This is a genomic window from Lactobacillus acetotolerans DSM 20749 = JCM 3825, from assembly GCF_001436775.1.
Lineage (GTDB): Bacteria > Bacillota > Bacilli > Lactobacillales > Lactobacillaceae > Lactobacillus > Lactobacillus acetotolerans.
Map to the genome: position 1 here is coordinate 1 of NZ_AYZC01000004.1, position 54,410 is coordinate 54,410.

Genomic DNA, 54,410 nt, shown 5'->3' on the forward strand with positions numbered 1-54,410 from the left:
AATGATTCGGTTCATAAAGCTAAACTTTCGTCAATGTCTTAACTTAATGACATTGAAGATATCCTCCCGTTCCTTTAATTTATACCTTTAAAGAAAAAAGCTACTTATGGTGTTTCATCATGTTCATAACTTGATTAACCTTTTTGGCAGAAGGTTTTTGTCCCATTTGTGACATCATAGCAACAATCATATCTTCACTAATTGGGGGATTATCTTTGAAATATTTCTTCATATAAGCTCTTGCACCATAAAAGCCACCAACGAGCCCTAATAAGAGTGCAATAATAATTAAAACGATTGCCAGTACCATATTCATAAAATAAAACCTCCATTTAATCAATACTTCTATGTTACCTAAATTTAAAAAGCTTTTAAAGCTTTAATTTAATCTTTTCGCAAACCTTTTTTTCTTTGTGCCCTTTTAGCTTTTTCAGAGGTAACCTCATTGCCGTTCTTATCAAGAACTACCGTATCCTCAAGTTGTTGTTTAAAACCAGACCGAAAATTCTCAATAAACTTTTTGTGTAATTTCTTACGTTCATCTTTTTCATCATCGGTTAATCCTTCATTTTCTTTTTTATGATAAAGTTCATTAATCCGATTAAGCATCTTTTTTTCTTCATTTTTATCCATTTTTTGCACCTCACACTTAAAAACTAGTCTACAATATTTACTTAAATAAAAAAAGTATAGTTATACAGAACATTTGTTTGCTAACCCCGACAATTTTTGTTAAACTTAGTGCATAGACAATACAAGTGATAAATAATGGAGTGAAACTATGAATAATAACCATGATTCAAAACAAATAGAAATTTTACGGTATATTTATGAAACCGTTGAAAACAGGGGGTTCCCTCCTACTGTCCGTGAAATTTGTGCGGCGGTTCACCTGTCATCCACTTCAACTGTTCATGGCCACCTTTCTCGGCTTGAACGAAAAGGTTTATTAATCAAAGACGCAACTAAACCCCGTGCAATCGAAGTAACTAAGAAAGGTAAAGAAGTCTTAGGAATCAAACCAAAAGAAATTCCTGTCGTTGGCGACGTTACTGCCGGCCAACCAATTCTAGCCGTAGAAGATATCGAGGACTACTTCCCACTCCCACCTGATCTCGGTACCGATACAAGTGACTTATTCATGTTAAAAGTTCATGGTGAAAGTATGATTAATGCCGGTATTCTAAACGGTGATAATGTTATCGTTAGAAAACAAAGCACTGCTAACAACAGCGAAATTGTGGTTGCAATGACAGACGAAAACGAAGCCACTATCAAGCGCTTTTATAAAGAGAAGGGACATTATCGCTTACAACCTGAAAACGATACTATGGCTCCAATTATCCTGCCTAACGTACATATTTTAGGTAAAGTAGTTGGATTGTATCGAAACAGTATCAATTAGTTTTTATAATTAGATCATTTGCTAGAATCAAAATTGATTCTAGCTCTTTTATTTTGCAAATATTTCTGTTAGTTTTCTTTCAAAAACCGGCAGCCATTTATCGCGGTAACCTGCTCTGGTGGGATTAATCTCATCAATCATATAAAGACTGTCCTGATTTTTAAATTCTGGATTATGGTATAAATCTAACACCGTAATTCCTAATTTTGGAGCTAATTTATTTATCTGGTTAACCAGGCGGTCATAAGTGGGATCAGTAAAAAAGGAATTGGTGTAAAGCAAAATTGGACAATGCCATTCTTTCTGGGCAGTGGTGACAATATACTTTAAATCTGAAACAGTATTACCTTTCGAAATTTGCATAGTAAACAATTCTGGTTTAGGTTCCTTGAGTTCATCCTTAAATCGGCTTAAATATGATTCAGCGTGGCTAACACTATCAGCGTCTTTAATAGCAGCGACACCATCCCTTTTCCAGAGATAATCAACAAAACTCTCACCCAACGCACCAAAGCCAAAAGTAACTGAAGAACCAAAAAAGAGAATCTTTTTACCCATTAATGGACTTTTTCTGGTATTAATGCGGTTAAGACTGTACTTCTTAGCATTTCCAGGCAGATATGCATAATCAGAGTAAAAGCGTTGGTTTAATGGATGATCATCTAGATCAGCCCGCAATTCGTCCAACGCTATATCAGATAAATCATCATTTTGCTTAATCGGAATCAAAAAGGTTTCATTGCTCATTTTATTTTTTAGCCTCTTTATGTAAATAAGGCTTAATTGAAAGCCAATCTTCTTTTATATCGTTCGCTAACTTTCTATTATAGAAGACTGCAGCCGGATGATATTGGAAAAACACTGTATATTTTTGCTTTGACCAAACATAATCATCTTCCTTATCATTTAATTGTAAAATTGAGGTATTTTTAACGACTTTGCCATGTTCCTGTGAAATACTGTGTCCAGGACCTAAAAGCCGCTTTATGGCAGTACCACCAACAGCTACAATTAACTTAGGCTTAACATGTTTAATCTCATAATCAAGAAATGGTGCATGCGCAAAAATTTCTTTCTTGGTTGGTTTCCGATTAGGATATTTAATTACTTCTTTATTTTCTCGTTTACTGAAAACTTTTTTAATGGCATAAGGACGGCTTCTAACAACACTAGTGATATAAACGTCGCTTCGCTTTAAGCCGATTAAAGCTAAAGACTTCATAAGCTCCTTACCAGAACTACCATGAAAAGGGATGTGCGATTGAATTTCTTTACGGCCGGGAGCTTCACCTACAATCATTAACGCTGGGGATTTTGGTCCAGCTCCTTCGTTGATACCTTCTAGTTTCATACCACGAGATCTTTGTTTAACTTTTGAAATTAAATCATTTGGATATTTCATCTATTTTTACTCAACAATTCATTCTTATTAAAATTATAATAATGCAATATATTCAAGATTGTAGATTATCAGTATTTGTAAGCGCTAACTCAATTAGGTGTATAATATAAGTGAAGAATAGAATATTTACAAATGGAGTGATTACTATGTTAGCCGCAATGAATATAGCTTCCGTAAGCTTTATAGTTTTAATCGTTGTTGTATTACTGGGGGTTGTATTGTACGAAGTTGGTTTACTTCACACAGAAGCAGAAAATGCTGGTATCCCATTTCATACTTTTATAAAGAATCTATTCAAATTTTAAACCGAAAAGTCATCAACTATTGTTGGTGGCTTTTTTCTTCCTTAGAAATAACATTTTGTAATTGTGGAGCTAACAATTCTACTTGAGGAATAAGATCTTCTTGTAGTCCTAAATCTTTAGGCCTAGTTTCCGTATCAATACATTCTCAATTACTTCCTTAAATATATCTTCAACATACATCCGTTCTCCCGCCATTGTTGCCACAGTTTCTTGATGATGTTGATTTAAGAAATTCATCCATTCTTGAACTTTTTTCTCTTTACCCTTTTTTACCTTAAATCTACTTAATTCGACTTTTACCATATTTAAATTTCACCTTATTAGCTTGTAATTCTTAAAAAGCTTTCCACATACATTATTAATTTAAAATTCACAAATAATTTTAGCTTTTTTAGTAAATATTCTTTAGTACAACAGTATTTTATTTTTAGATTGTGAAAAATAATAATGTTTCATATCAGTTCCACGGCAAATAATTTCACAAACTATCAGTGGATATTTTTCAAAACATTAATTGCTAAATTCATAACTTTAATTTGCGAACTTACTCCCCAATCGCGTTCATTGTCGGTATCAAGGTCATTCAGCGAATCAGCGGTAAACAATATTTGGGCAAAATATACATGCCGAAATTGTGCACAAGCCACCATCGCAGCACACTCCATCTCAACGGTAGAAGCTCCTAATTTTTTAGCTTGTTGAACCTTTGCTGGCGTCTCTCTAAAAGACCCGTCCGTGGTCCAAGTCATAATTTCTTCAACTTTGTAATGCATACTTTTCATTGCTTTTTCTACTTTGGTTAAAAAAGTAGACCTCAAATCAACGTAATTTGACCTTGCTAGATAGTGAAAAGATGTACCTTCATCCCTAATTGCTTTTATTGGTACTAAGAAATAATTTTCAGGAATAGCGGTTAATACCCCGGCTGATCCAATCGCCAAAACTTGTTTAACACCATAAGCAATTAACCAATCAAGTAATTGAGTGGCTGCAGGAGCTCCTAAAGGTGCTTGGCATAACGTAAATTTTGCACCAGCTATTTTAATTTCAAAAATTTTGGGATTAAAAGAAATACATAAAAATTCCCCAATAACTTTATGCTGATATTTTTGTAAAAATTTTTGAATTGAGTCATCCGGAACAAACGCGTACAACAATTTTCTAGGGAAATGATAATCTTTTTGCTCATGATTTGGTTCTAAAACTGCCCTTGAATTAGAATCAAAATCTACTAAAAATGGTTCTTTCATAATTTATCCTTTGTACTTAAATTTATTTATCAGTTAAATTAATTAAAATATTGGCTGCTAAATCCATAACTCTAATGTGCGAATTGTTTCCCCAGCCACGATCATCATGGACATTAAGATCATTCAAAGAATCAGCTGTAAACAATATTTGTGCAAAATTTATATGCCGAAATTGGGCACAAGCTGCCATAGCAGAACATTCCATTTCAACTGTAGAAGCACCTAACTTTTTAAATTGAGCAACTTTAGCAGGAGTTTCCCTAAAGAAACCATCGGTTGACCAAGTCATAACCTCTTTAACTTTAAAGTGCATTTCAACCATCTGATTCTCAATTTCCTGTAAATAGGATGATTTTAAATCAACAAAGTTAGAACTTGGCAAATAGTGAAAGGATGTACCTTCATCACGAATTGCTTTAGTTGGAATTAAGAAATAATTTTCAGGAATATCAGTCAGGACACCAGCTGAACCAATCGCTAAAATTTGCTTAACGCCATAAGCAATTAACCAATCAAGTAATTGGGTAGCTGCTGGTGCTCCTAACGGTGCTCGGCACAAAGTAAATTTTTCATTTTTTATTTCAACTTCGTAAATTTTTGGACTGAAAGAAACACTTAGAAATTGTCCAATAACCTTATGACGATACTTTTTTAAGAAATTTCTGAGAGACTTAGGTGGTATAAAAGCATAAAGCAGTTTCTTAGGAAAATGATAATCTTTCTTCTCATAATCTGGATTTAAAACTGCCTTAGGTTCGGGATCAAAATCTAATATAAATGATTTATTCATATTTACCACCTTCTATTCGCTAATAATTTATTTCTAAAGAGTTTACCACAATAAACAAAAAAGAACCATCTTTTTCAAGATGGTTCCCTTTCCTTTCGACGTCAGAATTAACGACGTGATTCTGCAATTCTTGCAGACTTACCATGACGTTCACGTAAGTAGTAAAGCTTAGCACGACGTACACGACCATGACGCAAAACGTCAACTTTGGCAACACGTGGGTCGTTAACTGGGAAGGTACGCTCTACACCAACACCTGAAGTAATTCTACGAACAGTGTAAGTTGCAGCAATACCTGTACCCTTCTTCTTAATTACGACACCTTCGAACATCTGAATATGTTCGTGAGTACCTTCAACAACGCGTACGTGGACACGAATAGTATCACCTGCACGGAATTTAGGAATATCGTCACGAATTTGATCTTTTGTCAATTCTTGAATTAATGGATCCATAATTTTTCTCCTTCTTCGGCATTCTTACACATACCTATGTCAGCGGAATACCCCTAATTATTTTGTGGCTCTACACCACACTTTTTTAATTTTAGCAAAGAAACACTATTGAATCAAGATTTATCTAGATCAACTTTAATTTTTTCAATCTAATTTTTTACCTAAAAGGGTTTCATACTTATTAGTCTTAATTAAAATTTCTTTATAATCTTTATCTAATTTCCCATTTTCATCTTTTAAAATTGTCCTGTTGTTTTTTCGATCTCGTTTCAGTAAAGTTTCTTTTGGTGTTAATTTCGATGATGTAGATTTTTTATCTTGTTTCGACAAATTATTTTCAGGAGAATTTCCCAATGATTCAATAAAATCATAAAAAATAGATAATAATTTAATAAATTCTTCCTTTGTATCAAGATCTGAAGGATCCACATATTTGTCTCGAATTCTCCCCTTTATTCCCAAATACCCATCAAATCCTAAATCAATTCTAGGATAATTTTCTTTCACAATAAGTAAATGCAATATAGCGTGTTCTATCAAATTACAATATACCAAATTTTTCGGTTTTTGATATTTGAAACCATGGTCAGATTCTTTAGGGCAATCTTCAAAAGCGCCATCTATAGCATTTACACTATTTAAATTAGGATATTCATTTTCACCCTTATGATGTATATCCCACCCCTTTTGTCTATTTTCAAAATTCCTTTCTCTTACTATATTATTAGTTCTATAATTATCCGAAAAATGATTTTTATATGAAATAGGATGAAAATACGATTTTTTAACATTTCCATGTGCCTTTAGTTTCTTAAAATAATCCTCATACGAACACTTGTCTAACACATTTTTATAAATACTAACACTACTAAGCATTATTAATTCCTTGAAAAAATCAAAATAAATAAAATATATTATTACATAAACACTTATATTTATATATTATCCTCTCTAAATTTTGAGCTTTCAAGCCTTATTTCAAGCGTTCAAACGGCTCCAGAGCGATTTGTATAATCAAAAAAGGCGAGCTTATAAAGCTCGCCTATACATTCATAAATTTATTATTAACTTATACTTTAGTTATTAATATACTTTTAAAACTATTTATCTTCTTCAGATTTAATTTCTTCCAGCATTTTCTTCTCTTCAGTATTTAAATTATAATTCTTTAACATATCTGGCCGATATAAGTACGTTGCTTTCAATGCTTCTTTATGCCGCCAACGATCGATCTTTTGATGGTTACCAGAAGTCAATATTTCTGGTACCTTTTTCCCTTCGAAATCCTCAGGCCGAGTATACTGCGGATACTCTAACAACCCATGAGAGAAACTCTCCTCTACAGGAGAAACAGTATTACCCAAGATACCTGGAATTAGCCGCACGGTAGCGTCAATCATACTCATAGTTGGCAGTTCCCCACCAGTTAAGACGTAATCACCAATTGAGACAGCTTCATCGGCTAAATCATAAACCCGTTGATCAAATCCTTCGTAGTGACCACAGATAAAGGTCAATTCTTTTTCTTTAGACCATTCCTGGGCCTTTTTTTGGTTAAAAGTCGCACCTTGTGGAGCCGTAATGATTACCTTTCCTTTCGATGGAAGTGAATCCAGCGCCTTCTTAATCGGCATAACCTGGAGTACCATCCCTGCGCCACCGCCATATGGTGAGTCATCAACATGGTGGTGAACATCAGTAGTAAATTTTCTAAAGTTAACTAAGTTCAGTTCCCATTTACCATCTTCAAGGCCCCTACCCAACATCGAAGTCTTCAACGGTGTAAACATATCAGGAAAAAGGGTTAAAATGTTAATCTTCATCGCGTAATCCCTCTAATAACTTCACATAAACTTTTTTATTAGCAACGTCTACTTTTTTAACAACGTCTGGAATATATGGAATCAAATATTCTTTACCCGATTGCTCAGTTACTTGCCAGACATCATTGGCCCCAAGAGACTGAATGTCAGTAATCGTGCCAATTTTTTCTCCAGATTCAGCGTCAATAACCGTACTATTCAAAATATCACGGTAATAGTAACTGCCTGCAGGCAATTTTTGCTGATTTTCTTGGCTAACCACCAAAATCTTATCTTTAAGTTCACTAGCTTCTTCAACGGTCGTAATCTCTTTGAATTGGACTAACCAGAATTGCTTAAAAGGCCGCCCCTTTTCAACCGTCAATACCTTGTCTTCATTGTCTTTTAAAGATAGTTTTGCATTAGCCGCAAAACGTTCTTTAGGAAAATCTGTAATTAACGCTACTTTAACTTCACCATTTAAACCATGTGTAGATAAAATACGTGCTACATCATAAAATTGCATTTTTTCTCCCTACGAAATCTAAGTAAGAAAAAAAGTTTGAAGCTACCCACTTCAAACTTTTAAAGTATTTTTTAATTACTTATTTTTCTTTGATTCGTGCAACTTCTTCATTAAGCCGGCGTTGGAAAGAAGTGATCTAACAGTTTCTGAAGGTTGTGCACCTTTCTTAAGCCAATTAAAGATTTCACCTTCATTAAGCTTCAATTGCTTTGGTTGTGAAACTGGATTATAGTAACCAACTTCTTCGATAAAGCGGCCATCACGAGGCATTCTTGAATCTGCAACAACGATTCTATAGAATGGCTTTCTCTTGGCACCCATACGGTGCATACGAATTTTTACTGACATAAATTAATTTCCTCCTAAAACTTAACGATGATTAATATACCATTTTTCAAATAAGCTGTAAAGTGTTTTTACTTAACACTTGCTTTTTAAGAGTGGAACCTCTTAATCTTCATCCGCTTCTTCTTGTTCTTCTTAAAGCGTTTGTTCATATGCCGCATGGCCATTTTGCCCATAGGCGTATTCATACCGGGGAGGTTGCCCATGCCTTTCATGTTGCCCTTAGTAACCTTATTCATCATGTCTCGGGCTTGTTTGAATTGTTTGATCATCCGGTTAACTTCAACTACCGGACGACCGGATCCTGCAGCAATTCGTCGTCTTCTACTCGGCTTTAAAATATCCGGATCTTCACGTTCCTGTTCAGTCATAGAAGAAACAATTGCCTTAACATGGGCAATTTGCTTTTTATCAATACTTACATTCTTCAACTGAGGATTATTAGCCATACCTGGGATCATCTTCATAATCTGATCCAGTGGCCCCATCTTTTGTACCTGATCCAGCTGGTCAACGAAGTCATTGAAATCGAAGGTATTTTCCTTCATCTTTTCAGCTACTTTGGCTGCTTTCTTTGCGTCGTAATCCTGCTGGGCTTTTTCAATCAAAGTCAGCATATCACCCATGCCAAGAATTCTTGAAGCCATCCGGTCTGGGTGGAAGTTTTCCAGGTCAGATAACTTTTCACCCTCACCGGTATAAATAATCGGCTTACCGGTAACAGCCCTAATTGAAAGTGCGGCACCACCACGGGTATCGCCATCAAGTTTAGTTAAGACAATACCAGTGATATCTAAACGTTGATCAAAGCCCTTAGCTACATCAGTTGCAGCCTGTCCCGTCATCGCGTCGACTACCAAAAGAATGTTATCAGGTTGGGCAACCTTCTTAATTCTTTCCAGTTCTTCCATTAACGGCTCATCAATTTCCAGCCGGCCGGCTGTATCGATAATTACATAATCATTTTTATCTTTATCGGCCTGTGCCAACCCATCTTTAACAATCTTAGCAACGTCTTTTTCATTTGCTTCACTATATACCGGAACCTTTAATTTATCACCGATCTGCTTAAGCTGATCAACGGCGGCAGGACGGTAAATATCGCCCGCGATTAAAAGTAGCCGAGCATTCTCTTTTTTCTGTAAATGATAGGCAAGTTTACCAACCGTGGTAGTCTTACCGGTACCTTGCAGACCAACCATCATGATAACAGTTGGGATATGCTTGGATTTATTTAAGCCAACCGCGGTTTCACCCATCATTTTAGTTAACTCATCGTTAACTATTTTAATGACCTGCTGGCCCGGATTTAGACTCTCCTGAACTTCCTTGCCTAATGCTTCCTTCTTAATCTTCTTGATGAAGTCTTTTACAACTTTAAAGTTAACATCGGCTTCTAACAGTGCAAGGCGGATCTCACGGCTCGCCTTGTTAATATCATCTTCTGATATTTTCCCTTTGCCAGTTAAATTTTTTAATGCTTTTTGAATTCTTTCACTTAAATTTTCAAAAGCCATTGGGTTATTCTCCCCTCATTTGATTTAATAATTTTTTGATACTGCTTCTAGTTTGCTTAATTTTATTTTGCCCGGCAGATTGATAAATTTGAACTAATTCGGATTCAATCTTATTATAGTCCCTCTGCATATGGAGTTTTGCTTCGTACTTTTCTAATAACCTGCTCGACCGACGCAAATTATCATAGACGGCTTGCCGCGAAACCTTATGATTAGCGGCAATCTCACCTAAAGAATAATCGTTATAATAATAATCTTCAAAGTAAGCTTGCTGCCCCTCTGTCAAAAGCGTTCCGTAATATGCGTACAAATCGCCAAGTTTTTCATTTTTTTCAAGTTCATCCATTAAGTTCCACCTTGAACCAGTATAGCAAAAAAGCGGTTGGTTGACGATTAGCCAGCACCAATTTATTTGATAAAAAATCCAGCTAGAAATCTAGCTGGACATTTTGATAGCAACTGTTAATTAAAGGTTAGCATCCATATTAAAAGTTAACTTTGACATATTGATTGAATCGATCATCATTTGACCCCAAAGCTTTTCAGTCTTCGTACGTGTATAAGCAACAGTCTTTTGATTTTCTTTGGTAAGGTAATCGGTCAATCCTTTACCAGACTTGTTGCCAGCATTCTTAGTAATCTCAGCAACACGGGTACGGTAATACTGGTTAAGGTCAGTCAGATAAGTAATATCAAGTTGAACAAATTGTGGGTAATGGCTTTCAACCAAAGCAGCAAATGACTTGTAATACCACCAAGCGTCCTTCATGTTATATTCCATTGAAGTATTGTTATATGAAGGATCGGTATCATTCATGTTAGCAAAGAACGGAACGTATGGTGTGAATGCTGGGCCACCAATACATAGCCACATGATAGCAGCCTCATCTTCAGGAACGCCATTTCTAATTTGTAAGATATGTGAATTTTGAGTTCTGTTTAAACCAATTGGACGATAACGGTGCTTTTCTTCATCAGTACCCTTGCCAAATGGATCATATGGTGTGTCTTGGTAGTGACTGCCCAAGACAAATTCAACATCCTCTTTAGCAATCTTCTTGGAAGCTTTGCGAATGAATGGTAAATCACCATCTTGTGGGTCTTGTTCAATTTCAGGATTGAAGTACTTTTGACCGTACCAAACCCGGTTAGTGTTGTAATGTCGGTCTTGTTCAGTATAAGTACCGAAAATGTGCCGGAAGTTCCAGCCTTCATGATCAGTATTTAAGTGGTGTTCATCAACGAATTCACGAATACCGTCACTCCACATAAAGTTATCGGGATCATTGAAATCAACCTGTTCAATTGAAACCCGGTTAGCTGCAACGGCATAAGAATCATCTGGAATTCTTTGTGCTACCCAGTGGTGACCGGTAACAATTTCCATGTACCAGATATCATTCTTGTCGCTAAATAATACTGAGTTACCAGCTGGTGAACCATACCTAGCAATAAGTTTGCCCAAATATTTAACACCATCTTTAGCAGAATGAATATAAGGAAGGACAACGGTTTGCATACAATCCTCATCGAGGCCATCTTTAACAAGTGGGTCAAAGGCCAAAGCACGCTCATTGCCGTAAGTTGATTCAGTACATGACATAGCAACATTCTCTTGGTTAATACCACTTTCGTCATAATAACCACGGTGTTTATAGTCAACGTTAGGAACAGCAGACACAGCCTGTGCATTTTCTGGTAAATCCATCTTAAATTTATTCAACCATGACTTAATCTTACGTCCCTTTTCACCCTTAGCAGCTGGTTCAATAATGAATCTCTGCGGGGTAATTGGACTAAAGGTATCATCGTTACGGGCAACCATAGTTGAGCCGTCAATTGAGGCTTTTTTGCCAACTAAAACAGTTGTACAAGCGCTATATTCTTTCATAATTTTCTCCTTATAAAAAATACCTATTAAACTCACTTTAACACTAGACTAAGCCATGGAACAAGCCAATGGCATAACTAGCCGCATCAAAGTCAGCTAGATCACCGGCTTTTTCACCTAAACCAACCAGCTTAACGGGCAGTTTCATCTCATTGCGGATTGCAAGCACAACCCCACCTTTAGACGAGCCGTCTAGCTTAGTCAACACTAAACCGGTCAGCTTAGTAGTTTTATCAAAATCTTTTGCTTGAAGCAGCGCATTTTGTCCGGTGGAGCCATCCAAAACAAGCAGGGTTTCAGTGGGTTGATCTGGCAATAGTTTCTTAATAGTTCGCTGGATCTTTTCCAATTCATTCATTAAATTCTTCTTGTTTTGAAGACGTCCAGCGGTATCTACTAAGAGGTAATCAGCTTTTTCTTTAATAGCACGTTGAGTTGCGTCATAAACAACTGAAGCCGGGTCTGCCTGAGCTTTTCCTGTGACTACCGGAACACCGACACGTTTGCCCCATGCTTCAAGTTGTTCAACGGCCCCAGCCCTAAAAGTATCAGCCGCAGCCAAAAGCACTGATTTGCCTTGATCCTTAAAGCGCTTGGCTAACTTACCAATTGTGGTAGTCTTACCTGCACCGTTAACACCAACAAAGAGGTAAACATTTGGTTTATCATCTGGACGATAAATTAACTTCTCATCCTCAGAATTACCGTTTTTGTCATACAAATCAACTAACTTTTGAACGATTACCTGCTTTAATTCATCTCGTGATTTAGCCTTTTTTAATTTAGCCTCATCGCGCAGTTCATCCGTTAATTCTTCAGCCGTCTCGTAGCCAACATCAGATTCAATCAATAATTCTTCTAAATCATCAAAAAAGTCCTCATCAACCGTTCTAAATTGAGCAAAGAATTTATTTAAACGAGCTCCAAAGCCTTTATTTGTCTTTTCAAGCCCTTTTTCATAAAGCTCAGTTTTATCTTGCTTTTCAGTCTTATCCTCTGATTCTGACCCAGAATTAGCTTCTGTTACTTGCTCATCATCTGTTTTAACAGAAGAATTTTGATCGGATTCCGCAGATTTATCTTCTGTTTTATTCTCCTTATTATCCGGATTATCTGCTTTTTCTTCAGTTTCAGATCCTTGCTTTTCTTTAGCTTGATCATCTTTATCTACACTTTTTTCACCAAAAAGTGATTTTTTGATTTTATCAAATAAACCCAATCTTACTTCACCTCATTTTTATTCTTTATCTCTTTTAATGATACTGAAAGAACTTGCGACACACCAGATTCTTGCATGACCACACCATAGAGCTGATCCGCCTGTTCCATCATTCCCCGCCTATGCGTAATTACGATAAATTGCGTATGCATATCATATTTCTTCAAAAATTGTGCAAAACGGGTAACGTTCGCGTCATCCAGGGCTGCTTCAACTTCATCGAGTACACAAAATGGGACTGGCTTCACTTTCAGCATTGCAAAAAGCAGCGTAATTGCTGTTAAAGCACGCTCCCCACCGGAAAGTAAACTTAAGCGCTGCAGCTTTTTACCAGGCGGTTGAGCGATAATTTCAATCCCCGTATTGAGCATATCATCTGGATCCGTTAAAACAAGTTTGGCATTCCCACCGCCGAAAACAACTGGGAACAGCTCAGTAAAACTCTTCGCAACTGCAGCGAAAGTTTTACTGAAACGCGTTTTAACTTCATTATCAAGCTCAACCATAGATCTTTTCAGGTTATCTCGTGCCTTAAGTAAGTCATTTTGCTGACCATTTAAAAAATCGTACCGTTTTTTAACGTCATCATATTCGCCGATAGACTTCAAGTTAACCGGACCAATATCCGCAATCGACATGCGGTGCAGCTTAACACTCTTCTTCAGTTTTTTACGATTATCTTCGTCATTCTTCCCTTCAGCCTGTGACAAAGCGGCTTCATAGGTTAATGAATAATCGGAACTAAGTGTATCAAGCCGTTGGTTGATCGCGCTAGAATACTTAGTTATCTGAACAGAAAAATCTTCTTGTTCAACTGCCGCATCCTTGCGTAAATCATAATTTCGACTGGCAACTTGGTCCAGTTGGTTAATCTTTGCATCAAACTGCCCTAGCTTAGAACTAAGCTCATTTAACTTTTTCTGTAAAGAATCCCGTTTATCAGCAAGTTGTGTTTTTTCTTTCCGTAAATCAGCTTTTTTCTGAGAAGAAATTTCGCCACTATGATTAATGGTAGATAATTTAGCATTTAAATTATTAATTTGATCTTTATTATCTTGAAGTTTCTTTTCTCTTTCCTGCTTTTGGTTAAGCAGGTTTTCCAATTTATTAGAATAAACGGCAATTTTAGGATCTAAATCTGACAATTTAGCCTGTACTTTTTTATTTAAGGAAGTAAAGTTTTGAATCCTTTCTTGAACTTCTTTAATGTTGCTTTTTTGTTCTGTACCCTTCTTAGCAAGCTCATCTTTTTTATTTTCAGCTTCAGAAATTTGCTTCTTAAGCTTAAGTATTTGTTGCTCTCTTTCTTGCTTATGAGATTCAAATAACTTATTAGCGTCGCTGAGACGCTTAACCTCTTTTTCCTGATTCTGATAAGAAAGAACTGCTTCTCCTAAATTTTGGTTAATTTTTTGAATATTTTTATTGACTTTGCTTAATTTAGCGGAAAGGTTATCATCTTTGTCGACTAAAGTATTTAAGTTAGCCTGATCCTCACTTAATTGTGACTTTAATTGCTTAATCTGTTTCTTAAGCTGGGTAATTTCAGCTGCAGTTTGCAGAGGAGAATTATTTCTTTGGTTACGCACACCACCAGTCATTGAACCACCTGGAGAAATCACATCCCCATCCATGGTTACGATCCGATAGCGCCCGATTCTGCGTGAAATCTGCAGAGCATTATCAATTGTATCAACAATAATGGTGCTTCCAAGCAAATAAGTTATGGCTGCACTAATATCCTGCTTAGCCTCACTACTTACCAGATCGCTGGCAATTCCCTTAAAACCTTTAAAGGATTTCAACGTAATCACCGTTGAGCGCGGAATCCGATACTGCCTTAAACCATCCAGTGGCAAAAAGGTTGCCCGGCCTGCATGGTTCCTTTTCAGCCGATTAATTGCGTCCCTTGCACGACCACGTGACTCAGTAACTAAATCCTGAACACCACCGCCTAGTGCTGTAGTCATTGCAGCTTCAAGCTCTATTGGAAAAGTAATAAGCTCTCCCACAGCTCCAATAACTCCAGGATATTCATCTAAATTATTTAAAACGTTTCTAACACCGTAATAATAGCCTTCGTGACGCTTACGGATATTTTCAAGGGCGTTATAGCGGGCACTAATCTGCTGCAAGTGATTCCTGCCTTGCGCAACCGTCTGCCGTAAATGATTTAAATCAGCTTGAGCTTTCTCATGCTTATCCTTTAATTCGGACAGTTCAGCCCGTTCCTTTTTACGTTTAGCAGTTAAAGTTTTGCCTTGCACACTTAATTGTTCCAGATTAGCAGAAGCTTTTTGCAGCTGCTGGGCAACATCATTATTCTGATAACTACTGTCATCTTGGGTCCGTTTCAATTCAGACTTTAAATAGACAATTTGATTATTATTAGAGGTCTGATCTTGCAACAATTGAATATAGTCATTACGCAAGTCCTCTAACTTTTTATTTAATTGGTCTGGATCTTCATTCAGTTGAGTAACTAATTTATTCTTCTGCCTCTTGAGCTCATCCTGCTTTTGCTGTAAATCCTGTTCTTTCTGATTAAAAGCAGTTAATTCGTCTTGAACGGTTTTAATTTGCTTCTTTAATTCTGCTAATTCATCCCGATACTCGGTTTTAGTTGCTTCATCAAACTGCTTTGATTGCTCGGCTACTTGCAGATTGGTATTCAATTCAGACAGTTTTTTTGTCAAAGCCAGCAAGTCATTTTGGATTGTATCCCGTTGTTCGCCTAACTGCTTATATTCTGCCCTTTTAGCAACAACGGCACTTTTTGATTCCTTAACCTCACTATCAAGTTTTGACAAAAGAACCTGATTCTTATCAGCCTTTGCCTGAACAGCTTCTTTTTTATGATTCAGATCTTCAATTTCAAAAGCAAGCAGGGTCTTTAATTTTTGGTCAAGACCCGACTTTTGAAACTTATATTCTTTTGCTAAAGAACTCTGCTCATGTAAAGGTTCAATCCTTTTTTCTAATTCTTTAACTAAGTCATTAATTCTAACTAAATTATCGTTAGTCTTATCAAGTTGACCCTCAGCTGCCTCTTTTTGCTTCTTAAAATGCAATACGCCGGCTGCTTCTTCAAAGAGGCTACGCCGGTCTTCTGGACGTGAATTCAGGATTTGATCCACTCGTCCCTGCGAAATTATTGCCAAACTATTCTGAGAAATTCCTGAATCTAAGAAAAGGGCACGCACGTCACGTAAACGAACGGTTTGCTTATTAATCAAGTACTCACTGTCACCAGAACGCAGAATTTGTCTGCTTATTGCTACTTGATCACTATCGCAACTTAATTCGTGCTTTTTATTATCAAAAATCATGGTGACTTCAGCGCGGTTGGCGGGCTTGCGAAATTCACTACCAGCAAAAATAACGTCTTTCATGTTAGAACCACGAAGTGATTTAGCACTTGATTCTCCCATTACCCAACGGATAGCCTCTGTAATATTACTTTTACCACTACCATTAGGACCGACAATTCCGGTGATTCCGTTATTAAAATGAATAGTTGTTTTTTCAGCGAATGATTTGAAACCATCAATGACTAATTCTCTTAATGGCACACACCCACCTCCTAATCGAGTTTATCTAAGGCCGCTTTAGCTGCTTGTTGTTCAGCCGCTTTTTTATTATGTCCTTCTCCTTTAGATTCAACCTTGTGGTTTATTTTTAATTCAACTACAAACTTGGAAGGAAGTTGCGATTCACTAACAACGTTATATTCAATTGCTACTGGGCCACCTTGCTGCAGAAATTCCTGGAGGTCAGTCTTGTAATCTCTGGAGGCATCAAATTCTCCCTCATCAATTTGCGGATAAACGGTTAAATGTAGAAAATGCTGAACAGAACTCATTCCCTGGTCTAAGAAAAGGGCGCCGTTAAAAGCTTCAAAAACATCTTCTAGCAAAGTTTTTCTGGAACGTGCCCCAGCCTTTTCTTCACCGTGGCCTAAATTAATTTCATTTTGAAAGCCACACTGAAAGGCAAACTTTGAGAATCCCGCGGTATCAACTATATTTGACCTTAAACGGGTTAATTGCCCTTCATTTAATTTGTTAAAATGCCGGTACAAATAATCTGAAACAGCCAATTCAAGGACGGCATCCCCCAAAAATTCCAATTTTTCATAATCGCGAATTCCATCGTGTGGATGTTCATTTGAATAAGAAGAGTGGGTAAATGCTTCTTCTAATAACTTTTCATTATGAAATTTAACTCCATATTTTGTATCTAATTTTTTAATAAATTTTGTACTAACCATCTTCACTGCCCTCTCACAACTATTAATTATAACAGTTTTAAGCCTATAAAATGATAGCAAAAAAGACCACTTCCATAAAGAAGTAGCCTCTTTCACTTTAAAAATTTAATTTATTTAACATAACCAACTTGGTACCATAATTGGTTTCCGTTGTTGTTCTTTGACGGTTTGGTTGAATAACCAGTCAGTTTACTATTAACCGCGGAAATGCTGTAAGCATTATCTGTAGGAATAACGTAGGCTTGGTCAAACATATATTGCTGCCATTCATGGAATTTTTGAACACGATACTTGTGATTAAAGGATTTTTGTGAATCCATTTCGTTAAGCAACTTATTATTCTCTGGAGTTACAAATCGTTCATAGTTTTGAACACTATTTTCGCCGAACATGGTTATTTGTGAAGGTTCACTTGCTAAAGTCCAACCAGCACTAAACATATCAACTGATGGATCATCATGTTGTACTTTATCATAGAAAGAATTAGGTTCAGTTAGACGACCACCTGCTAACTTAACGTTCAGACCGATTTTATGCCACTGTTGAATATAATTTTGAACAATTGGTTCTTGCGTAGAATCACCTGTCATAGCCATGAAATGAATTGTTAATGGCTTACCATTTGGTTGTACACGCCATTTACCTTTCTTCTTGTAACCTGCTTTATCCAAAATTTGGTTAGCTTTCTTAAGGTCATAATGATAACCTTTAACATCCTTATTAAAGTAATCACCAAATCCTTCTGGAATTAATGTTGGTACTTGGAAACTTAAACCTTGTGTGTAACGTTTATCAACTGCATCGACGTTCATGGCATAACCTATAGCTTGACGCAATGGTTTACTATTCATCTTTGCATTCTTATTCATCACATTCTTACCTTTGGCAGTATTCCACTTACCAACTTTAAAGCCAAGGTAATAATACTGTAAAGGTATTTGACCAATAAAATCAACACCCTTTGTACCTTTCACTTGGTTCCACTGTGAGTTTACCACCTGTGCAACATCAAATTTATGACTCTTAATTGCCTGTGAAGCTGAATTTTGAGACACAACCTGAATAACAATTTTATTCAATTTTGGTCTACCACGCCAATAATATTTATTTGGAACCCAGGTTACAGATTGGCCTCGAACTAATTTTTGTACTTTAAATGGTCCATAATACAAAGGCCTCTTCCTGATTTGGTCAGAGGATTGTAATTTATTAAATGGTACGTTCTTTAAATAATGATATGGTGCAGCATCTTCAGAGAAGTAACCATTACCACTATAATACATCCCTGGTTTTAATTGCTTATAATGAAGGACAATTGTTCTACCATTTTCACCATCAGGCATTTCAATTCCTGAAATAGTCTTAGCTTTACCTTCATGGTATTCTTTCATACCATTAATATCTTCAAATTTGCTATTGTATCTTTGAGAAGCAGTCTTCTTATTAGCCAAAATTTCATAAGAATATTCTAAGTCTTTAGCATTTACTTGCTTACCATCAGACCACTTAACACCTTTTTTCATAGTAATAGTAGCAGTCTTGGCATTCTGATTTAATTTTAAGGTAGCAGAACCTTTATCATTGATTTTATAGTGATTATCAGTATCAAACAAAGATTCTTCACCAGGTTCAGCAACGCTTGAATCAACAGCTGTGGTTGCTAACTCATCAGAAAAAATACCGGTAAATGGTGTATCTGTCTCAAGGGATACCTTAACTGTACCACCCTGTTTGGTAGCTTTCTTTGGGGTTGCGGTTGGAAAATTCTTTTTAGTATTTACGTTAGTATTACCACTTTTACTACATGCTACTAAAGCTAGTGCAGCCGCAGTAACAACTCCTATCGTTATAACAAATTATACTTTATTAATACAAATCATTAGTTAAATAGTATCATAATAAGTTAGTGAATCAACATTCTTTATTAAAAACAAATTAATTCTTTACATTTTCTTGATTCAAAATCAAAATTCAAAATAAATAAAATCTAAACAAGAAAACTGTAACATAGGGGAAATTCAAAATAATAGAAATTATACTTACTTATTTGTTCGTTCAAAGATTTTTATATATTTTTAATCTTAACTGTCTATTACACAAAAATATCTTTACTTAATAATTAAGTAAAGATACCCTTCAAACTTTTATTTAGTATAACCAACTTGATACCAAAGCGGATGATTATTATTTTCCTGCGAAGGTTTAGTTGAATATCCAGTTATTTTATTATTAATAGCCTTTACGTCATACGAATTATAAAGTGGGATTACGAAAGCTTCATTAAATATATATCGTTGCCATTCATGGAATTTTTGAACACGATATTTGTGATTGAATGCTTTTTGTGAATCCATTTCGTTAAGCAGTTTGTTGTTCTCTGGAGTAACAAAACGTTCATAATTCATTGGTGCTTTTTCACCATATAGGCCTTCTTGCGATGGTTCATTTGAAAGTGACCAAGCTGCTATATACATATCAATCGATGGATCATCATGCTGAACCTTATCATAGAAGGAATTAAATTCAGTTAAACGACCACCCGTTAATTTAACGTTTAAACCGATCTTATGCCATTGCTGAATATAATTTTGGAAAATTGGTTCCTGAGTTGAATCACCAGACATCGCTGCCAAATGAATAGTTAGCGGCTTGCCATCAGGTTGAACACGCCATTTACCTTTTTTCTTATAACCAGCCTTATCCAAAATCGAATTAGCTTTCTTAAGATTATAACGATAACCCGTAACATTTTTATCAAAGTAATCACCAAACTGTTCTGGGATTAAAGTTGGTACTTGAAAGCTCAAGCCTTGAGTATAACGCTTTTCTACAGCATCAACATTCATTGCATAACCTATAGCTTGACGCAGAGACTTATTAGCCATCTTGGATTTAGGATTCATTACATTTTTACCTTTAGCAGAATCCCATTTACCTACCTTAAAGCCAAGATAGGAATAAGACAATGGTATATCGGCGATAAAATTAACATTTTTAGTCCCTTTAACTTGATTCCACTGCGAATTAATTACAGTGGCAACATCAAATTTGTGGCTTTTAATTGCCTGTGAAGTTGAATTAGGTGAAACAACTTGATAGATAATTTTGTTTAATTTTGGTCTACCACGCCAGTAATATTTATTAGGAACCCAAGTTACAGATTGTCCACGAGTCATCTTTTGGACTCTAAATGCTCCAAAGTATAAAGGGTTTTTCCTAATTTGATCAGAAGATTGCAATTTACTGAGTGGAATATCTTTTAAATAATGATATGGTTCCGCCCATTCCCAGAAATAATTATTACCAGTGTAGTACATACCTGGCTTTAATTGTTTAAAATGAATAATAAGTGTACGCCCATTTTCACCATCAGGCATTTCAAGACCTGAAATGGTTTTAGCCTTACCTTCATGATATTCCTTCATACCATTAATCAGTTCAAATTGACTACTGTAATTGGGAGAATTTGTTTTCTTATTACCCAAAATCTCATATGCGTATTCCAAATCCTTGGCAACTACTTGTTTGCCATCTGACCATTTAACTCCCTTTTTAACCGTTATGGTAGCTGTGCTAGCCTTACGATCAAGTTTTAAGGTAGCTGGGCCCTTATTATTAATCTTATAATGATCATTAGTATCAAATAACTCTTCATCACCTGGTGAAGCAACATCGGCATCAAATTGAGAATCTTTTAATTCCTCTGAAAAAATACCAGTAAATGGAGTATCTGTTTCAACAGCTACATTTAGCGTGCCACCCTGCTTAGAAACCTTCTTGGGTGTTGCAGCGGGAAAATCTTTTTTTGTTGTATTAGCATTATTATTTTTACCACAAGCTACTAGTGCCAAGGTAGCCGTGGTAATAATACCTATTGAACCAAGAATTTTTGTTGCTTTCATATCATTGTTCCTCCTATTCATTGGAATGAACCATATCAAGGTTCTTAAAATAAGTTGATAAATAGATATTAGCATACAAAATTAAAAAAGCAATAGTTTTATTAAAATAAAATTAAATCCTGAATTATCAAATTAAATTTATTTGATATTTTCTATTATTTTTCTTAAATTATGCAAAAAAAGACTCTATCTTTTTGGATAGAGTCATTTGCAGTAAATTTATTATTATTTAATTTTCACGCTGTCTTGCATCCCCTGCTCGTTGCAAAGCACGACCAACATAATTAATACTCAAGGAAATAGTTAGTAATAAAATCGTAGCTGGCAGCCATAACCATGATCGACTGATAACGTTAACCGGATCATTAGCAAATCCAATCAAAGTACCAAGTGATGGCGTTGTTGTTGGCAGACCATAACCAATAAAGGATAATGTTGTTTCAATACCAATATTCCCGGCAACAGTTATAACAACATCAATAATAATCATTGATGTAATGTTGGGTAAAACTTCACGGAACATAATTTGTAAGTCTGATGATCCAGATGTTTTAGAAGCCAAAACATAATCACGACCACGCTGAGACAAAACAAATGAACGGTAATACCGCACTGTCGTTGTCCAGCCAAACATTGAGATCAAAAATACCAGTGTCACAGCATTATAATTAGGAATAACTGTAGTCAAAACAATAATAATTGGTAATTCTGGTAAGATTTGGATAAAGTCAACAATTCTCATAATAATTGAATCGACTATTCCACCATAATAACCAGCAACTAGACCTATTACTAATCCGACCGTCTCAGTAATCACGGTTACTGAAAGTCCAATTAAAATAGAATTACGGCCACCCATCATTAACAGTTTAAGAATGTCACGGCCACCGTCATCAGTTCCTAACAGGTGTCCAGCTTCACCCCAGCCATAATAGGCGTCGGCAATATTTATTTCTGTAATTTGACCTTTATTCAAGAATAGGGATCCACCAAAGGTGAATAACAAAATTAGAATGATCAAGAACAAGGCAAACCTAGCAACTTTATCACGCCAAATTTCGCGCATTGCAACCTTAAAACCAGAAGGTGGAAGAGAAACTTCAGGCTTTTTACTTTTTATATTTTGCTTTTCAGTATTTGCTTTCTTATTAGCCATTATATTCTCCTCCCTTACTTAATTCTGATCCGTGGATCAATAATACTCATAATGATATCCGATAATAAGTTACCTAATAATGTCAAAATACCAAATATAAGAATCAAGGCGGTCAGGGTAGTATAATCACGCTGTGAAATTGAGTCTAGGAATAGTTTACCCATACCTGGATAACTAAATACAGATTCAATAATCATAGAACCACTGAGTAATCCAGTAATAGTATTCCCTAAGAAGGCAGCAATTGGTAAAAGTGAATTCCGTAAAATATGTTTATGAAAGACTACATTTTCAGGAACACCTTTACTACGTGCTGTTCGTACATAGTCTTCTACTTTATTGTCTACGATCCCAGTTCGTAAATACTGAACAATGGAAGTTGTTGTAATCAAAGCATATAAAATCGCTGGAAGAATCATATGGTAAAATCGACTACCTAAAACACCCCAAAATCCTGTTGCATTTGCGGAAACAGAACCTGAAATAGGAAACCAGCCTAATACAAATCCAAATAACCATAATACTAAAATATAAAATACAAACCCAGGGACAGCCAAGGTAATATAGTTAAAAATTTGAACAGCTTGATCTTGCCATTGGTCTTGGTAACGACCAGCAGCAATTCCCAGAGGAATAGCAATCGCATAAGTCAAAATAGTTGTTAAAAGTGATAACCAAAAAGTATTTACCGCTCGATCAGCAATTAACGAAATAACTGGCACATGTTGAATATAACTTGTACCGAAGTCACCATGGAATATATTGCCAATCCACCTAAAATATTGAATATAAAATGGATCATTTAACCCAGCAGCTTGTTTCAAAGCAGCCAATTGTTTAGGATCCGTATTAGGGTTTATATGTCCACTAAATGGATCACCAGGCATCATTTTAGCCAAGAAGAAGACCAAAATACTTAGGATAATCAATTGTGGGATCATAATTAATATACGTCGTAAAACTGTTTTCCACATTCTTAATCACTCTCCTCTACTTTTTCTTCCTCTTTTTGAGCTCGTTCCTTAGGAAGTGCTACCCAGTGATTGGGTGCAACCTTTTGTAATGGAAAGACTCTTCCATCTTGGTCATACCATTTGCTTTGATTCTCCTGGAATTCTTTCTCTACTTGTTGGCGGTGCTTCTTGTGTTCTGCACGGTGTTCCACGTCAACAACCGGAATGGCTGAAAGTAAACGCTTAGTATAAATATGTATTGGATGTTTATAGATAGCTTCCCGGCTTCCTAATTCAACCAAACGTCCTCGGTGCATAATTGCCAAATTTTCTGACATATGCTTTACAACCCCTAAATCATGGGAGATAAATAGGTAAGCAATATCATATTGTTGTTGAATATGCTTCATAAAGTTCAAAACTTGAGCTTGAACGGATAAGTCCAAGGCACTGGTCGGTTCATCAGCAACAATCAATTTAGGGTGCGTGGCTACCGCACGCGCAACCCCTATTCTCTGCCTTTGACCACCTGAGAACTCATGTGGATATTTATAAATAGCATCACTAGGCATCCCTACGATATCAAGTAATTCTTGTACCCGATCACGTTCTTGATCAGTAGTTAAATTTTCAAAATTTCGAATCGGTTCAGCAATAATATCTTCAATTCTCTTTCTGGGATTCAAACTAGACATTGAATCCTGGAAAATCATTTGGACATCTTTATTGTAATTAAGCCTTTTTCTATTTCTAGACTTAGTAACATCTACACCCTTATAGATGATCTGACCACTGGTAACGGGTTCAACACCAACGATTGCCTTACCGGTGGTGGACTTGCCAGAACCAGATTCACCAATTAGGCCATAAGTTTCACCCTCGTTAATTGAAATGCTAATACCATCAACGGCACGAACATAATCAGTAATCCGGTTCCAAAATCCAGACCGAATTGGGTAATGGACTTTTAAATCTTTAATTTGAATTATTTCATTAGCCATATGTTACTCCCCACTTGCCACATTATCTTCATTTTCAAAGTGGAACGTCTTCCAGCAAGTACATCTTACCCAGTGTCCTGGTTTAACTTCATGCATTACTGGATCTTTTTCGTGAGCACTTGCCGGAATCCATGGGATCCTAGCAGCGAACCGATCACCTTCACGAGGCATATTCTTAAGTGAAGGAACAGTACCCTGAATAACGTGTAAATCAGCGTCATCTTCATCCTCTGTTTGCGGCATGGAATTCAAAAGTGAACGGGTATACGGATGTAAAGGATGTTCAAAAATAGTTTTGACATCTGCTTTTTCAACGATTTGTCCCGCATACATAACGGCTACTTCATCAGCCGTTTCTGCAACAACCCCAAGATCATGGGTGATCAAAATGATACCTGATTGCGTTTCTTTTTGAATATCTTCCAGTAAATCCAAGATTTGAGCTTGGATAGTTACGTCTAAAGCAGTTGTTGGCTCATCAGCAATAATAATTTCTGGTTTACATGCAATTGCCATCGCGATAACAACACGTTGACGCAGGCCACCTGAAAGTTCAAATGGATACATTGAATACATTTCTTCAGGCTTAGGCATACCAACCTGATTGAATAGTTCAATTACCCGGGCATGACGCTTTTTCTCATCCATATCCGTGTGATAGTAAAGAGTTTCTGCAACCTGATCACCAACACGCATCAGTGGATTCAAACTAGCGAGTGGATCCTGGAAAATCATCCCTATTTTATCTCCCCTGATCTTATCAAAAAGAGATTCATTTAAACCAACAAGGTTTAAGCCATTATAAAGAATGTCTCCGGTAACTCTCGTATTTTTATGATCATACAAGCCAATAATGCTTGCTGCGATTGTACTCTTACCACAACCAGATTCACCTACAATTGCCAAAATTTCATTCCGCTTAAGAGTTAAATTAATATCATCCGCAGCGTCATAAAATTTTCCTTGTAAACGATAAGCAGTATGCAAATGTTGGATATCTAATAAGAGATCACTTTGTTTTTCCAAAGCACATTCCTCCATCTCAAATCTTCTAATAATTATTAAAAGATACTTAAATATTTTATTTATTTTCTAATTATATACATCATACTGGTCACATGCAAATCAAAAATGAGATTTTTGTGAGAAATTATTTTTGGTGTGCTTTGATATATGAAACTGCATCCCCAACGGTTTGGATCTTTTCAGCATCTGCATCGGGAATTTCAGAACCAAATTCATCCTCCAGCTGCAAGATAAATTCAACTAAATCGATTGAATCTGCATCCAGATCCTTAGTAAAATTAGTCTTTTCGGTAATTTTATCTTTTTTAACATCAAAGTTATCGGCTAACATATTCTTAATCTTATTAAAAATTTCTTCTTCTGACATTCTTAACTCCTCTTTCTTTAGCTAAAGCAATTAATTTTTCTTAGAAAATTCTAATTTAAATTCATCGGTTAATTTTTCCGCTACTATTTTATCTACTTGCTTAATTGTGTAGTAAACTGCTCGTTCTCCTGAGCGCCCATGCGTTTTAACTACCGGTGCATTTAAGCCAAGCAGTGCGGCACCACCATACCTGGCAGTATCAAATTTAGCAACCAGAGACTTTAAGGCATTCTTAATCAGTAATGCACCCACTTTGGTCATAAAACCATTATTAAGAAGGCTATCCTTTAACATATGAATTAATACGCTGGCAGTTCCTTCGGTGTTCTTCAGAACTGAATTACCGGTGAAGCCATCCGTTACCACAACATCAGCTTTGCCAAGCAACAATTCATTTCCTTCAATATTACCAGTGAAATTCAAATCACTTGCCTTCAAAAGTTTGTACGCTTCTTGGTGAACATCGTCACCTTTATCACTTTCCGCACCATTATTAAGAAGGGCAACGCGTGGATTAGATACATCACGTACTTTTTCAGCATAGTATGAAGCCATTTTAGCCCACTGTAAAAGATATTCTGGTTTGCTTTGCGCATTAGCACCAACATCGATCATGTTAAAACCAATATCTGAATTTTCTACTGGTAAAGTAGGCATTAAAGCTGGTCTGGCAATACCTTTAATCCGACCGACAATAAAAATTCCAGAGGTAAGAAGGGCACCGGTATTGCCTAAGGACAACAAAGCGTCTGCCTTACCGTCTTTAACGTAGTTGGCTGCAACCACCATCGAAGAATTTTTCTTCTTCCGAATGGCTTTAACGGGCTCATCCTGATCCTCGATTACCTCAGTAGTCGGAACTATTGTCAGACGATCATCTAATTGGTCAGCCGGAATTAATTTCTTTAATTTTTCTTCATCACCAAACAAAACAAATTTGGTTTGTTTTAATTCTGGTTTTGCGTGCAAAACCGCATCGGTAATTGCCTTAGGCGCATGCTCGCCGCCCATTGCATCAATAGCTATTGTTCTCATTAATTTATCACAATCTTTTCTATGCTCGTTCTTGTTCTAATTGTTTATATTCTAGCACCTGTTTTAAAGAATTATGGGATTTATCCTGTAACTCAGGATCGTTCTGAACCAACTTCTGGGCAACTTTCTGGGCAACAACTAAAGTATTGTAATCATTAACCACGTTACCAACACGAAATTCAGGAAGCCCTGATTGTGCCTTACCAAACAAGTCGCCTTCACCACGCATTTTGAGGTCTTCTTCAGCCAGCTTAAATCCATCGGTAGTTGAAGCAACAATTTTCATTCTTGCTTTACCAGCCTCTGTTTTAGGGTCAGCCATAAAAATACAGTAACTTTGGGTATGGCCCCGACCGATTCGGCCACGCAACTGGTGCAATTGGCTAATACCAAAACGATCAGCGTTATAAATGATCATCATATTTGCGTTAGCAACATCAACCCCGACTTCGATCACACTAGTTGTAACTAAAATGTCGATCTTACCAGCAGAAAAATCAGCCATAATCTCATCTTTTTTAGGACCAGGCATTTGTCCGTGCAAAAGCACTACTTTTTGATCCGGAAAATCATGACTCAATTTAGTATGTAATTCTTCCGCATTTTTCAAATCAACCGCTTCAGATTCAGTAATAAGCGGAGTTACAGCATAAATTTGAAAACCCTGCGCCAATTGTTTATGCATTAATGCATAAACTTCCTTCATTTGATTACTGGTCTTCCAAGAAGAAATGATTGGCTTTCGACCTGACGGAAGGTGACGAATTTCTGAAATCGACATCTCACCGTACACCGTCAAAGCCAGTGTCCGTGGAATTGGTGTAGCTGTCATTGCTAAAATATCGGGATGATTTCCCTTATTAATCAGTGCTTGTCTTTGACCCACACCAAAACGGTGTTGTTCATCAATAATAATCAAACCTAATTTTTTAAAGATAACCTTCTTTTGAATTAACGCATGCGTCCCAATGACAATATTAATCGTACCATCAGTAATTTCACGGTAAATTTCTCGCCGTTCCATCGTTTTCGTATTACCGGTAAGAAGAGCTATCCGAACTCCCAATGGCCGAAGTAATTCATCAATTTTTTTAAAATGCTGTGTCGCCAGAATTTCGGTGGGAACCATCAATGCAGCCTGATAACCGGCAGTTACTGCAGCAAAAAGTGCGTAAACAGCCACAACCGTCTTACCAGAGCCAACGTCCCCTTGTAAAAGCCGTTGCATCTGTCGTTCTGAATGCATATCTGCAAAAATTTCATTAACTACCTGTTTTTGATCATTTGATAATTCAAACGGCAATGACTTAGTTAACTTAGCAACTTCTGACAGATCGTAATGTTTAGCAAATCCTTTAGAATGATGAGAATTTGCACTTGATAAAAGGGCTATTTCTGTTTCAAAAATAAAGAATTCACGAAAAATAGCACTTCTTTTAGCTAATTTAGCCTCATTGGGATTCTTCGGATGATGCATCTTTTGAATGATTTCTTGATCACTAAGCAAACGATATTTCCTACGGACAGCTTCCGGCACAACATCGGTCACTTTATTCAAAAAATCATTAATTGCTAAATTAATCAGGTCAACTAATTTCTTTTGCCGTATGTGTTTATTAACGGGGTAAATTGGCGCCATGCCACTGTCGTTTTCTTTAGCGGCTACAAATTTAAATCCAGATAGACTTTGCCGGGCAACGTTATATTTACCGTAAACAGCAACTTCTTTACCAATTTCAACTTTTTTCCTTAACCAAGGCTGGTTAAAAAAATTGACCATGATAATATCATGGTCAATGCGCATTTTAAAGCTTAAGCGACTCTTTTTATAACCAAATCGACTTACAAAAGCTTCTGTGGCTACAACTCCTTTTAACAAAACTTTTTGACCGTCCATGATCTGGTCGAGTGGTAATGTCTGTAATTCATCATAGCGAAAAGGAAAATAAAATAGTAAATCGTAAATACTATAAATGCCCAAGCTTCCAAGGTTAGCTGCAGTCTTTGTCCCTACACCCTTTAAATCTGTAACAGGAGCAAACAATGCATTATTAATCATTTTATTCAACGGAAATCAAGAAGTGATAAACCGGCTGACCACCATCATGAATCTCAAATTCAAGGTCATCATGCTTCTTCTTAAGGTCAGCTACAACCTTATCAGCATCTTTTTTACTTGCATCCCGACCAAACATGATGGTAATAATCTCAGAATCTTCATTCAACATCTTTTCGATCATCTTAGTAGTTGCTTTGATCATATCAGGATCATCTACACGGATATTGCCATCAACAATGCCTAAGTAATCATTTTTATGAACTTCAACCTTATCAATAGTAGTATCACGGTTAGCTTGGGTAACTTGACCGGAAACAACCGTATCCAAATCTTCAGTCATATTCTTAACGTTGTCTTCTACTGAATCATCTGGATTGAATGAAAGCATTGAAGTCAGACCTTGAGAAATAGTCTTACTTGGGACAATTCCTACAGGAATATCACTTACTTCAGCAGCTTGTTTAGCTGCAAGCACAATATTACCATTATTAGGTAAAACGATGGCCTTCTTAGCACCCGACTTCTTAATAGCGTCAGCAATATCCTGGGTTGATGGGTTCATTGTTTGACCACCTGAAATAATTCGGTTAACCCCTTCACTTTCAAAGAGCTTACGAATACCGTTTCCTGAAGCAACAGCAATAACAGCAAAATCAACACTCTTTTGTTTCTCTTCGTTATTATTAACAATTGTTTCGTGCTGGATTCGCATGTTATCAATTTTAATTTTTTCTAATTGGCCAAATTGACTACCATATTGGAAAACTTCCCCGGGATGTTCAGTATGAACGTGCACCTTAGCAACTTCATCATCAGAAACTGCTAACAGAGAATCGCCTAAACCAGATAAATGTTTTCTAAATTCATCAAGGTTAAATGGCTTCTTATTAGGAATATCAGCCGTTAAATCGACCATAATTTCGGTACAATAACCATTTTTAATATCTTGAGTGGCTAATTGACTTTGAACTGATTGGTGGTGCATTGCGTTGATCATTTCATCCATTTCAGTTTCATCTGGTTGATACTGATCAGCAAAGTTTTCCCCTAATAGGCCCTCTAAAAAGCCTTCATAAATAAAGAGTAATCCTTGACCACCGGAATCAACGACGCCAACTTGTTTCAACACTGGAAGCAAATCAGGGGTAGACTTCAATGCCTTCTTGGCACCTTCAACTACGGCCTTCATTACTTCTTCAACGTCATCACTTTCGTTAGCTTTATTCGCACCATCTTGCGCAGCAACACGAGCAACGGTCAGAATGGTACCCTCAACAGGTTTCATAACTGCCTTATAAGCAGTAGCAACACCATTTGTAAAGCCATTTGCCAATTCTTGTGCAGTCAAAGTATTCATGCCTTGAGTAGCCTTATAAAAGCCCCTGAATAGCTGAGATGAGATAACACCACTATTACCACGTGCTCCCATCAGCATCCCTTTAGATAGACTTTCAGTCAGATCGCCAACTTTAGAACTAGGGTTTTCGGCAACTGCTTTAGCACCACTCTCAATAGTTAAATTCATATTGGTACCAGTATCACCATCTGGAACTGGAAAAACGTTCAACGAATTAACAAATTTCGCGTTTTTACCAATTCTGTGGGTGGCCACACGAACCATATCCCTAAATTTCTTACTATCTATTTCCTTTAAAACCAATATTCTTAACCTCCGTTTGCGTTACTCGTCAAGCACTTTAACACTCTGAACGATGACATTAACGGCTTTTGTATCAATACCAAGTTGATTCTTCAAGTTAAATTTCACACTGTCTTGCACGTTACGGCTTACCTCAGAAATCTTCAAACCATAACCAACAATAATATAAACATCAACCGTGATTTGATTGTTTTCTGACTTAACAACAACACCACGTTTATAATTTGCTCGATTAAGAATTCCATCGAAACCATCGCGAATAACATTCTTTGATGCCATTCCAACAACGCCGTAATTAGACGTAGCTGCATTACCAACAACAGTTGCAATTACTCCATTTGAAATATCAATCAAACCATCTTTTGTTTTGATTTTAACAGCCATGTTTATCCTCCGTCTCATTGTTTAAATATATGTATTTATTTTATCATATATTTAACTATAAATTAAAAAATCCCTTTGATAAAAAATTCTTTTCAGGTTGAATTACTTCTAAACACATGCTATCCTTAATAAGTATGAAAACACAAATAAAGGAGGTTTAGCAAATGGCAAAAGATTATGTAACAGGTAAAAAGACTACTTTTGGTAACAAGCGTTCACACTCATTAAATTCAGCTCGTCGCGCTTGGAAGCCAAACCTTCAAAAAGCTCGTATTCTTGTTAACGGCAAACCAAAACGTGTATGGGTTTCAACCAAGGCTTTAAAGTCTGGTGAAGTTACTCGTGCTTAAATATTAAGTAAGACTTACAGAAGAAATTTTGTAAGTCTTTTTTTTCGAACAATTTTAAAAAGAAAAAAACAGCATTTTTAAAAATGCTGTTTTTTTATATATTATGGAAACGATTAATATCTTTAGAATAAATAATTGCTACCGTTCCCTTTTTAAAACTTATCTCAAAAGTATCTTTATCAGGTAAAAATTCATTTGATCCAAAAATTAACGGATAAGAATTACTATAATTAGCCAATTCATAGCGAGCCCCTTCAATATTTAAATCTTTAACCCCGCTAAGATCAGCAACACCAACGTAATTATAACCCGCTTTTCTATTAATCACGTGCTGGCCTGGAATATAAAAATTCAGTAAATTTTGCTTATCCAATAAAGTAATCTTTTCGGCATACTTATTTATCTTAGGATTTAAAATCATAAACAAATTAATCAAAAAATGATCGATCCGTCCTCCGGTTGCACCCAATATCGTTAGAGAATCAACGTGATAATCTTCAAAAGCTATCTTCACCATTAATTCAGAATCCGTGGCGTCTTTTATTGGGCTCGAATAACGAATATCAGGGACACTGCTATCAATCTTGGCCAATTCGCTTTTTTCAAGTGAATCAAAGTCTCCAATTGCAAGATCAGGAATTAGGCCCATCTCCTCTAATAATAAACTTCCCCGATCAACACCAATAAGCAAATCATTTTTTTGCTGTGCTAAGGCAAAATCATTTTTTATATTCTGCGGCCATTCTTCCTCAGGACCACCTAATAAGGCATAAGCTTTCATCGTAAAATCTCTGTTAATTTCTTAACTTGTTCAGTAATATTTCCATTCTTAAAAATATAAGAACCCGCAACAAAGACATCTGCTCCAGCATCTTTAGCCAACATAGCAGTTTGTCCGTTAACACCGCCATCAACTTCAATTGGAATATCCTTACCAGCTTTAGTAAGCAGTTGGCGCGTCTTCTTAATCCGTTTAGGTGAATCAGCTATAAACTTTTGTCCGCCAAATCCGGGATAAACCGTCATCAATAATACCTGGTCTAGCTTAGAAACAAACTTATTTAAAACCGAAACCGGTGTATCGGGATTTAACACTAAGCCAGCCTTTACATTATTTGCAATTAAATAATCAAGCCAGTGGTTAACTTTTTCTTCACTCATCGCCTCATAATGGATTTCAACCAAATCAGCTCCAGCCTTAACAAACGCCGGAACCAAAACATCTGGTTTATCACTCATTAAGTGAATTTCTGCCTCTGTTGTAGGAAATTCACGCTTAAAATCACTTACCATTTGCGGTCCAAAAGATAAGTTGGGCACAAAATGCCCATCCATAATATCAATATGAAAGCGGGTGATTCCGGCAGCCGTAGCTTCTTTTATATCTTTTTTTAAGTCTAAATTATTTGCATTTAAGATTGATGGTGCAATTAACATGTTCTCTCCTTCTCACTTTAAATATTCAGGAATACGCCCGGTACTAATTTCTTCCCTGATTGCTACGTAATCATCATAACGACTCTGCCTTATTTGCCCGGCTTTGAGCAACCGTTTAACCTCGCAGGCTGGTTCTTTTATATGTTGACAACCACGAAACTTACAGTTAACGCTAGCTTTTTTGAATTCAACGAAATAATTACGTAAATCCGTCAACTTAATCGGTGTTAAATCAATTGCGGAAAAACCAGGCGTATCAGCTAAAAAGCCCTGACCCAAAGGAAACAATTGTACTCTCCTGGTTGTGTGCTTGCCACGGTTCAAACTGGTTGAAATAGCAGCTGTAGCCTGATTAAGACCCTTCTTTAAGTGGTTAAGTAAGGTTGACTTACCGGCACCAGATTGTCCCGCTAATGTCCAAATTTGCTTTTTCGTGATCATCTTAGATATTTTTGCTGACAGGTCCTGCCAACTGTAAAACACGGGATAACCAATCTGTTCATAATAAGCGAGAATTTTCTTTATTTTCAGTAATTCCTCTTCAGTAGCCAGATCACTCTTAGACAAATAAATACTTACTTTAACTTTTTTCCACGAAAAGAAAGTCAAGAAGCGATCAAGTAATTGCAAAGAAAAATCTGGTTGAACCGCAGACATGACTAACAGAACGTGACTAACGTTAGCAACTGCTGGCCGCCCAATTCGATTAATTCGGGGCGCAATTTCAATTAGGTAACTTGTCCCATGATCATCTACTTGAATTTTGACATAATCACCAACAGCCGGTTTTTGCTTTTTTTGTCTAAAAACGCCACGGGCTCTAGTGCGCACTATACCGCTACTTGTTTCGACATCGTAAAAGCCGGCCAGCAAACTGACGACAATGCCTTCTGCTTGTTTAATCATTTAGTTACCTTTTCATTTAATACGGTTTGACCATCACGGACAACCCGCAATTCACCTGATCCATCTTTTAATGAAAATGGGATTGAGAAGCTCATATCATGTTTAATATACAAATCACGATAAATGTTACTGAGAGAATGATCATCATCAGAAATATAAATCTGCACGTGATTACCCTTATCTTTGTCAGAACTACTTTGATCTTTACCTGGAGCCTTATAATTTACCGTAAATGTCTTTGTAACACTGGAATCTTTATCCTGATTTTGCTTTGGTCCCTTAGAAACACTAATGGTGATCGTCGAACCACTTTCTACTTCAGTTCCAGCTTCAGGACTCATTGAGATAACCATACCCTTTTCAACAGTATCTGAATACTTTTGGGTCGCCTGCAGAGTTAAATGATTATCCTTAGCATAATCTTGTGCACCCTTTAAAGAGTAATTCCGTAAATCTTTAAGTTTAATCGTATTCTTTTTATGACTAACAGTTTTACCCTTTGAAACTACAAGGGTAATTGTAGTTTGTTTAGGTTTTACTTCGACACCGGCAGCGATACTTTGGCTAATAATATTACCAACAGCTACAGTATTCGAAGATTGATCTTTTCGGATCACGTCGAAACCTAATTTGCTTAATTTCTTAGCGGCACTAACATAGTCTTTCCCGGTCATATCAGGAACTTTAACCATGCCAGCTCCATTAGAAACAACTAAATCAACAGTTTTACCCTTCGCAATCGGATCGCCAGCACCTGGAGAAGTTGAAATTATTTTCCCTGCATCTATGCTATCGGAATGTTTATGGCTTATTTCGCCAACTTCTAAGCCTGCTGCTTGCAACTTATTACGGGCAGAATTCTCCGTCAAATTCGTAACGTCGGGAACCTGAACATCCCCTGTGTCACGTCCATTTAATGCAAAAACCATAATAAAGATGATTACAATCGCAGCTAAGCCGCTAAGAATCCACCACCATTTATGTTTTTTAATATTTTCCCAGAAACTAGGCTTCTTCTCATCATCTTTTTTTTGATCGGAAGCATTTGCTTTATCCTTGTCTGTTTTTTCACCATTTGCTTTAAAACCAGGTAAAACAATGGTTTCATCAGTATTAATATTATGAGCAGGAACAAAAACCGGTTCATCTTTACGACTCGGATCTAAACTAGTATCTAGATCTGCCTTCATCCCTTGAGCTGAGGCATACCGATCTCGCGGATCTTTAGCAGTGGCCTTTAAGACTACATTCTCTAAAGCTTGTGGTACCTTAGGATCCTTTTTACGAATGGATGGAATCGGTTCCTGAGCGTGCTTCAACGCAATTGCAACGGGAGTATCGCCATTAAACGGTACTTTCCCCGTGATCAATTCATAAAGTATTATTCCTAAAGAATAAATATCAGACTGCTTGGTAACTAGTCCACCCCGGGTTTGTTCTGGGGACATATAATGAACCGAGCCCATCGCAGAGTTAGTTTGGGTAATGGAACTTTGGTTTAAAGCAACAGCAATACCAAAATCAGCTATTTTGATATTGCCTTTTTTATCCATTAAAACATTTTGTGGTTTTAAATCACGGTGAATAACATTGTGCTTGTGAGCCAAAGTCATCGCACTCAGTATTTGATCCATGATACGAATAACTTCGTGCAAATCTAAGGGGGATTTTTTTTGAATATACTCCTCTAGATTGGGACCATCTACGTATTCCATAACCATATATGGCAGGCCATGGTCAGTTCCTACATCGAGCACAGAAACGATATTCGGGTGACTCAATTCACTGGTAGCCAAAGCTTCCCGTTGAAACCGGGCTAAAGTCTGTGGTTCTTTTTGTAAATCAAGCCTTAAGATTTTTACCGCAACTTTACGCTGCAAAATAATGTCTTCTGCCAAATAAACGTTGGCCATACCGCCTTCGCCTAAGGTATCAATGATGCGATAGCGATCGCCAAGTAAATAACCTTTATCGATCACTTGTCGTCATCTCCCTTGCTTGACACCAAGCAAACGGTTATATTATCACCACCGCCCAAACGATTGGCTTCATTAATTAATTTATTGCAGCGGTCTTTAAGTGATAAATCTTTAGTTGCTAAAATTTGCTGAATTTGGGGATCAGTTAATGAATTAGTTAACCCGTCGGTACACAGCATAATAATATCATCATCATGAAGTTTTATTTCCCGAAATTCCGGATCGATCGTACTTGAAACACCTAGAGCTTGGGTAATGATATTTTTCTGTGGGTGGTGTTTAGCCTGTTCTTTAGTAATTTGGCCCATTTTAACTAATTCATTAACCAAAGAATGGTCTTCTACCAATTGAGTGAATTTGCCATCTGCATAGCTATAAGCACGGGAATCACCTAAGTGAGCAATCAAAGCCGTCGTATCGAAAACAATCGTTAATACAATAGTTGTCCCCATTCCATTTAAATCAGGAAAGCGATCAGCTGTTTTTAGAATTGTTTCGTTTTCAGAATTAAGTTGTACTTCTAACCATTTATGGGCAATTTTGCTGTCACTAAAGTCAGTATTTTTAAAATTATGACCTAAGTGACTAACTGCCATAGCAGAGGCAACGTCACCACCTTGATGACCGCCCATGCCGTCACACACAATAGCCAGGGTTACACCACTTTTGTTCTTAAAAACTTGTACAAAATCTTGATTGCTTTTTCGTATTCTACCAATACTCGAAGCAAATGCTGTTTCAATCAAAACTCTAACCTCGTACTACAAACTTAGCAATGAAAAAGCCGTCACTGCCATAACTATCTGGTAATATCTTCAACATCCCTGTTTTAGATTCAATTTTTGCCAATTTAAAGGGACGCAATTCAAACTTAGGATGATTCTTCAAGAAAATTTCAACCACTTTTTCATCCTCTTCTACCGCAAAAGTGCAGGTAGAATAAATGAGTTCTCCATTTTCTTCAAGAATCTTGCTAACATGATCAAGAATGTCCAGCTGGATCTTTTGCAGGTTCAGTAAATCCTTCATGCTTTTCGTATAACGGATTTCGGGTTTACGCCGTAACAAGCCCAATCCGGAACAAGGGGCATCTACTAATATTTTAGCAAATTGCTGCCCAGAAAAATATTGGTCAACTTTGCGGGCGTCCATTGCCTTAGTGACCACTCTGTTGGCAACATGCATTCTATTAGCATTTTGTCTTACTAACCGAAGCTTCTTTTCGTGTATATCCAGGGCAGTCACCTGCCCATGCGGCAAATACTCAGCAATTTGAGTCGTCTTACCGCCTGGGGCACTACACGCGTCTAGAACTTTCTCATCACCGGAGAAATCAAAAGCTTCAACAACTAGACTTGCTGCCTCATCTTGAATCGTTAACTTTCCTTCTTTAAAAGGCGGGGTGGTACTAACACCACCGTGACTCAAAATGAGTTCATTACTGGCCAGTTTAGAATCTTGTGGAGCAAAATTTAATTTCTTTAATTCTGCAATCGTCTGCTTTTGATCCGACAAAGTCGATAGACGCACGCTATTTTTGGCAGGCGTGTTAATGCTGCTAAGAATACTTGCTGCCCTTTTTTCTCCCCAATTAGTAATAATGTAATTAACTAACCATTCAGGGACACTCGCTTTTACACTTAAATATTTAACCGAATCTATCTTATCAGGCAGTATCGTTCCTCGTCTAATTAACGCATGCAGCACGCCATTAGCAATCCTAAAGCCGGATGAATGCCGCCCGCCGAATTGCTTAGCTAATTTGTTAGCCTCATTTAGAGTTGCACGGTTAGGAACCTTATCAAGAAAAATAATTTGGTAGGCCGACATTAAAAGAAGCGGTTTTAAATATGGTTCTTTAAGCTTAGTTTTAACTAGCCCCTTTAATTGGTACTCTAAGTATATTTTATATTGAATAGTCCCATAAACAAGCCTAGTGGCAAAATTTCGATCCGTCTGTGAGAGCCGCGAACCACGCAAATTATTATTCAAACTGATATTAGAATATGAACCATCACGAAAAACCCGAATTAAGGTTTCAAGTGCGATTGCACGTGCACTTTTAGTCATCGATAATTTTCTCTTCTGGCTTAAATTTACTACCTTGACCATTCAAAAAGTTTTTCACTGTCATTCGTTTTTTACCTGCAGGCTGCAATTCAAGTAAATCCAAAATTGTATGGTTTGCAAAACTAATAGCAAAACGATTTTTATTAGAAACTAAGCTACCTGCTTCAAGCTTGGTTTGATCTTTACTTACCTTGGCTTTCCAAACTTTAAGCCGCTTACCATCTACCATTAAATATGCACCGGGATCAGGATTTAAAGCCCTGATTAAGTTATTTGCTTCAGTAGCTGTCATACTTAAAGTGATTTTTTCTTGCTTTTTGGAAATATTTGGTGAGAAAACAACTTTATCTGGATCTTGTGGGATTTTTCTTACGCTACCATCAATAATTTTCGGTAAGGTTTCTAATAATAAATCTCTTCCTAAAATTGCAAGTTTAGTAAAAAGACTGCCCGTTGTATCGTCAGGTTCAATTTTAAGTGCTTTTTGTGCATAAATATCCCCAGCGTCCATTTTCTTGACCATTTCCATAATAGTAATCCCCGTTTCAGCGTCATCGTTAAGCAATGAGTATTGAACCGGTGCACCGCCACGATATTTTGGTAAAAGTGAACCATGCACATTAACCGCGGCAATTTTAACGGATTTTAAAAATTTAGTCGGCAAAAATTGGCCATAAGCAGCAGTAACAATTAAATCTGCGTGCATGGCAATTAAATTATCTAATTCCTTAGAGCCTGAAAGTTTAGCAGGTTGAAAAACAGGCAAATTAAGTTTTTCAGCGGCTAATTTAGCTGGAGTTTTGGTTATTTTCTGTTTGCGTCCTACTCTTTTATCGGGTTGTGTTACTACAGCCTTAACTACGTAACCGTGTTTTACCAATCCCTTAAGAACAGGAACTGAAAAATCCGGTGTACCCATGAAAATTACAGATGTCATTAAACATCCCCCTTTACATAATTCGCTCTGGCTCATTATCGATATAGACATTCAGTCCATATTTCTTAATTTCTTGCGCAGAATCCTGAATTTGATGTAACAACTTATTAAGATTATCTTCTGATTTATATTTTACCAGTATTTGGTAATAATATTGATTTTTTAGACGTGCAATTGCACTTGGTGTGGGACCAAGAATAATCGTACTTGCATGCAAATTCTGTTGTAGGCGTCTTTTAATCGTAAAAGCCTCACGCGCCGCGTTCTGTTCTTTTTTAGAAGCAACAGAAATTAAAACGGTATAAAAATACGGTGGATAATTACCGGCATGACGTACCCGCATTTCATAACCATAAAAGCGTTCATAATCCTGGGTTTGCGCCAACTTAATTGCATAATGTTCAGGATTATAAGTTTGAATGAGTACCTTGCCCGTTTTTTCAGCTCGGCCGGCACGGCCAGCAACCTGGGTTAACAATTCAAAAGTACGCTCTGAAGCATTGTAGTCGGGCACCCATAACCCGGTATCCGCATTAATTACTCCTACCAAGGTTACATTAGGAAAATCCAAACCCTTCGCAATCATTTGCGTACCCAATAAAATATCTGCTTCATGGTTGCCAAAGGCGTCAAGTATCCGCTTATAACTGCCTTTGCGTCTGGTTGTATCAACATCCATCCGTAAAACTTTGGCAGTTGGTATAAGCTGCAGCAATTCCTCCTGTACCTTTTGTGTACCAGTCCCTAAAAAGCGAATTTGTGAACTATGACAATTAGGGCAACATTTTGGAATTGGCTCAGTATAACCACAATAGTGACATTGCATTTCACCGGTATCCTTATGCATTGTTAAAGATAGATCACAGTTAGGACACTTCATTACGTAGCCGCATTCCCTGCAGAGCATGAAGTTAGCAAAGCCGCGGCGATTGAGCATTAGAATAACCTGTTCTTTTTTAGCTAAGCTTTCCTTAATTGCGTCAACTAATTCAACGGACAGGTCAAATTGACTGCCCGCGAACTGCACGTGTTTTAGATCAATTAATTTTACTTCAGGTAATTTTTTATTATTGGCGCGTTTGGTAAGACGCAAAAGCTTGTAAACACCCTTTTGGGCACGTGCACGACTATCTAAAGATGGGGTGGCACTACCTAAAACAAGTGGGCAATGATTGTACTTACTACGCCAAATAGCGACATCTCGAGCATGATAGCGGGGATTGTCTTCCTGTTTATAAGAAGATTCATGTTCCTCATCAATCACAATTAAGCCAATGTTGGTCAAGGGTGCGAAAACAGCGCTGCGGGCGCCAACAACTACGCGTACCTCGCCACGCCTAATTCTGCGCCATTCATCGTATAATTCACCCTCAGATAAACCGCTGTGCAATACGGCAACTTGTTCACCAAAACGGGCTTTAACCTGCCGCACCATTTGCGGGGTCAACGAAATTTCCGGTACAAGCATTAGGGCATTTCTCCCTTGTTTTAAGGCTTTACTGATTGCATGCAAATAAACCTCAGTCTTACCACTGCCGGTAATTCCTTCAAGTAAAAATATTTGTGCTTTTCTTTCATTAATTGCGGGAGTTATCTCATTTAAGGCATTTTGTTGTTGGTCATTCAACGTTATCGCTTTTTTCTTGGGATCACCATTAAAACCAGATAAGGGATCACGGTATACTTCAACCGCCTTTTTCTTAAACCAGCCTTTTTTGACAGCGCTGGTTAGAGTAGAAGTATTAACTTGGGCGTCCCTTTCAAGATTATCCTGAAACTTAGGATACTGCTGATAGTTTTCGATAATATCCATTAAAAGTTGTTTTTGTTTTACCGCATTTTGCCGCAAAGCATTATAAATTTTAACGTACTCTGCTTTATCTTCCGTTAAAAGATACTGATTTTGCGTCTTAACTTTTGCCCTGTTTTCAACTAAATATTCAATTTTAGCATCAGCATTTCGTAAAAGTTTGCGCACAAAGGTTACCTGCTTTACATCGGTTATATCAGACAGGTCAACTGGATCCCCCTGAAAAAGGGGCATTTTTTTAGCTTTTGCCGAAACAGGTGTCAAAATTTTACGGTAATTAGCGCGCATTACCCGCGGAAGCATCGCCTTAAGAATTGTAATTCGGTAAGAAAAAACGTGGTTGGCCAAATCCGCGGAAAGCTTAACCAATTCAGGTGTAAGTGGCGGCATTTCATCAACTACTAATAATAAATCTTTTAGTTTACCCTTATATTTGCTTTTTTCAGATAGTCCGACGACAAAGCCTTGAAGTTTTCTAGGGCCAAAGGGAACGAAAACCCGCGAACCAATTTCTACACCACCCAATTCATCTGGAATGTGATATTCGAAGATACGGTCAGTCTGCTTGGCAGCAATATCAACTATAACTTGAGCAATCATGTAATCACCTTGAAAAAAATGACCCCCATCACTTTTGGATGGAGGCCATAAAATTTAATCATCTATTTGATTAACCTCTCGATGTGCTGGATCAATTGTAACCTTACCAGCTGCAATTTCTTCTAGCGCTTTACCGACCGATTTGTCACACTTAAAACTCTTAAGTGTTGCTGGATCTCCAGCTTCTAATTCATGTGCACGCTTAGCAGCTAGTACAGATAATGAATAGCGTGAATCGACGCGCGACAATAATTTATCAATTGACGGATATGTAATTCTCATATTAATCCTCCCTGACCATTTTACGGTAATTATCAATAACCCGCTTCACACTTACATGTTCTGCGTCAACAATTGCTTTAATATGATCAACTGCATTAGCAACAGTATCATTAACTACGGCATAATCATAATCTTGCATTACTAAAATTTCTTTACGAGCCTGCCGAATACGACCCATAATAACATCTTCAGATTCTGTTCTCCGATGTTCTAGGCGCAAATGCAAAGTGTGTAGATCTGGCGGTGTTAAAAAGATAAATACGCCATCAGGCATCTTTTCCCGTACTTTGCGTGCCCCGTTAACATCGATTTCTAACAAAACATCATTTCCTGCATCCAGCATTTTTTTAACTGGTGCAACTGGTGTTCCATAATAATGCTTAACGTATCTATTATATTCCAGAAGTTCGCCTTGGTTAATAGCTTCTTTAAAACGTTTTTCGGTAACAAAGTAATAATCTTTACCATTAACTTCGCCAGGACGAGGTTTACGTGTGGTCATCGACACAGAATATTCGAACGGAAATACTTTATTTTTAACAATTGCACTTTTTACGGTTCCTTTACCGACACCCGAGGGACCCGAAAGGACGAGTAACAAACCTTTATTTGCCATGCCAAACTCTCCTACAAATAACTATTGTATTTAGTTTGCACTAAAATTAGTTTATTTTCAAGTCAGCCAATTCTGCAATTATTTTTTGCCAAACACTTGTTTTCCTAAACATTTGTTCGTATAATAGTAAATGTCAAACAAGTGTTCGAGATTTATGAAAGATGATTTTTATGAAAACTTTTAATTCTTTTTTAGCCACTGAAATCACAAAACCAATAAAGAAGGTATATCACTACCTATTTGAATACGATGAAGACCGTTTAAGCATCTATGGGCAGTTTTGTGGCAAGATCTTAGCTTACCTCAGCTACGCACTTTTACACCGCGCCTACGTCTTATTGACCTATCAAGATGGCAGTACCGAAATTGGTCAAATTACTAAGCGGCTTTCTGCGGACAGATTCGTATTGAGAAGTGAAGATAAAAAGATTCTAAAAATTGTTGATCTAAACGATATTTTTCGGGTAGACCTTTCATAATCTAATTACACAAAATTAAAGGCTAGAAATTTTCCAATTTCTAGCCTATTTTTTATTCTATTTTTGTAAATACTTCACATACAACATTCGTATTCTCATTAAAGATTTGCTTTCTTTCCTGACATTCTTTAGTAAAGAAATCCCAGTGAACTTTATACCAATATTTATAAGAACGATCGCCTTCACCTTCATGATAAGCATGTTCTTGGGATACCTGCTTAAAAGGCATTACTTCATAAACTTTATTCTGAATAACGCAAACTGGATTGAAATCACCATCAAGCACAATACAATACTTACCAACCTGAGAAGAACTTTCCGTAGGAACATGGATACTGGTAGTTGCCGTTTTAATTCTACGATTAACCAGATCACTTAACTCATCAGCATCCGCTTTAGTTGCACCAAAAACGAAAGCTTCATCTAAATCTTGCGGATCTATTTTTCTCTTGTCGCAGAAATTTAGCCAATACTGCTTAACAGCCTGTTCTTTATTAGTCATCTTTTTTATTTTTGAAACTCTTCATTAAATCTGCAGCATTCTGCTTTGCTGCTTCAGTAACATCATTTCCAGCCATCATCTGTGCGATAGCCGTGATTGTCTCCTTCTGTGTGAGCGGACCAATCTGAGCGAAAGTTGCCCCATCTTTTATCTGCTTTGCTACCAAATAACGCTGATCCCCAGCAGCAGCAACTTGTGGTGAGTGCGTTATCGCAATTACCTGCTTATTTTCACCAATTGAATGTAATTTTTCACCGATTGCTGCTGAAACACGACCGGAAACACCGGTATCAATTTCGTCAAAGATCATCGTTCCAACTGGTTCAACCCGGCTAAAAATAGCCTTTAGTGCCAAGATTAGCCGTGATTGTTCACCACCAGAAACAATTTTAACAAGGGGCATTAAATTCTCTCCAGGGTTAGGTGCAATCAAAAATACGATTGAGTCTGTACCCTTTTTTGTAAAGGTTTTGGTCTCATCGAAATTAATTGAAAAACGGGCTTTTGCCATATAAAGATCAGCTAATTCCTGTTTGATCTTTTCCACTAATTTATGAGCAACCTTTTCTCTTGTTCGGTGAAGACCGCGTGCTTCCTTGGTTAACTTTTCATTGAGCTCAGCGACTTGATTTTGCAATTTTTCTTCATCCAAGCCACCAGTCTCATACTGACTAAGCTCTTTTTGTACTTTCTCATAAAACGCAAAAACGTCTTTTAAGGTCGGGCCGTATTTTTTCTTAAGTGAATTTAAAGTATCTAAGCGATTAGAAACATATTTAAATCTTTCTTCGTCAAAATCCATTTCATCCATTACATTGGATAATTCACTGCGAGCATCGCTTAAAGCATAAACGCCATCGTCAACGGTTTTAGCAATATCCTTAAACTTAGAACCATATTCTGTTAGATCGGCTGCCGCATTTTGTGCATCCCCCAACAACGTGGCAATTCCATGCTCATCGTCATCATATAATTGCATAAAATAATTAGCAGTATCAACAATTTTTTGATAATTATTTAGCTCGTTATATTCTTTTTCAAGCTTTTCGTCTTCTTTAGGATCCTTTAAATCGGCAGCTTTTAACTCATTATCCTGAAATTTTAGGATATCTTGCTTTTGAGCCAACTCTTGTGCATCTTCACGTAAATGTCGCAACCTATTAGTTAATTTTTGCCAATTTAAAAAATCTTTTTGATATTTTGCTAAGTTATCCTTAAAAGACTTGGGAGCATAATTATCAACTAAATCAATTTGCCGATCTTGATCCATCAAAATTTGCTGATCATTTTGACCATGAATATCAACTAAATAATTACCAATATCGCGCAAAACATTAATAGTTGTTAGTTGACCATTAATCCGGACAACATTACGCCCTTTAGCTGCAAGTTCCCGGCTAATTACAAGCTGATCATCAGAATGGGGCAAGCCATATTTATCGCATAATTCGGTGATTTTCTTTTCTTGCCCATCAAGCTGGAACAAGCCGGTAACTACCGCCTTCTTTTCACCGGTTCTGATCATTTCTTTTTGACCGCGTCCACCCATAAGGAGTGAAACAGCGTCTATAATGATTGATTTACCAGCACCTGTTTCACCAATCAGAACGGTCATGTGTTCCTGAAAACGAACCTTCAGTGCTTTTATAATCGCAAAATTTTTGATATCCAGCTCAACTAACATATTACTCTCCTAAAGATCATTAACAGCGCGAGCTACAACCTCTTCTGGTTTTCCTGTCCAAATTCTACGTCCACCATTTGCTTCATCTTTTTGCAAATGGATTAAGAATTCAATGTTGCCCTTACCACCTTTAATCGGTGAATAATCAACATCAAGCACGTTAAAACCAATTGCTAAAGCCTTCTCTACTGTATGTTCAATAACCTTACAGTGCACCTTATGATCATGAACAATTCCATGCTTGCCAACGTTCACCGGACCCGCTTCAAATTGCGGCTTAATCAAACAAACAGCATCACAATGATCTTTTAAGATTTGGTACATTGGCGGCATAATCAGATCGAGTGAAATAAAGGATACATCGGTCATGGCAAAATCTGGTAAACCATGATGAAAATCTTCTGGCTTACTATAACGGAAATTTTGTTTTTCCATAACAATAACTCGTGGATCGTCACGAAGCTTCCAAACCAATTGGTTATAGCCAACGTCCAAGGCGTAAACCATTTTCGCACCGTTCTGCAAGGCAACATCAGTAAAGCCACCGGTTGAGGCCCCAATATCTAAACAAATTTTACCTTTTAGATTAATATCAAATGATTTAAGTGCTTTTTCAAGTTTAAAACCGCCACGAGAAACGTACTTTTTCCCATCATCTTTAACGTAAAATTTCTCGCCTTCTGGGAAACTTGTGCCACTCTTATCAATTCGCTGATGATTATGATCACAAACAAGTCCAGCCATAATAGCCCGCTGCGCCTGAGTTCGTGAATTAAAAACACCTTGTTTAGCTAATAAAACGTCTGCTCTCTCTTTTGTCATTTATAATACCTTTTTATAAAGATCTAAGAAACTGGCTAATAATTGACCGTTTAACCCAGTTAAATTTGCCTTTGCGTGGTCAATTAAATTAGTTAATTCTTTTCGGCTTTGATCGATTCCAAGAAGGGTTAAAGTATTGTTTTTCCCCTCTTCTTTATCTTTATGAGTTTCTTTACCTGCCTCTTCGCTTGTTTCGACTACGTCAACTAAATCATCATAAATTTGGTAAGAGCGGCCGAAATCTTTAGCAAAAGCAACTAATTTATCTTTCTGTTCAGAATCCGCACCTGCATAAACTGCAGCCATCTTGACACTAGCCTCAATAAGACAGCCGGTTTTGAGCCACTCCATCCGGTTAATAAACTTAGCATTACCGGCAACACTTGCATTATTAGTGGAATCAATATCTAAATATTGACCACCAACCATGCCGTTTGGTCCAACTGCACGGGTAATAATTGTAACAAGTTGGGAAGACTTACTACCTTCCGCAATCCATTGAATACCCATTGGAAGTAAGGCATCTCCGGCTAAAATAGCTTCTGCCTCACCCCATTTTTTGTGGCTGGTTAACTTACCACGGCGATAATTATCATTATCCATTGCAGGTAAATCATCATGAATCAATGAATAAGTATGGATTAATTCAATTCCACAGGCTATTCTAACTTCCTGCTCACCAATTTTTTTACCTAAAGTATACAAAGTTGAAAGGAAAAGCAACGGACGCAGACGCTTGCCGCCAGCCATTACTGAATAAGCCATAATCTTGCCTATTTTTTTATCATCAACTTCACTAGCCAAATGTTTCTCTAAATAATTGTTAATTATTGGTGTCCAATGACTTTGAAATTCTTTAAATACTGTCATAACTATTCCTCTGGTGATGATGCATTTTTAGGATCTAACTTGTGCTCAGTACCATCGCTATCAACTAACTTAGCAACTGTTTCTTCAGCTTGAGTTAGCTTTTTATTTAAGTTACGGCTAATAGTAACCCCTTCTTGGAACTCTTTTAATGCATCCTCCAAAGGGACATTGCCGTTTTCTAAATTAGTAACAATTTTTTGTAAATCATTTAGTTGTTCTTCAAAATTATTTTTCTTTGTTGCCATTATTGTTTCTCCTAATTGACTTCACCGTTGCACTTGCATCGCCATCTTTAAAATGAAGCTTAATTAATTCTTTCTCTTTAATTTGCTTAATCGAACTAACCGTTTTGCCCTGATCGTCTGTTGTATAAACAAAGCCACGATCCAAGGTCTTCAGCGGGCTATAATCATCCAACTGCTGCGTAAGTTGGCTAAATTGGTTACGTTTACCCTTCAAAAAATGATTCATATTATCAAACAAACGCCGATTATAAAAATCGCGCTGCTGCAAAAATTGGTCAATCTTTTTATCAGGGCTAGCCGACATTAACTTTTGCCGCAACAAGTTATAACTTTGCCGCGCACGTTCAACTTTATTCTGCATACTGCTCTGCAAACGCTGCTTCAATATGTCCAGAGTTTGTGCTTGTTGGTCGTAAAGCCTAGTAGGTTCACGCATAATTACAGAATTATTGATTCGGTTTAACGCATCCCGCCTTACACGAATAATTCCTTGCATACTGGCAAGAAGTGAATTTTGCATTTGCCGAATATTAGCCAATTCATCTGCTAAATTTGGAGTGGCATATTCTGCGGCTGCCGTTGGCGTAGCTGCCCGCTTATCGGCAACCAGATCACAAAGGGTGGTATCCGTTTCGTGTCCAACTGAAGAAATCACCGGCATTTTCATACTGTAAACCTGACGGACAACTTCTTCTTCGTTAAAAGGCCAAAGATTTTCTAGAGATCCACCACCACGACCGATAATCATAACATCATATTTATCGCCATAGGAAGCTATCTGCCGCATTGCACGAACAAGAGAGTCAGCCGCAGCATCCCCTTGTACTTGAGCTGGGAACAGGTCAACCTCTGCATGTGGAAAACGGCGGTTAGCCGTAACTAAAATATCATGGATAACTGCTCCTGACGCACTGGTAACAACAGCTATATTATCAGGAAAATGCGGTAAGGGCTTTTTATGTGCAGGGTCAAACAGCCCTTCTTTAGACAGTTTTGCCTGCAATTGTTTTAATTGCTCATATAAGGCACCGAGGCCAGCCGGTTCCATCGTTTCTGCATAAAACTGATAGGATCCTTGGGGGCTATAAACACTTACATATCCTGTAACGTAAACTTTCATTCCCTCTTCGGGTCTAAATTTAACCTTATTAAAGTAAGAACGAAACATTACCACGTTAATTTTGGATTTTTCATCTTTTAATGAAAAATACTGGTGTGAATTACGGCGAAAACGAAAGTTTGACAACTCTCCCTGCAGAAATACTTTATGCAGGTAAGGATCATTTTTAAATTTTTGGGTAATGTAATAATTTAAAGTCGTAACCGTAAGATATTTATTCTCTGAGGCCATTAGCTCTCCTCGTTAATTTAATAACTTGCTCCATTAAAGATTCAACTGTTAAGGGACCAACGCCACCTGGAACTGGGGTAATATAACTGGCTTTAGGTAAAACATCATCAAAAGCCACATCCCCAACTAAGTGTCCGCGGATATGATTAATCCCAACGTCGATCACAACGACACCATCTTTCACCATGTCAGCAGTAACCAAGTTAGCTTGCCCTGCAGCAGAAATCAGAACATCAGCTCGTTTAGTGTACTCAGAAATATCTTTGGTTTCTAAGTGTAAAACTGAAACGGTAGCATCCCTCTCCAGCATTAAAGCAGCAAGGGGCTTACCAACAATATTACTACGGCCAATAATAACGACGTCCTTACTCTTTAAGTCAATCTGATAGTGATCTAATAATGCCATTATGCCATCAATCGTAGCTGGTTCAACGAAGTGGTTGCCCTGCCACAAACGGCCAACATTACTTGGGGTTAAACAATCAACATCCTTATTAGGATCAATTCTTTCAACTGCTTGATTTACATTAATTTGTTTCGGTGCAGGTAACTGAATCATAATACCGTAAACTTTGGGATCGGCATTTAATTTATCGATTAAAGCTAGCAGATCTGACTGTTGTTCGTCAGTTGGCAACTGGTAAATTTTTTGGATAATCCCTACGCTTTTAGCCCGTCTTTTCTTAGTACGGACATAAACCTTGCTACCCGGATCGTCTCCAATATTAATTACGCAAAATAGTGGGATTATATTTTGCTTTTTTAGATCTGTAACTTTTTCTTTAAGTTTATCTGCACGCAAATTAGCTAATGCCTTACCATCAAGAATTTTTCCCATTAAATCATTTCCCTCTTCTATAAAAATAGCCGGCATTATTGCCGGCCATTGATTATTATTTAATGAAGTTTGCTAATACACCATTAACAAATGGTTTTGTCTTCGGATCGGCAAATTCATCACATAAATTTAAAGCTTCATTAACCGCTGCTTTAGGGTCAATTTCGTCACTATACTTAATTTCATATAAAGCAACTTCCATAATTGCAACCGCGATCTTATTAACTCGATCTAGCTGCCAACCCTTTTTAAGATGGCTGCCTAAATCTTTCTTTAATTCGTCACGCTTTGCAAGGACGCCCTCAATTAAAATTTTTGAATAAGCAGAAAGTTCCTTCAAATCTAGTGTTATAACAATTTTAGTTTCAACTTCTGCTGCAGAATAATCTGGCTCTTCATTAGCCAAATAAACTGCCTGCATAGCTACTCTACGACTCTCGTGTTGATTCATCTTTACTCTTTTCGTCACTATCTGAAAACAGCTTAGAAGTAGCTTGATCACTATCTTCTTCATCTTCTGGGAAAACCAAGCCAACAACATGAACGTTAATTTCTTTTAATGTTAAATCGGTCATCTGCAATAGTTGCTCTTTTAATGCTTTTTGCAATTCAACCGCAACTTTAGGAACATAAACTCCAGATTCAACGTAAACATAAACGTCAGCGATAAGTTTGTTATCCTTATCTACCTTGACGTTAACGCCTCTGCGCCGATCTTCACGACCAAAGACCCAATTAATTCCTGATCTAACATTACCACGCATTCCTGCAACGCCGTCAACTTTTTCAGCAGCAATGCCCATGATAACTTCAAGGACTCTTGGATCAATCTCGATCTGTTCGCCGTTTTTCTCACCATTTAAGACAATTTTTGAACTATCTGCCATTTTCTTACCTCAAAAAATTACTTATTTGCACGGGATATATAGGTACCATCCGTAGTATTAATAGTTAGGACATCACCTTTATTAATAAAGAAAGGAACGTTAACTACTAAACCAGTTTCCATAGTCGCTGGCTTGCCACCACCAGATGAAGTATCACCCTTAATATTAGGTTCAGTCTTAGTAACTGTTAGGTCAACCGTATTAGGCAATTCAATTCCTAAGGTCTTCCCATCGTGCATCATTACGCTTACAACCATGTTTTCTTTTAAGTACTTGGCTTCATCTTCAACCTGCTCTCGTGGAATCGCTAATTGATCATAAGTTGTAGTATCCATAAATACGTAGCTAGAACCATCATTATACAGATATTGCATGCTCTTTGTCTCAATTTCGGCAGTTTCAACTTTAGCGGTTGAACGAAAAGTGTGCTCTTGAACTGCACCAGTATTTAAACTCTTAAGTTTTGAACGAACAAAAGCGCTACCTTTACCTGGTTTTACGTGTTGGAATTCAACAATCCGCCACAAATCATTATTATATTTTATGGTTAACCCGTTCTTGAATTCGTTAACTGAAATCATTGTCATTGTAAGTTCCTCATCTCCACATTATATTTTACCAATTTATAGATCATTTTACTATAAATAAAATTAGTCTATGGATAAATTTAAGTTATCTTTTCTATTTTTTGCGTGAACAACAAAAAAACGAGGAGCCATTGCTTCTCGTTTTTTCTTTAAAAGTTAAATTACTTAGCTTCTTTTGCAGCAGGAACTATAGAAACTTGCTTTCTGTACTTACCGTAACGCTCAAATTTAACAACACCGTTTACCAATGCAAACAAAGTGTCATCTCCACCTTGGCCTACGTTCTTACCTGGATGAATCTTAGTACCACGTTGACGGTAAATAATAGTACCTGCGTGGATCTCTTCACCATCTCCAGCTTTAGCGCCTAAACGACGACCAGCTGAATTACGACCGTTGGCAGTAGAACCGCCACCCTTGTGGTGGGCAAATAATTTCAAACCTAAAATATTCATTATCATTTCACCTCTGAATTAAGCTTCTATTTTTTCAACTGTAACCTTAGTATAAGGTTGACGGTGACCATACTTTGAATGTGAGTGCTTCTTTGGCTTGTAATGGAAAGTCGTAACTTTCTTTTCCTTGCCTTGCTTTTCAACTTTAGCGCTAACCTTAGCACCCTTAACTAATGGGGCACCAATCTTAACGTCTTTGCCGTCAGCTACAAGGATAACTTTATCAAAGGTAACTTCCTTACCTTCTTTAGCATCAAGCTTTTCTACAAAAACAGTGTCACCTTCAGCAACTTTGTATTGCTTACCACCGGTTTTAATAATTGCGTACATTTGTACACCTCCGAAAAATACTCAGACTCGCCAATCGAGGTGCTTCTTATTCAGAAAAACTTCTTACCCCGAAACGTGCGGTTGCAGATGTGGAGGTCTCCACAAATACAACTACTCTATAATACTACCTAAAAAGCAAGATATCAATGGAAAATCACTTAACATTAATAGTTTTATACTCAATTGTTTGGTTGCCTTCATAAGCCGGCAGCCTATTTTCTGCCCGATAAAGGGCACGCTCAAAGGATTGGTATCCCTTACTTGAACTTACGGCAAATTTTACATTGTACTTGCCAACATATTCACGGATATTCCACGTGCTGTCATGAGCTGCGAAGGCGGTCACGAGGATAACTATATCTAAATCCTTAATTTGATTTTCTATAACCTTCTTTTTGCCCTGAAAAGCGTCGATTGGAATGGGTATACCGTTATAACGCTTAACAATGCTTTCAAGCATGGCTTCATTCTGGTTATCACCGATCGCAACACCCACACGTTGGTAGTGCAGATCCATGTCTAGTTTGGTTAATTCATCTTCAGAAGTATCTTTATTTTCTTTTTTCTTCCTATTATTAACACTATTATGTTTAGGCTGATCTACCTGATAAATCCAGCGAATTTGAACGGCATCAGCCGGGTTCTTCTTCAAACGAACATCCCCAGTATACCAGGCCAAATCAACGATCGACCCGTCTACCAAGTGCACCTCATCATCTTGATAGCGACTCGAGTCAACCGGGACAACCACTGCTTTACCACGAATACGCAACTTTTTACCATTAATATTACGTGTTATAGCTAAATGATTTGGTCTTCCCTGAACCACAGCATACTTAAAAGTTGCAATCTGATCATAATCATATGTACGAAGCTTCCGGTGTCCCACTATTCTAAGGACGGTAGCCTCATAGTGAGGATTATTGTGTTCCGCAATTGCTTCGACAATGTCCCCGCTCTTAAGATTAAGGGAATGAATTTGTGATTCTCTCAAAGTGTAGACACGCTCACCGTTACTATTGATCAAATCACAGCCTGAAACCAGGCGAATAACGGTATAACGCTTGCCCTTGCGATAATCGCGCTTCGGCTTTTTCTTAGGTTTCATCGCCTGTTCAAAGATTTTCTTATTAACCGAATCTTTATTGGTCACAGAGTCTTGAATAGCCTGGCCAAGTTTACCTAAGACATCGCCATATCTTTTACCGATATCTGGTACAAAAGTTAGTTGGTGAAGTGCAGACAAGGATGAATTTTTAGCAGCAGGATCCCCAGGAGAGGCAATTAATTTAGTTAGGGCAATGATAAGCTGCTTAACCTGTTTAATATTTGCCTTGCTCTGCGAATTATCCGGCTTTTTAACGGCTTTGGCTTTAACGGGTTTATTGCTGTCCTTATTCCCACCAGCCATCGCAATAATTACCCGGATAGCATTTAAACTATTTTGCAGGCTTTTGTCATCGCCAGTGGTTTTATTCAAAATTCTTTTTAAATTATTTCGGTAATCAAACATATTTTCCTCAGACTCTTTATCACTAAGTATCTAGTATATACTTATTACTTATTTATTATAATTAAAAGAGTTTAGTGACAAAATAAAAAACAGGCTGCTAACCTGCTTTCTTCAATCGACAATATAATTTTTAAAGAATTCAATTTCCTGATCATTGGCAAGCTGGGCTAATTTATCCCTTTGATTAATAAAGAATACGTGTGCCCGCGGATTTTCATCGTTACCGTAGCTCTTGCAAATAGCCTGGATACCATGACCCAATAAAAAGCCAAAAAGAGTGAATTGAATATCATGCAAGAAATCTTTATTAGCCGTAATCAAAAAAGTTGGCAAGAAATCCTTAGTTATATATTTTTCTACATCCAGTTGTTCATGATACTTCTTAACGGTAGCCGGTGTGAAATATGCACCTTCTAGCCCCGCTAAACTTGCCGGTGTTAACACGAATGAAGCAGCACAATTCAAGCCAATGGCTCTGAAATGCAAATTCAATGGTTTATAAGGAAACAATTTAGCATAATCAGGATTAGTCAGAATAGTTGTATATTGCTCAACCATTTGACCACCGGCACTATCTCCTAGAAGAAAAAAATTATTACGATCTAAACGGTATTCATCGGCATGATCATCGATCCAATGTAAATATGTATCCACATCGTTTAATTCGTCAGGAAATTCCGCATGCTCTGGAGCCAAACGATAATTAGGATTGATAAAAGCAAAACCACGTTTTGCTAGACCCATCCCATAATATTGGTAGGTTTCTTTGGTGCCATAAACCCAACCGCCACCATGAACATTAATAATGGTAGGAAAAGGAGGATCTACTTTTTTAGGTAGATAAATATCTAGTGAATTCCACTTAGAATCTTGACCGTATTGCAGGTTATCAAAGCGTTCTACTTCCGGAATGTTATGCGGTAAACCTGCGTCACGTTTGTCATCACTTTTTTTGGCACCTGTCCTAAATTTGGTGACCGCCTGCATCAATTTTTCATTAATTTTCATTATCATTACCTTCTCTTTAATGAGTATTCTATAGTAATTAATTATATAATTTTAGTATAGGAAAGGGTTGATTAACATGGGATTTTTTAGAAAATTACTCAAAAACATCACTAACAAGAAACAGCAGAATGAACAAAAAATACAAGTCAAAAAAGATAGAAAATTACTCTATCCGTACCTTTGCAAAAAAACAATCGATGATCATCCTAACCTAGATGAATATAACCTCGCACGATTATATTCAATAGAAAATTATTTGAACCAGAAAAAGAAAACTAAAGAAAATGATCATCTCACCCTTGAACGCTTTTATCGGCAAGATAAATTATTCAATTGGGTGGGAATTGCAGCCGATATTAGATTTGAAAACAAGCGCAGCGGTGGTCGACTCTTACTTGAAAGGGTCGCGTTAGATAACCCCGAACATCCCGTTTTTATTGACGACCACTTATGGTTAAAACTAAATGACGTTAAGGCTGTCTTGACTGACCAGCAAACTATAGGAAGTGGTGACGCCGTCAGAGGCGTTAGCAAAATTGACAGTTATATTGGCAAAGAGCAGCAAGATAAATTTGGTTTAAGAAAAACGGTCATTAAAAATGCTGGAATTTACGTTGGCAAAAAGATCCGCAACCCGCACCAAACAAACTTACATTGCAAGATAGTCAGTAATTATGATCGTAAAAAAGATTGGGTAGCTAAAATAAGCAATAAAGAAAATGTATCCAATCTTATAAATAAAAAAATCGATATTAACGAGCTTTTACAACAAAAAGGACACGTTGAATATAGATTAAAGGGCAACACACATAGGCACATTATTCCCCAAGCTGTTGACTTACCTACCAAAACAAAATCTAAAAAGAAAGCTAACGATTCTGTCAATCAAATAAAGCAAAACGCGCAGAAATTATTAGTTAAAAAGAAAAATCATATTGTTGTTCAGGGAACAATCACCAGGTACACTGGTAAAATCGGTCAAATCAGATACTACCGTGACCAACAGGATGTTCTACAACTCGCCATTCAAGTTCAAAATATTAGGGATAAACTCAATATCAAAATAGCCAGTAGAAGCAATGTCATTAAGTTAAGACATTGACAAAGCTGATGATACTTTTTAAGACATTTA

Annotated in this window: 57 protein-coding genes, 1 pseudogene and 1 other annotated feature; of the genes and pseudogenes, 5 read left to right on the top strand and 53 right to left on the bottom strand. The window is 37.1% G+C overall.

All coding sequences use genetic code 11. The annotated features are described in order from the left end of the window. Positions 1-100 precede the first annotated feature (100 nt). Positions 101-316, bottom strand: a complete 216-nt coding sequence (locus FC77_RS01205) for a YneF family protein (protein WP_054681302.1) — start codon at positions 314-316, stop codon at positions 101-103. A 68-nt stretch (positions 317-384) separates the two neighbouring features. Then, positions 385-633 carry a DUF896 domain-containing protein gene (locus tag FC77_RS01210; RefSeq protein WP_056969699.1) on the bottom strand — a complete coding sequence of 83 codons (249 nt, stop codon included), beginning with the start codon at positions 631-633 and terminating at the stop codon, positions 385-387. Positions 634-781: 148 nt separating this feature from the next. Here FC77_RS01210 and lexA point away from each other — a divergent pair, with 148 nt between their 5' ends. Then, positions 782-1,405, top strand: coding sequence for a transcriptional repressor LexA (lexA, locus tag FC77_RS01215; protein ID WP_054681303.1), 624 nt, complete (start codon positions 782-784; stop codon positions 1,403-1,405). Positions 1,406-1,453: 48 nt separating this feature from the next. Here the strand turns inward: lexA and FC77_RS01220 are convergent, their stop codons facing one another. Both FC77_RS01220 and FC77_RS01225 read right to left on the bottom strand, forming a co-directional pair. Further along, positions 1,454-2,152: an SGNH/GDSL hydrolase family protein gene (locus tag FC77_RS01220; protein WP_056969701.1), complete on the bottom strand. Its 699-nt coding sequence runs from the start codon at positions 2,150-2,152 to the stop codon at positions 1,454-1,456. 1 nt (position 2,153) lies between these two features. Next, a complete protein-coding gene (locus tag FC77_RS01225; RefSeq protein WP_056969703.1) occupies positions 2,154-2,807 on the bottom strand; it encodes a uracil-DNA glycosylase in 654 nt (217 codons plus the stop codon). Between the two features lie 146 nt (positions 2,808-2,953). Between FC77_RS01225 and FC77_RS07955 the strand changes: the two genes are divergently transcribed. Beyond that, positions 2,954-3,112: a hypothetical protein gene (locus tag FC77_RS07955; RefSeq protein WP_156171240.1), complete on the top strand. Its 159-nt coding sequence runs from the start codon at positions 2,954-2,956 to the stop codon at positions 3,110-3,112. Between the two features lie 153 nt (positions 3,113-3,265). Here the strand turns inward: FC77_RS07955 and FC77_RS08450 are convergent. From FC77_RS08450 to FC77_RS01350, 25 genes and pseudogenes are all read right to left on the bottom strand, one after another. Continuing rightward, positions 3,266-3,415: pseudogene (locus tag FC77_RS08450) on the bottom strand (DUF6176 family protein); the annotation flags it as partial. A gap of 185 nt (positions 3,416-3,600) precedes the next feature. Further along, complete coding sequence (locus FC77_RS01235; protein WP_056969707.1) at positions 3,601-4,365, bottom strand: nucleoside phosphorylase; 765 nt, start codon at positions 4,363-4,365, stop codon at positions 3,601-3,603. 19 nt (positions 4,366-4,384) lie between these two features. After that, complete coding sequence (locus FC77_RS01240) at positions 4,385-5,152, bottom strand: nucleoside phosphorylase (protein ID WP_056969709.1); 768 nt, start codon at positions 5,150-5,152, stop codon at positions 4,385-4,387. Between the two features lie 107 nt (positions 5,153-5,259). Then, positions 5,260-5,607 (bottom strand): 50S ribosomal protein L19, encoded by a 348-nt coding sequence (gene rplS / locus FC77_RS01245; RefSeq protein WP_054681307.1) that lies wholly within the window; start codon positions 5,605-5,607, stop codon positions 5,260-5,262. A gap of 144 nt (positions 5,608-5,751) precedes the next feature. Next, positions 5,752-6,483, bottom strand: a complete 732-nt coding sequence (locus tag FC77_RS01250; protein ID WP_056969711.1) for an SAV1803-related protein — start codon at positions 6,481-6,483, stop codon at positions 5,752-5,754. Between the two features lie 224 nt (positions 6,484-6,707). Continuing rightward, the gene (gene trmD, locus FC77_RS01255) at positions 6,708-7,430 is read right to left on the bottom strand and encodes a tRNA (guanosine(37)-N1)-methyltransferase TrmD (RefSeq protein WP_056969713.1); all 723 of its coding nucleotides are present in this window, start codon (positions 7,428-7,430) and stop codon (positions 6,708-6,710) included. After that, entirely contained in the window at positions 7,420-7,935 is a 516-nt protein-coding gene (rimM, locus tag FC77_RS01260) for a ribosome maturation factor RimM (RefSeq protein WP_056969715.1), read from the bottom strand. The genes trmD and rimM overlap by 11 nt, the downstream gene beginning before the upstream one ends. 75 nt (positions 7,936-8,010) lie before the next feature. After that, the gene (rpsP, locus tag FC77_RS01265) at positions 8,011-8,283 is read right to left on the bottom strand and encodes a 30S ribosomal protein S16 (RefSeq protein WP_054681310.1); all 273 of its coding nucleotides are present in this window, start codon (positions 8,281-8,283) and stop codon (positions 8,011-8,013) included. Positions 8,284-8,369: 86 nt separating this feature from the next. Then, entirely contained in the window at positions 8,370-9,797 is a 1,428-nt protein-coding gene (gene ffh, locus FC77_RS01270) for a signal recognition particle protein (protein ID WP_056969717.1), read from the bottom strand. Between the two features lie 4 nt (positions 9,798-9,801). Then, positions 9,802-10,143, bottom strand: coding sequence for a YlxM family DNA-binding protein (gene ylxM, locus FC77_RS01275; RefSeq protein ID WP_056969719.1), 342 nt, complete (start codon positions 10,141-10,143; stop codon positions 9,802-9,804). A gap of 120 nt (positions 10,144-10,263) precedes the next feature. After that, positions 10,264-11,688, bottom strand: coding sequence for a C69 family dipeptidase (locus tag FC77_RS01280; protein WP_056969721.1), 1,425 nt, complete (start codon positions 11,686-11,688; stop codon positions 10,264-10,266). A gap of 43 nt (positions 11,689-11,731) precedes the next feature. Further along, entirely contained in the window at positions 11,732-12,907 is a 1,176-nt protein-coding gene (gene ftsY / locus FC77_RS01285) for a signal recognition particle-docking protein FtsY (RefSeq protein WP_056969722.1), read from the bottom strand. Positions 12,908-12,909: 2 nt separating this feature from the next. After that, positions 12,910-16,479 (bottom strand): chromosome segregation protein SMC, encoded by a 3,570-nt coding sequence (smc, locus tag FC77_RS01290; RefSeq protein ID WP_056969724.1) that lies wholly within the window; start codon positions 16,477-16,479, stop codon positions 12,910-12,912. Positions 16,480-16,490: 11 nt separating this feature from the next. Further along, the gene (rnc, locus tag FC77_RS01295) at positions 16,491-17,177 is read right to left on the bottom strand and encodes a ribonuclease III (RefSeq protein ID WP_056969726.1); all 687 of its coding nucleotides are present in this window, start codon (positions 17,175-17,177) and stop codon (positions 16,491-16,493) included. 110 nt (positions 17,178-17,287) lie between these two features. Further along, on the bottom strand, positions 17,288-19,027 hold the full coding sequence (locus tag FC77_RS01300) for an oligopeptide ABC transporter substrate-binding protein (RefSeq protein WP_056969728.1): 1,740 nt from the start codon (positions 19,025-19,027) through the stop codon (positions 17,288-17,290). A 294-nt stretch (positions 19,028-19,321) separates the two neighbouring features. Continuing rightward, positions 19,322-21,079 carry an oligopeptide ABC transporter substrate-binding protein gene (locus FC77_RS01305; RefSeq protein WP_056969730.1) on the bottom strand — a complete coding sequence of 586 codons (1,758 nt, stop codon included), beginning with the start codon at positions 21,077-21,079 and terminating at the stop codon, positions 19,322-19,324. A gap of 229 nt (positions 21,080-21,308) precedes the next feature. Then, positions 21,309-22,235 carry an ABC transporter permease gene (locus tag FC77_RS01310; RefSeq protein ID WP_054681312.1) on the bottom strand — a complete coding sequence of 309 codons (927 nt, stop codon included), beginning with the start codon at positions 22,233-22,235 and terminating at the stop codon, positions 21,309-21,311. Between the two features lie 14 nt (positions 22,236-22,249). Then, entirely contained in the window at positions 22,250-23,209 is a 960-nt protein-coding gene (gene opp4B / locus FC77_RS01315) for an oligopeptide ABC transporter permease (protein WP_054681314.1), read from the bottom strand. Positions 23,210-23,211: 2 nt separating this feature from the next. Next, positions 23,212-24,189 (bottom strand): ATP-binding cassette domain-containing protein, encoded by a 978-nt coding sequence (locus tag FC77_RS01320; protein ID WP_054681316.1) that lies wholly within the window; start codon positions 24,187-24,189, stop codon positions 23,212-23,214. Positions 24,190-24,192: 3 nt separating this feature from the next. Next, positions 24,193-25,215 (bottom strand): ABC transporter ATP-binding protein, encoded by a 1,023-nt coding sequence (locus tag FC77_RS01325; RefSeq protein ID WP_054681318.1) that lies wholly within the window; start codon positions 25,213-25,215, stop codon positions 24,193-24,195. A 124-nt stretch (positions 25,216-25,339) separates the two neighbouring features. Beyond that, entirely contained in the window at positions 25,340-25,582 is a 243-nt protein-coding gene (acpP, locus tag FC77_RS01330; RefSeq protein ID WP_056969731.1) for an acyl carrier protein, read from the bottom strand. A 30-nt stretch (positions 25,583-25,612) separates the two neighbouring features. Then, positions 25,613-26,617 carry a phosphate acyltransferase PlsX gene (gene plsX, locus FC77_RS01335; RefSeq protein ID WP_054681319.1) on the bottom strand — a complete coding sequence of 335 codons (1,005 nt, stop codon included), beginning with the start codon at positions 26,615-26,617 and terminating at the stop codon, positions 25,613-25,615. A 19-nt stretch (positions 26,618-26,636) separates the two neighbouring features. Next, entirely contained in the window at positions 26,637-28,676 is a 2,040-nt protein-coding gene (gene recG, locus FC77_RS01340; RefSeq protein ID WP_056969772.1) for an ATP-dependent DNA helicase RecG, read from the bottom strand. A gap of 1 nt (position 28,677) precedes the next feature. Continuing rightward, positions 28,678-30,336: a DAK2 domain-containing protein gene (locus FC77_RS01345; protein WP_056969734.1), complete on the bottom strand. Its 1,659-nt coding sequence runs from the start codon at positions 30,334-30,336 to the stop codon at positions 28,678-28,680. A gap of 21 nt (positions 30,337-30,357) precedes the next feature. Then, complete coding sequence (locus FC77_RS01350) at positions 30,358-30,720, bottom strand: Asp23/Gls24 family envelope stress response protein (RefSeq protein WP_054681320.1); 363 nt, start codon at positions 30,718-30,720, stop codon at positions 30,358-30,360. A 164-nt stretch (positions 30,721-30,884) separates the two neighbouring features. Here FC77_RS01350 and rpmB point away from each other — a divergent pair, with 164 nt between their 5' ends. Beyond that, positions 30,885-31,070 (top strand): 50S ribosomal protein L28, encoded by a 186-nt coding sequence (rpmB, locus tag FC77_RS01355; RefSeq protein WP_054681321.1) that lies wholly within the window; start codon positions 30,885-30,887, stop codon positions 31,068-31,070. A 94-nt stretch (positions 31,071-31,164) separates the two neighbouring features. On the opposite strand, the gene FC77_RS01360 is transcribed toward rpmB, so the two are convergent. The 10 genes from FC77_RS01360 to gmk are packed head-to-tail and all read right to left on the bottom strand — an operon-like array spanning position 31,165 to position 41,707. Then, entirely contained in the window at positions 31,165-31,851 is a 687-nt protein-coding gene (locus tag FC77_RS01360) for a thiamine diphosphokinase (protein ID WP_056969736.1), read from the bottom strand. Beyond that, positions 31,848-32,507 (bottom strand): ribulose-phosphate 3-epimerase, encoded by a 660-nt coding sequence (gene rpe / locus FC77_RS01365; protein ID WP_056969737.1) that lies wholly within the window; start codon positions 32,505-32,507, stop codon positions 31,848-31,850. Before rpe ends, FC77_RS01360 begins: the two co-directional genes overlap by 4 nt. 12 nt (positions 32,508-32,519) lie before the next feature. Then, positions 32,520-33,410, bottom strand: coding sequence for a ribosome small subunit-dependent GTPase A (gene rsgA, locus FC77_RS01370; RefSeq protein ID WP_082621101.1), 891 nt, complete (start codon positions 33,408-33,410; stop codon positions 32,520-32,522). Continuing rightward, entirely contained in the window at positions 33,410-35,392 is a 1,983-nt protein-coding gene (gene pknB / locus FC77_RS01375) for a Stk1 family PASTA domain-containing Ser/Thr kinase (RefSeq protein WP_056969741.1), read from the bottom strand. The genes rsgA and pknB overlap by 1 nt, the downstream gene beginning before the upstream one ends. Beyond that, positions 35,389-36,138, bottom strand: coding sequence for a Stp1/IreP family PP2C-type Ser/Thr phosphatase (locus tag FC77_RS01380; RefSeq protein WP_054681322.1), 750 nt, complete (start codon positions 36,136-36,138; stop codon positions 35,389-35,391). The genes pknB and FC77_RS01380 overlap by 4 nt, the downstream gene beginning before the upstream one ends. A gap of 4 nt (positions 36,139-36,142) precedes the next feature. Beyond that, on the bottom strand, positions 36,143-37,504 hold the full coding sequence (gene rsmB, locus FC77_RS01385) for a 16S rRNA (cytosine(967)-C(5))-methyltransferase RsmB (protein WP_056969743.1): 1,362 nt from the start codon (positions 37,502-37,504) through the stop codon (positions 36,143-36,145). After that, entirely contained in the window at positions 37,455-38,399 is a 945-nt protein-coding gene (fmt, locus tag FC77_RS01390) for a methionyl-tRNA formyltransferase (protein WP_056969745.1), read from the bottom strand. The genes rsmB and fmt overlap by 50 nt, the downstream gene beginning before the upstream one ends. Positions 38,400-38,412: 13 nt before the next feature. Then, positions 38,413-40,809 (bottom strand): primosomal protein N', encoded by a 2,397-nt coding sequence (priA, locus tag FC77_RS01395; protein ID WP_056969747.1) that lies wholly within the window; start codon positions 40,807-40,809, stop codon positions 38,413-38,415. A 54-nt stretch (positions 40,810-40,863) separates the two neighbouring features. Further along, positions 40,864-41,091: a DNA-directed RNA polymerase subunit omega gene (rpoZ, locus tag FC77_RS01400; RefSeq protein ID WP_054681323.1), complete on the bottom strand. Its 228-nt coding sequence runs from the start codon at positions 41,089-41,091 to the stop codon at positions 40,864-40,866. Between the two features lies 1 nt (position 41,092). Then, entirely contained in the window at positions 41,093-41,707 is a 615-nt protein-coding gene (gene gmk / locus FC77_RS01405) for a guanylate kinase (RefSeq protein WP_056969749.1), read from the bottom strand. Positions 41,708-41,877: 170 nt separating this feature from the next. On the opposite strand from gmk, the gene FC77_RS01410 reads away from it, so the two are divergent. Then, positions 41,878-42,186: a hypothetical protein gene (locus FC77_RS01410; protein ID WP_056969751.1), complete on the top strand. Its 309-nt coding sequence runs from the start codon at positions 41,878-41,880 to the stop codon at positions 42,184-42,186. A 52-nt stretch (positions 42,187-42,238) separates the two neighbouring features. Here the strand turns inward: FC77_RS01410 and FC77_RS01415 are convergent, their stop codons facing one another. The 14 genes from FC77_RS01415 to FC77_RS01480 form a co-directional block, all read right to left on the bottom strand. After that, positions 42,239-42,688: an ASCH domain-containing protein gene (locus tag FC77_RS01415; RefSeq protein ID WP_054681324.1), complete on the bottom strand. Its 450-nt coding sequence runs from the start codon at positions 42,686-42,688 to the stop codon at positions 42,239-42,241. Continuing rightward, the gene (recN, locus tag FC77_RS01420) at positions 42,681-44,372 is read right to left on the bottom strand and encodes a DNA repair protein RecN (RefSeq protein ID WP_056969754.1); all 1,692 of its coding nucleotides are present in this window, start codon (positions 44,370-44,372) and stop codon (positions 42,681-42,683) included. Before recN ends, FC77_RS01415 begins: the two co-directional genes overlap by 8 nt. 9 nt (positions 44,373-44,381) lie before the next feature. Next, entirely contained in the window at positions 44,382-45,194 is an 813-nt protein-coding gene (locus FC77_RS01425; RefSeq protein ID WP_054681327.1) for a TlyA family RNA methyltransferase, read from the bottom strand. Next, positions 45,195-46,064, bottom strand: coding sequence for a polyprenyl synthetase family protein (locus FC77_RS01430; RefSeq protein ID WP_056969756.1), 870 nt, complete (start codon positions 46,062-46,064; stop codon positions 45,195-45,197). A 2-nt stretch (positions 46,065-46,066) separates the two neighbouring features. Further along, complete coding sequence (locus FC77_RS01435) at positions 46,067-46,309, bottom strand: exodeoxyribonuclease VII small subunit (protein ID WP_056969758.1); 243 nt, start codon at positions 46,307-46,309, stop codon at positions 46,067-46,069. Continuing rightward, a complete protein-coding gene (gene xseA / locus FC77_RS01440; protein ID WP_056969760.1) occupies positions 46,290-47,660 on the bottom strand; it encodes an exodeoxyribonuclease VII large subunit in 1,371 nt (456 codons plus the stop codon). Before xseA ends, FC77_RS01435 begins: the two co-directional genes overlap by 20 nt. Further along, on the bottom strand, positions 47,644-48,498 hold the full coding sequence (locus FC77_RS01445) for a tetrahydrofolate dehydrogenase/cyclohydrolase catalytic domain-containing protein (RefSeq protein ID WP_056969762.1): 855 nt from the start codon (positions 48,496-48,498) through the stop codon (positions 47,644-47,646). Before FC77_RS01445 ends, xseA begins: the two co-directional genes overlap by 17 nt. A gap of 55 nt (positions 48,499-48,553) precedes the next feature. Beyond that, complete coding sequence (gene nusB, locus FC77_RS01450) at positions 48,554-48,949, bottom strand: transcription antitermination factor NusB (RefSeq protein ID WP_054681329.1); 396 nt, start codon at positions 48,947-48,949, stop codon at positions 48,554-48,556. Then, entirely contained in the window at positions 48,927-49,385 is a 459-nt protein-coding gene (locus FC77_RS01455) for an Asp23/Gls24 family envelope stress response protein (RefSeq protein ID WP_054681330.1), read from the bottom strand. Before FC77_RS01455 ends, nusB begins: the two co-directional genes overlap by 23 nt. Before the next feature lie 17 nt (positions 49,386-49,402). After that, complete coding sequence (gene efp / locus FC77_RS01460; protein WP_054681332.1) at positions 49,403-49,972, bottom strand: elongation factor P; 570 nt, start codon at positions 49,970-49,972, stop codon at positions 49,403-49,405. A gap of 161 nt (positions 49,973-50,133) precedes the next feature. Then, complete coding sequence (gene rpmA / locus FC77_RS01465; protein WP_054681335.1) at positions 50,134-50,427, bottom strand: 50S ribosomal protein L27; 294 nt, start codon at positions 50,425-50,427, stop codon at positions 50,134-50,136. 18 nt (positions 50,428-50,445) lie between these two features. Beyond that, the gene (gene rplU / locus FC77_RS01470) at positions 50,446-50,757 is read right to left on the bottom strand and encodes a 50S ribosomal protein L21 (RefSeq protein ID WP_056969764.1); all 312 of its coding nucleotides are present in this window, start codon (positions 50,755-50,757) and stop codon (positions 50,446-50,448) included. Positions 50,758-50,770: 13 nt separating this feature from the next. Beyond that, positions 50,771-50,850, bottom strand: a sequence feature (ribosomal protein L21 leader region). Between the two features lie 61 nt (positions 50,851-50,911). Then, positions 50,912-52,270, bottom strand: a complete 1,359-nt coding sequence (locus tag FC77_RS01475; protein WP_056969766.1) for a DUF2325 domain-containing protein — start codon at positions 52,268-52,270, stop codon at positions 50,912-50,914. A gap of 111 nt (positions 52,271-52,381) precedes the next feature. Continuing rightward, positions 52,382-53,278 (bottom strand): alpha/beta hydrolase, encoded by an 897-nt coding sequence (locus FC77_RS01480; protein WP_056969768.1) that lies wholly within the window; start codon positions 53,276-53,278, stop codon positions 52,382-52,384. A 76-nt stretch (positions 53,279-53,354) separates the two neighbouring features. On the opposite strand from FC77_RS01480, the gene FC77_RS01485 reads away from it, so the two are divergent. Then, positions 53,355-54,380 (top strand): hypothetical protein, encoded by a 1,026-nt coding sequence (locus tag FC77_RS01485; protein WP_056969770.1) that lies wholly within the window; start codon positions 53,355-53,357, stop codon positions 54,378-54,380. The last annotated feature ends 30 nt before the right edge of the window (positions 54,381-54,410 follow it).

Coding starts and splice junctions, on each gene's coding strand:
- rpoZ (WP_054681323.1), bottom strand. CDS start 41,091: ATGAGAATTACATATCCGTCAATTGATAAATTATTGTCGCGCGTCGAT.
- FC77_RS01475 (WP_056969766.1), bottom strand. CDS start 52,270: ATGTTTGATTACCGAAATAATTTAAAAAGAATTTTGAATAAAACCACT.
- recN (WP_056969754.1), bottom strand. CDS start 44,372: ATGTTAGTTGAGCTGGATATCAAAAATTTTGCGATTATAAAAGCACTG.
- FC77_RS01225 (WP_056969703.1), bottom strand. CDS start 2,807: ATGAAATATCCAAATGATTTAATTTCAAAAGTTAAACAAAGATCTCGT.
- xseA (WP_056969760.1), bottom strand. CDS start 47,660: ATGGCCTCAGAGAATAAATATCTTACGGTTACGACTTTAAATTATTAC.
- FC77_RS01320 (WP_054681316.1), bottom strand. CDS start 24,189: ATGGCTAATGAAATAATTCAAATTAAAGATTTAAAAGTCCATTACCCA.
- rpsP (WP_054681310.1), bottom strand. CDS start 8,283: ATGTCAGTAAAAATTCGTATGCACCGTATGGGTGCCAAGAGAAAGCCA.
- FC77_RS07955 (WP_156171240.1), top strand. CDS start 2,954: ATGTTAGCCGCAATGAATATAGCTTCCGTAAGCTTTATAGTTTTAATC.
- FC77_RS01455 (WP_054681330.1), bottom strand. CDS start 49,385: ATGGCAGATAGTTCAAAAATTGTCTTAAATGGTGAGAAAAACGGCGAA.
- FC77_RS01430 (WP_056969756.1), bottom strand. CDS start 46,064: ATGACAGTATTTAAAGAATTTCAAAGTCATTGGACACCAATAATTAAC.
- priA (WP_056969747.1), bottom strand. CDS start 40,809: ATGATTGCTCAAGTTATAGTTGATATTGCTGCCAAGCAGACTGACCGT.
- rpe (WP_056969737.1), bottom strand. CDS start 32,507: ATGTTAATTGCACCATCAATCTTAAATGCAAATAATTTAGACTTAAAA.
- rpmB (WP_054681321.1), top strand. CDS start 30,885: ATGGCAAAAGATTATGTAACAGGTAAAAAGACTACTTTTGGTAACAAG.
- opp4B (WP_054681314.1), bottom strand. CDS start 23,209: ATGTGGAAAACAGTTTTACGACGTATATTAATTATGATCCCACAATTG.
- acpP (WP_056969731.1), bottom strand. CDS start 25,582: ATGTCAGAAGAAGAAATTTTTAATAAGATTAAGAATATGTTAGCCGAT.
- FC77_RS01205 (WP_054681302.1), bottom strand. CDS start 316: ATGAATATGGTACTGGCAATCGTTTTAATTATTATTGCACTCTTATTA.
- FC77_RS01415 (WP_054681324.1), bottom strand. CDS start 42,688: ATGACTAATAAAGAACAGGCTGTTAAGCAGTATTGGCTAAATTTCTGC.
- gmk (WP_056969749.1), bottom strand. CDS start 41,707: ATGGCAAATAAAGGTTTGTTACTCGTCCTTTCGGGTCCCTCGGGTGTC.
- efp (WP_054681332.1), bottom strand. CDS start 49,972: ATGACAATGATTTCAGTTAACGAATTCAAGAACGGGTTAACCATAAAA.
- ffh (WP_056969717.1), bottom strand. CDS start 9,797: ATGGCTTTTGAAAATTTAAGTGAAAGAATTCAAAAAGCATTAAAAAAT.
- FC77_RS01310 (WP_054681312.1), bottom strand. CDS start 22,235: ATGGCTAATAAGAAAGCAAATACTGAAAAGCAAAATATAAAAAGTAAA.
- rplS (WP_054681307.1), bottom strand. CDS start 5,607: ATGGATCCATTAATTCAAGAATTGACAAAAGATCAAATTCGTGACGAT.
- FC77_RS01250 (WP_056969711.1), bottom strand. CDS start 6,483: ATGCTTAGTAGTGTTAGTATTTATAAAAATGTGTTAGACAAGTGTTCG.
- FC77_RS01240 (WP_056969709.1), bottom strand. CDS start 5,152: ATGAATAAATCATTTATATTAGATTTTGATCCCGAACCTAAGGCAGTT.
- recG (WP_056969772.1), bottom strand. CDS start 28,676: ATGATTAATAATGCATTGTTTGCTCCTGTTACAGATTTAAAGGGTGTA.
- FC77_RS01445 (WP_056969762.1), bottom strand. CDS start 48,498: ATGGGAAAAATTCTTGATGGTAAGGCATTAGCTAATTTGCGTGCAGAT.
- FC77_RS01485 (WP_056969770.1), top strand. CDS start 53,355: ATGGGATTTTTTAGAAAATTACTCAAAAACATCACTAACAAGAAACAG.
- plsX (WP_054681319.1), bottom strand. CDS start 26,617: ATGAGAACAATAGCTATTGATGCAATGGGCGGCGAGCATGCGCCTAAG.
- FC77_RS01305 (WP_056969730.1), bottom strand. CDS start 21,079: ATGAAAGCAACAAAAATTCTTGGTTCAATAGGTATTATTACCACGGCT.
- FC77_RS01280 (WP_056969721.1), bottom strand. CDS start 11,688: ATGAAAGAATATAGCGCTTGTACAACTGTTTTAGTTGGCAAAAAAGCC.
- FC77_RS01410 (WP_056969751.1), top strand. CDS start 41,878: ATGAAAACTTTTAATTCTTTTTTAGCCACTGAAATCACAAAACCAATA.
- rimM (WP_056969715.1), bottom strand. CDS start 7,935: ATGCAATTTTATGATGTAGCACGTATTTTATCTACACATGGTTTAAAT.
- nusB (WP_054681329.1), bottom strand. CDS start 48,949: ATGAATCAACACGAGAGTCGTAGAGTAGCTATGCAGGCAGTTTATTTG.
- lexA (WP_054681303.1), top strand. CDS start 782: ATGAATAATAACCATGATTCAAAACAAATAGAAATTTTACGGTATATT.
- FC77_RS01425 (WP_054681327.1), bottom strand. CDS start 45,194: ATGACAAAAGAGAGAGCAGACGTTTTATTAGCTAAACAAGGTGTTTTT.
- fmt (WP_056969745.1), bottom strand. CDS start 38,399: ATGACATCTGTAATTTTCATGGGTACACCGGATTTTTCAGTTCCTGTT.
- trmD (WP_056969713.1), bottom strand. CDS start 7,430: ATGAAGATTAACATTTTAACCCTTTTTCCTGATATGTTTACACCGTTG.
- FC77_RS01220 (WP_056969701.1), bottom strand. CDS start 2,152: ATGAGCAATGAAACCTTTTTGATTCCGATTAAGCAAAATGATGATTTA.
- ylxM (WP_056969719.1), bottom strand. CDS start 10,143: ATGGATGAACTTGAAAAAAATGAAAAACTTGGCGATTTGTACGCATAT.
- FC77_RS01360 (WP_056969736.1), bottom strand. CDS start 31,851: ATGAAAGCTTATGCCTTATTAGGTGGTCCTGAGGAAGAATGGCCGCAG.
- rsmB (WP_056969743.1), bottom strand. CDS start 37,504: ATGGTCAAGGTAGTAAATTTAAGCCAGAAGAGAAAATTATCGATGACT.
- rnc (WP_056969726.1), bottom strand. CDS start 17,177: ATGGTTAGTACAAAATTTATTAAAAAATTAGATACAAAATATGGAGTT.
- FC77_RS01435 (WP_056969758.1), bottom strand. CDS start 46,309: ATGGCAACAAAGAAAAATAATTTTGAAGAACAACTAAATGATTTACAA.
- rplU (WP_056969764.1), bottom strand. CDS start 50,757: ATGTACGCAATTATTAAAACCGGTGGTAAGCAATACAAAGTTGCTGAA.
- rpmA (WP_054681335.1), bottom strand. CDS start 50,427: ATGAATATTTTAGGTTTGAAATTATTTGCCCACCACAAGGGTGGCGGT.
- FC77_RS01480 (WP_056969768.1), bottom strand. CDS start 53,278: ATGAAAATTAATGAAAAATTGATGCAGGCGGTCACCAAATTTAGGACA.
- FC77_RS01350 (WP_054681320.1), bottom strand. CDS start 30,720: ATGGCTGTTAAAATCAAAACAAAAGATGGTTTGATTGATATTTCAAAT.
- FC77_RS01210 (WP_056969699.1), bottom strand. CDS start 633: ATGGATAAAAATGAAGAAAAAAAGATGCTTAATCGGATTAATGAACTT.